The sequence below is a fragment of the Ruegeria sp. BF10 genome (genome assembly GCF_056538725.1).
The window spans coordinates 498739-556409 of record NZ_JBQFTR010000001.1 but is presented as its reverse complement, the minus strand read 5'-3'; the positions used below and the strand labels follow the sequence as shown (position 1 = coordinate 556409).

The 57671-nt window shown below is 56.5% G+C and carries 52 protein-coding genes and 1 tRNA gene (2 of these 53 only partly in view); 13 read left to right on the top strand and 40 right to left on the bottom strand.

Going from position 1 to position 57671, the window contains the following annotated elements; translation table 11 throughout:
- The 4 genes from ACR0DJ_RS02850 to ACR0DJ_RS02835 form a co-directional block, all read right to left on the bottom strand.
- On the bottom strand, positions 1–3161 hold the 5' portion of the coding sequence (locus tag ACR0DJ_RS02850) for a hypothetical protein (protein WP_480683812.1). 157 nt of this gene lie to the left of the window's left edge; 3161 of the gene's 3318 nt are visible here — the first part of the coding sequence; it begins with the start codon at positions 3159–3161; its stop codon lies off the left edge, out of view.
- A 24-nt stretch (positions 3162–3185) separates the two neighbouring features.
- Positions 3186–4646, bottom strand: coding sequence for a patatin-like phospholipase family protein (locus ACR0DJ_RS02845; RefSeq protein ID WP_480683811.1), 1461 nt, complete (start codon positions 4644–4646; stop codon positions 3186–3188).
- 252 nt (positions 4647–4898) lie between these two features.
- Positions 4899–5270, bottom strand: coding sequence for a DUF1304 family protein (locus tag ACR0DJ_RS02840; protein ID WP_480683810.1), 372 nt, complete (start codon positions 5268–5270; stop codon positions 4899–4901).
- Complete coding sequence (locus tag ACR0DJ_RS02835; RefSeq protein WP_480683809.1) at positions 5267–6457, bottom strand: helix-turn-helix transcriptional regulator; 1191 nt, start codon at positions 6455–6457, stop codon at positions 5267–5269. The genes ACR0DJ_RS02840 and ACR0DJ_RS02835 overlap by 4 nt, the downstream gene beginning before the upstream one ends.
- 264 nt (positions 6458–6721) lie before the next feature.
- On the opposite strand from ACR0DJ_RS02835, the gene ACR0DJ_RS02830 reads away from it, so the two are divergent.
- Entirely contained in the window at positions 6722–8413 is a 1692-nt protein-coding gene (locus ACR0DJ_RS02830) for a glycosyl hydrolase 108 family protein (protein ID WP_480683808.1), read from the top strand.
- Between the two features lie 32 nt (positions 8414–8445).
- Here the strand turns inward: ACR0DJ_RS02830 and ACR0DJ_RS02825 are convergent, their stop codons facing one another.
- The 4 genes from ACR0DJ_RS02825 to ACR0DJ_RS02810 form a co-directional block, all read right to left on the bottom strand.
- Entirely contained in the window at positions 8446–9414 is a 969-nt protein-coding gene (locus ACR0DJ_RS02825) for a reverse transcriptase family protein (protein ID WP_480683807.1), read from the bottom strand.
- Positions 9415–9417: 3 nt separating this feature from the next.
- Positions 9418–9732, bottom strand: coding sequence for a helix-turn-helix transcriptional regulator (locus ACR0DJ_RS02820; protein ID WP_480686250.1), 315 nt, complete (start codon positions 9730–9732; stop codon positions 9418–9420).
- Between the two features lie 24 nt (positions 9733–9756).
- A complete protein-coding gene (locus ACR0DJ_RS02815) occupies positions 9757–9939 on the bottom strand; it encodes a hypothetical protein (protein ID WP_480683805.1) in 183 nt (60 codons plus the stop codon).
- A gap of 302 nt (positions 9940–10241) precedes the next feature.
- Positions 10242–13061 carry a P-loop NTPase gene (locus ACR0DJ_RS02810; RefSeq protein ID WP_480683803.1) on the bottom strand — a complete coding sequence of 940 codons (2820 nt, stop codon included), beginning with the start codon at positions 13059–13061 and terminating at the stop codon, positions 10242–10244.
- A 520-nt stretch (positions 13062–13581) separates the two neighbouring features.
- Here ACR0DJ_RS02810 and ACR0DJ_RS02805 point away from each other — a divergent pair.
- A complete protein-coding gene (locus tag ACR0DJ_RS02805; RefSeq protein ID WP_480683802.1) occupies positions 13582–14964 on the top strand; it encodes a tyrosine-type recombinase/integrase in 1383 nt (460 codons plus the stop codon).
- Here ACR0DJ_RS02805 and ACR0DJ_RS02800 read toward each other — a convergent pair.
- From ACR0DJ_RS02800 to ACR0DJ_RS02790, 3 genes are all read right to left on the bottom strand, one after another.
- Entirely contained in the window at positions 14961–15191 is a 231-nt protein-coding gene (locus ACR0DJ_RS02800) for a hypothetical protein (protein ID WP_480683801.1), read from the bottom strand. The two genes, ACR0DJ_RS02805 and ACR0DJ_RS02800, sit on opposite strands and share 4 nt — an antisense overlap.
- A gap of 74 nt (positions 15192–15265) precedes the next feature.
- Positions 15266–15565, bottom strand: coding sequence for a hypothetical protein (locus ACR0DJ_RS02795; protein ID WP_480683800.1), 300 nt, complete (start codon positions 15563–15565; stop codon positions 15266–15268).
- Positions 15566–16393: 828 nt separating this feature from the next.
- Positions 16394–16699 carry a ribbon-helix-helix domain-containing protein gene (locus ACR0DJ_RS02790; protein WP_480683799.1) on the bottom strand — a complete coding sequence of 102 codons (306 nt, stop codon included), beginning with the start codon at positions 16697–16699 and terminating at the stop codon, positions 16394–16396.
- A gap of 877 nt (positions 16700–17576) precedes the next feature.
- Between ACR0DJ_RS02790 and ACR0DJ_RS02785 the strand changes: the two genes are divergently transcribed.
- Positions 17577–20183 carry a DUF3427 domain-containing protein gene (locus ACR0DJ_RS02785; protein WP_480683798.1) on the top strand — a complete coding sequence of 869 codons (2607 nt, stop codon included), beginning with the start codon at positions 17577–17579 and terminating at the stop codon, positions 20181–20183.
- A gap of 230 nt (positions 20184–20413) precedes the next feature.
- The gene (locus tag ACR0DJ_RS02780; RefSeq protein ID WP_480683797.1) at positions 20414–20773 is read left to right on the top strand and encodes a hypothetical protein; all 360 of its coding nucleotides are present in this window, start codon (positions 20414–20416) and stop codon (positions 20771–20773) included.
- A gap of 469 nt (positions 20774–21242) precedes the next feature.
- Here ACR0DJ_RS02780 and ACR0DJ_RS02775 read toward each other — a convergent pair whose 3' ends face one another.
- Both ACR0DJ_RS02775 and ACR0DJ_RS02770 read right to left on the bottom strand, forming a co-directional pair.
- On the bottom strand, positions 21243–21623 hold the full coding sequence (locus tag ACR0DJ_RS02775; RefSeq protein WP_171329884.1) for a hypothetical protein: 381 nt from the start codon (positions 21621–21623) through the stop codon (positions 21243–21245).
- A 43-nt stretch (positions 21624–21666) separates the two neighbouring features.
- Positions 21667–21987, bottom strand: coding sequence for a monooxygenase (locus tag ACR0DJ_RS02770; protein ID WP_257599586.1), 321 nt, complete (start codon positions 21985–21987; stop codon positions 21667–21669).
- A gap of 137 nt (positions 21988–22124) precedes the next feature.
- Between ACR0DJ_RS02770 and ACR0DJ_RS02765 the strand changes: the two genes are divergently transcribed.
- A complete protein-coding gene (locus ACR0DJ_RS02765; protein ID WP_480683796.1) occupies positions 22125–23021 on the top strand; it encodes a LysR family transcriptional regulator in 897 nt (298 codons plus the stop codon).
- Positions 23022–23535: 514 nt separating this feature from the next.
- Here ACR0DJ_RS02765 and ACR0DJ_RS02760 read toward each other — a convergent pair.
- The 4 genes from ACR0DJ_RS02760 to ACR0DJ_RS02745 all read right to left on the bottom strand — a co-directional run bounded on the left by ACR0DJ_RS02760 (position 23536) and on the right by ACR0DJ_RS02745 (position 26962).
- Entirely contained in the window at positions 23536–23889 is a 354-nt protein-coding gene (locus ACR0DJ_RS02760; protein ID WP_170738391.1) for a phosphate-starvation-inducible PsiE family protein, read from the bottom strand.
- 160 nt (positions 23890–24049) lie between these two features.
- Positions 24050–24838 carry a transporter gene (locus tag ACR0DJ_RS02755; protein ID WP_170400928.1) on the bottom strand — a complete coding sequence of 263 codons (789 nt, stop codon included), beginning with the start codon at positions 24836–24838 and terminating at the stop codon, positions 24050–24052.
- Positions 24839–24878: 40 nt separating this feature from the next.
- Positions 24879–25889, bottom strand: a complete 1011-nt coding sequence (locus tag ACR0DJ_RS02750; RefSeq protein WP_170717655.1) for a DUF1254 domain-containing protein — start codon at positions 25887–25889, stop codon at positions 24879–24881.
- Positions 25890–25906: 17 nt separating this feature from the next.
- Entirely contained in the window at positions 25907–26962 is a 1056-nt protein-coding gene (locus tag ACR0DJ_RS02745; protein WP_170431627.1) for a DUF1214 domain-containing protein, read from the bottom strand.
- A gap of 476 nt (positions 26963–27438) precedes the next feature.
- Here ACR0DJ_RS02745 and ACR0DJ_RS02740 point away from each other — a divergent pair, with 476 nt between their 5' ends.
- The 3 genes from ACR0DJ_RS02740 to ACR0DJ_RS02730 all read left to right on the top strand — a co-directional run bounded on the left by ACR0DJ_RS02740 (position 27439) and on the right by ACR0DJ_RS02730 (position 30760).
- On the top strand, positions 27439–28515 hold the full coding sequence (locus ACR0DJ_RS02740; protein ID WP_480595353.1) for an AraC family transcriptional regulator: 1077 nt from the start codon (positions 27439–27441) through the stop codon (positions 28513–28515).
- Between the two features lie 68 nt (positions 28516–28583).
- Positions 28584–29330, top strand: coding sequence for an outer membrane protein (locus ACR0DJ_RS02735; protein ID WP_480683795.1), 747 nt, complete (start codon positions 28584–28586; stop codon positions 29328–29330).
- 254 nt (positions 29331–29584) lie between these two features.
- A complete protein-coding gene (locus tag ACR0DJ_RS02730; protein WP_170400931.1) occupies positions 29585–30760 on the top strand; it encodes an alpha/beta hydrolase in 1176 nt (391 codons plus the stop codon).
- Positions 30761–31255: 495 nt separating this feature from the next.
- Here ACR0DJ_RS02730 and ACR0DJ_RS02725 read toward each other — a convergent pair whose 3' ends face one another.
- The 14 genes from ACR0DJ_RS02725 to ACR0DJ_RS02660 form a co-directional block, all read right to left on the bottom strand.
- Positions 31256–32290, bottom strand: a complete 1035-nt coding sequence (locus tag ACR0DJ_RS02725) for a HEPN domain-containing protein (protein ID WP_480683794.1) — start codon at positions 32288–32290, stop codon at positions 31256–31258.
- A 415-nt stretch (positions 32291–32705) separates the two neighbouring features.
- Positions 32706–34487, bottom strand: a complete 1782-nt coding sequence (locus ACR0DJ_RS02720; protein WP_480683792.1) for a thiamine pyrophosphate-binding protein — start codon at positions 34485–34487, stop codon at positions 32706–32708.
- Positions 34487–35896 carry an aldehyde dehydrogenase family protein gene (locus ACR0DJ_RS02715; protein WP_480683791.1) on the bottom strand — a complete coding sequence of 470 codons (1410 nt, stop codon included), beginning with the start codon at positions 35894–35896 and terminating at the stop codon, positions 34487–34489. The genes ACR0DJ_RS02720 and ACR0DJ_RS02715 overlap by 1 nt, the downstream gene beginning before the upstream one ends.
- Positions 35877–36806: a sugar phosphate isomerase/epimerase family protein gene (locus ACR0DJ_RS02710; protein WP_480686224.1), complete on the bottom strand. Its 930-nt coding sequence runs from the start codon at positions 36804–36806 to the stop codon at positions 35877–35879. Before ACR0DJ_RS02710 ends, ACR0DJ_RS02715 begins: the two co-directional genes overlap by 20 nt.
- A gap of 139 nt (positions 36807–36945) precedes the next feature.
- Positions 36946–38136 carry a Gfo/Idh/MocA family protein gene (locus ACR0DJ_RS02705; protein ID WP_480683789.1) on the bottom strand — a complete coding sequence of 397 codons (1191 nt, stop codon included), beginning with the start codon at positions 38134–38136 and terminating at the stop codon, positions 36946–36948.
- A complete protein-coding gene (locus ACR0DJ_RS02700) occupies positions 38129–38803 on the bottom strand; it encodes a hypothetical protein (protein WP_480683788.1) in 675 nt (224 codons plus the stop codon). The genes ACR0DJ_RS02705 and ACR0DJ_RS02700 overlap by 8 nt, the downstream gene beginning before the upstream one ends.
- Positions 38793–39983 (bottom strand): Gfo/Idh/MocA family protein, encoded by a 1191-nt coding sequence (locus ACR0DJ_RS02695; RefSeq protein ID WP_480686223.1) that lies wholly within the window; start codon positions 39981–39983, stop codon positions 38793–38795. The genes ACR0DJ_RS02700 and ACR0DJ_RS02695 overlap by 11 nt, the downstream gene beginning before the upstream one ends.
- Complete coding sequence (locus ACR0DJ_RS02690; protein ID WP_480683786.1) at positions 39970–40785, bottom strand: citryl-CoA lyase; 816 nt, start codon at positions 40783–40785, stop codon at positions 39970–39972. The genes ACR0DJ_RS02695 and ACR0DJ_RS02690 overlap by 14 nt, the downstream gene beginning before the upstream one ends.
- On the bottom strand, positions 40782–41654 hold the full coding sequence (locus tag ACR0DJ_RS02685; RefSeq protein WP_425078733.1) for a shikimate dehydrogenase: 873 nt from the start codon (positions 41652–41654) through the stop codon (positions 40782–40784). The genes ACR0DJ_RS02690 and ACR0DJ_RS02685 overlap by 4 nt, the downstream gene beginning before the upstream one ends.
- Before the next feature lies 1 nt (position 41655).
- Positions 41656–43542, bottom strand: a complete 1887-nt coding sequence (locus ACR0DJ_RS02680; RefSeq protein ID WP_480683785.1) for a bifunctional sugar phosphate isomerase/epimerase/4-hydroxyphenylpyruvate dioxygenase family protein — start codon at positions 43540–43542, stop codon at positions 41656–41658.
- Positions 43542–44837 (bottom strand): TRAP transporter large permease, encoded by a 1296-nt coding sequence (locus ACR0DJ_RS02675; RefSeq protein WP_058282995.1) that lies wholly within the window; start codon positions 44835–44837, stop codon positions 43542–43544. The genes ACR0DJ_RS02680 and ACR0DJ_RS02675 overlap by 1 nt, the downstream gene beginning before the upstream one ends.
- Positions 44834–45409, bottom strand: coding sequence for a TRAP transporter small permease (locus ACR0DJ_RS02670; RefSeq protein WP_170414485.1), 576 nt, complete (start codon positions 45407–45409; stop codon positions 44834–44836). Before ACR0DJ_RS02670 ends, ACR0DJ_RS02675 begins: the two co-directional genes overlap by 4 nt.
- A gap of 30 nt (positions 45410–45439) precedes the next feature.
- Positions 45440–46450 carry a sialic acid TRAP transporter substrate-binding protein SiaP gene (locus tag ACR0DJ_RS02665; RefSeq protein ID WP_480683784.1) on the bottom strand — a complete coding sequence of 337 codons (1011 nt, stop codon included), beginning with the start codon at positions 46448–46450 and terminating at the stop codon, positions 45440–45442.
- 78 nt (positions 46451–46528) lie between these two features.
- Positions 46529–47767 carry a Gfo/Idh/MocA family protein gene (locus ACR0DJ_RS02660; RefSeq protein ID WP_425078738.1) on the bottom strand — a complete coding sequence of 413 codons (1239 nt, stop codon included), beginning with the start codon at positions 47765–47767 and terminating at the stop codon, positions 46529–46531.
- Between the two features lie 70 nt (positions 47768–47837).
- Between ACR0DJ_RS02660 and ACR0DJ_RS02655 the strand changes: the two genes are divergently transcribed.
- The 5 genes from ACR0DJ_RS02655 to ACR0DJ_RS02635 all read left to right on the top strand — a co-directional run bounded on the left by ACR0DJ_RS02655 (position 47838) and on the right by ACR0DJ_RS02635 (position 53288).
- Positions 47838–48491: a GntR family transcriptional regulator gene (locus ACR0DJ_RS02655; RefSeq protein WP_425078739.1), complete on the top strand. Its 654-nt coding sequence runs from the start codon at positions 47838–47840 to the stop codon at positions 48489–48491.
- 596 nt (positions 48492–49087) lie between these two features.
- Complete coding sequence (locus tag ACR0DJ_RS02650; RefSeq protein WP_480683782.1) at positions 49088–49558, top strand: hypothetical protein; 471 nt, start codon at positions 49088–49090, stop codon at positions 49556–49558.
- 143 nt (positions 49559–49701) lie between these two features.
- Complete coding sequence (locus ACR0DJ_RS02645) at positions 49702–50670, top strand: GIY-YIG nuclease family protein (RefSeq protein ID WP_425078741.1); 969 nt, start codon at positions 49702–49704, stop codon at positions 50668–50670.
- 60 nt (positions 50671–50730) lie between these two features.
- Positions 50731–52998, top strand: coding sequence for an AAA family ATPase (locus ACR0DJ_RS02640; protein WP_480683781.1), 2268 nt, complete (start codon positions 50731–50733; stop codon positions 52996–52998).
- Positions 52995–53288 (top strand): helix-turn-helix transcriptional regulator, encoded by a 294-nt coding sequence (locus tag ACR0DJ_RS02635; RefSeq protein WP_425078743.1) that lies wholly within the window; start codon positions 52995–52997, stop codon positions 53286–53288. Before ACR0DJ_RS02640 ends, ACR0DJ_RS02635 begins: the two co-directional genes overlap by 4 nt.
- Before the next feature lie 196 nt (positions 53289–53484).
- Here the strand turns inward: ACR0DJ_RS02635 and ACR0DJ_RS02630 are convergent.
- The 9 genes from ACR0DJ_RS02630 to ACR0DJ_RS02590 form a co-directional block, all read right to left on the bottom strand.
- Positions 53485–53559 (bottom strand) — tRNA-Phe (locus ACR0DJ_RS02630).
- 79 nt (positions 53560–53638) lie between these two features.
- Positions 53639–53821 (bottom strand): DNA gyrase inhibitor YacG, encoded by a 183-nt coding sequence (locus ACR0DJ_RS02625; RefSeq protein WP_170346183.1) that lies wholly within the window; start codon positions 53819–53821, stop codon positions 53639–53641.
- On the bottom strand, positions 53818–54840 hold the full coding sequence (locus tag ACR0DJ_RS02620; protein WP_480683780.1) for a ribonuclease E/G: 1023 nt from the start codon (positions 54838–54840) through the stop codon (positions 53818–53820). The genes ACR0DJ_RS02625 and ACR0DJ_RS02620 overlap by 4 nt, the downstream gene beginning before the upstream one ends.
- Complete coding sequence (locus ACR0DJ_RS02615) at positions 54837–55415, bottom strand: Maf family protein (protein WP_480683779.1); 579 nt, start codon at positions 55413–55415, stop codon at positions 54837–54839. Before ACR0DJ_RS02615 ends, ACR0DJ_RS02620 begins: the two co-directional genes overlap by 4 nt.
- 11 nt (positions 55416–55426) lie before the next feature.
- Complete coding sequence (gene infA / locus ACR0DJ_RS02610; protein WP_005978431.1) at positions 55427–55645, bottom strand: translation initiation factor IF-1; 219 nt, start codon at positions 55643–55645, stop codon at positions 55427–55429.
- 91 nt (positions 55646–55736) lie between these two features.
- Complete coding sequence (locus ACR0DJ_RS02605) at positions 55737–56612, bottom strand: carbon-nitrogen hydrolase family protein (RefSeq protein WP_480683778.1); 876 nt, start codon at positions 56610–56612, stop codon at positions 55737–55739.
- 67 nt (positions 56613–56679) lie between these two features.
- Positions 56680–56949 carry a DUF4242 domain-containing protein gene (locus ACR0DJ_RS02600; RefSeq protein WP_152458857.1) on the bottom strand — a complete coding sequence of 90 codons (270 nt, stop codon included), beginning with the start codon at positions 56947–56949 and terminating at the stop codon, positions 56680–56682.
- A gap of 63 nt (positions 56950–57012) precedes the next feature.
- Positions 57013–57606 carry a GNAT family N-acetyltransferase gene (locus ACR0DJ_RS02595; RefSeq protein WP_480683777.1) on the bottom strand — a complete coding sequence of 198 codons (594 nt, stop codon included), beginning with the start codon at positions 57604–57606 and terminating at the stop codon, positions 57013–57015.
- A protein-coding gene (locus ACR0DJ_RS02590) for a ketosteroid isomerase-related protein (protein WP_480683776.1) crosses the window boundary here: on the bottom strand, positions 57599–57671 show its 3' portion. 326 nt of this gene lie beyond the right edge of the window; the window shows 73 of its 399 coding nt (coding positions 327–399); its start codon lies off the right edge, out of view; it ends in the stop codon at positions 57599–57601. The genes ACR0DJ_RS02595 and ACR0DJ_RS02590 overlap by 8 nt, the downstream gene beginning before the upstream one ends.

The following is a 57671-nucleotide window of genomic DNA, read 5'->3' as shown; positions in this document are numbered from 1 at the left end:
CGACTGAATTCAGGGAGCTTTTCATGCCATCGCTCTTCTTCACCGGCCAACAGGTCCGAGATTTGGGCAAGGCTCAGGGTGTCAGTTGGGCTGTCGCTGATCATGATGTGAATTCGGTTCTGGGCCTCTTTGTCGGAAATCTGCTCGGCCAACTTGTACAGCGTGGCAGCTCTGCGGCCTTCGGCCAAGGCGAGGTTCAGTTGTCCTTTGGAAGAATTGGCGCGCTCGTCTTTCCAGGTGCGGCTGGCCAGCCCGATTATGTCCAAGGTCAGTTCTGCACTGGCACCGTCCAAGGCAAGATCGTCGGAGCTTTGCAAGCATTGCTCCAGGTGTTCCGCGATGCGGCCAAAATACGTGCCTTCATCTGAGTTTCCCAGCACCGGGTCGTCGAAGTTGATTTGACGGGCGCCAAAGACAAAGGCCATTTGCAATGGCCGTTTTTCATATGCCGTTTTGTCCTTTTCACTGAATTTCACTTCGTTGTTGAAGAAAGGCAAAATCAAAGTGTCCGGCCAGCTTTTCCCAGCGGGCGCACCATTGGGCACGAGAAGGTTGGTTATCCAAGTGCTGGGTTGAACATCTGAGGGTGGCGTTTTTTCTTGCGACTCATACAGGATAGGCAGGACAACCGCTGCCGGGTTGTTTCCCAGTGGTAGTTCCTGTTCGATAAGCTGCGCCAGTTTCTCGTTTGACGTAGCGATCCTGGCCACCAGCTCAGACAGCGCCTCTATCTCGTCCTGATCGAGCAAATCCACCTGCAACGGGTTCGGGAACTTGGTCGACGGAGTGAGCGAGCCTGTCCGCGGCCATGTCAGGCGCATAGTATCCGCTACCGACAGTTTTTCGGCAATCACAAGCTTTTCCGCCAAAGACTGCCGTATGCGAACAAAGGCAGCAGCGAAACGCGGGCCATCGAATTCGGATGGGTCGGTCACGGCCAGCAACTCTTCCATCTCGTTGCGCGCCTCTGCAATCTCGGGATCCGTCTCGGGGGACCATACGGCTGTTGGTGCCCCGCTCAGACTTTCAGCAATTTTCTGAAGGCCCGAGAGTATCTCTTGGCGCACTTCTTTTTCGCCCAAAGCATCAAGCGCCTTGCCCGCGTGATGGACGCGCAGGGTATTGTGATTGGGATCTGTTGCCGTGCAATCCAGCAAGCCGTGATCATCATCCGTGTGTTCAGGGGGGATAACGCGGATTACCAGATCCCGAGGTACGACTTGCGCGCCGATTTCAGGGAATATCTGCAACACCCATCCCGTCCAATGTGCCGTGGATGGTGCCACTTCACGGACGAAGTAGTCGGCTTTCGTCGCAAAAACCAGACGGCCCCTTGCCAAAACACATGGAGGTGCCTCAGGTAAGCGGGCCACGAACACGCGGTGCTCCTCGCCACCCGAAACTGTATTGCCGATAAAACGATCCCATCCGAACAAAACCGCTGCTGGAAACGCCAAGATGGCGCAGTTGAATGCAAAAGTTTTTGCAGTTCGCCGGAAGTTCTCATTTCTCCACTGAAATACAGATTGGTCCTTGTTGCCCGCAGATTTCGCTCCGTATTCTATTGAAGGGAACTTCACAGCTTCGTCTAGCAAGCGTCTGCCCAGAATCATTTGACGCAATTTCGCCACCGATCTCTTGATCCATGAAACTAGCCGTTTCACGATTTTGAAGAGTAAGTTCGTTATCTGCGGATCAGACCTGCGTGGCATGATGATGTGTCGAATTTGACGCGCCGTATGCGTACGCAGTGCTTCCATCTTTTTCTTGCGCGCTGAAAAGCCCAACCAGATCGAAAAGGCCCAACTTGCGACAAAGCTTGCAACCAGGATTGTAATTGAATTGTCATGCAGCAATTCTGCGTTGTTGCGCGCTAGAATTCCTTTCACAAGTATCGTGAAAACTGCCGCCACAATGAAAGGGTGTGGCCTAAGAAGAGGCCTGCGTTCGATCGCTTGCGAAACGAGGCGTGACTGCTGTTCAGCGGCATCTCGATTTGGGGCGCTGCACAAGTCGTTTTGCAGGTTTTTGAGGTTGCCGTCGCTTTGCTTGAGAAAATCACCAAGCTTCTCGCAAAAGGATGCGCCCTTTTTGCACAGGTCTGCAATTCTTTCTGGCTCTAAACCGCTGGCTAGGCTTGCACTCTCTTCGGTCTTCATCCGCTTTTTGTGTCCGGAAAAGGTCTGGCTCAGCGCAGCTAAGAAACACTCAAGATTCTGTAAACGTTTTTGGGCGCATTCGGCCTTTTTTTGTTCCTCTGCCAGAACCTTTACGTCCATTTCGGCTTTCTGGCTGATCCGGTCGTAGTTCTGCCGCAGGAGATTCACGTAAGTCGGACCATCCATTTCTTCCGCAACTCGCTTTGCCGTCAGGAGGTCCACCAGTGATTGCAGTTCTTCCTCCAATGACTTGCAATTCAGGCGAAAGAACAGATCGGCGTCGTTGCGCGCTGCATTTTCGGGTGCTCTTTTCAAATCCCTAATCTTTTCAAGCAATTCATCCGGCTTTTGCAGTGGGATTTTGGATTTGTTCTCAACGAGAAACCGTGCACCATCGCTCGGAAATATGCCTAGGATGATCTCTTTGGACAGCACGTTCAGTGAATTCAACAAGTCCTGGATTTCGCCAATAACTCTCTCATAAACGGCCTCCCAGCGTTGTTCCTGCACCTGCAAGCGTGTCTCGGCCTCGTCCAGTTGTCCTTGAGCCTCGGCTCGATCAATCCCAGCCTCGCTGATCGCTGTTTCAAGATCGTTGATGATCTGCCGGCAATTGCTCAAATCGGCCTGAGCCCTTTCCAGCAATTCGGTAAGCTCACCGCGCTCGGCTTCCGGCGCAGATTCCAGCTTCTCCCTGTTTTCGTTAACGATTTCTTCGAATTGTCGCTCGTCTCGTCTCAGTCGTGCGAGTTTGTCAGAGCTGGCTTGCATGTGCCGTCGCACGGTTTCTATCTTCGCGCGATGCTCATCAACCTCATCGGTGGCGCTCTTACGCGCTTCATACTCACGGTCGAAAGCTTCGATATCCGGCAATAGACCTTCGAGGATCTTCTTGACGGCTATTGCCTGCTGCTCAGAACTGCCTGCGTCTGACTTGGTATCCTGAGACTTTATTTCTTCTTCCAGCGTACCAATATATTTTTCAAAATCACCATGTAGCATAATGAATTCCCCCTTTTCGTGCATCTACTCCGTCTTGTTTAGTTCTTTCAGAAACGCTTCGGCGCGCTTGAGGCCCGCCAAATAAAGCTCTGTCTTCTCGGGACCCGACATGACAAAGTTGAGCCAATTGGCCTTGCCAGGATCAATCGGCGCGATTCCTACGGGGTACTTGCGCATTGCGAAGTCCGCGTCGATCTTGGGGTCTTGCCGAGTCTCAAACTGTGCCCGAAGCGCAGCGTTTTGAATCCAGATTTCGCGGTCACGCTGCAACCGAACTGCTGTTGCGCAGGCGATAGCATCACCGACTAGATCAGACAGCCTTCTGCGCTGCGAGACGTTTTGATTCTCTCCACTGCTGACCAATGGTACGACAATGGTCGGAACGTCAGGCATCAATTGGCGAAATGAATCACTGGGCAGGTTTGATGTTAACCCGCCATCGAGAAAAACGAACTTCTCAAGTTCCTTGAACCTCTGGATCTGATTCTCAGAAAACAAACCTCGGAGCGTGTCTTCGGCGAACGCAGGCCAGATCTTTCGATCAGGTCGCATAACCACGGGGTCGAAAAACGCTGGGATTGACATCGACGTTCGTACTAGCCGCGCAGGAGAAATTTTGCTGTACTCATCACTTAGCAGGTTTAGGTCCTTCGGAAAGTGCATCTTCAGACCGACCGGCATCGCCGTGGCAATCAATTGAAGCAGTTCAATCCCGGGGTGTTCCAGCTTTGTGGTCGTGGGTTTCAAAACAGCTTTTTTTTCGCCTTGACCTTTCAATTCGAGTTCTTCGTTGCGCAAATCCTCGAGGTCGTTCCAAATCTGGCCGAGGGCCAAGTACATGTCCTCTATGGACTTGAAGCCGAGATCGTCCAAAACGGACTGCATCCAGTACTCAAACGCTCGCCCCGGGTTCAAACCTCGGCTGTCACGCAGTCTGCGAACGGCGGCGAACAAACCGAACCAGCTGCGAAATTGGTAGATCTTAGGTTGCTTGAGCGCTTGTTTGATAAATTTTCGGATTGGTCGCGGACCGTCGATGAAATGATCCATTGGGACTGTTTCGGTAAGGGCCGCCAGCCGTTCTGCGGTTGCACGGGTCAGGTCGCCTCCGCGTATCGCTGCAATGCCCATGGCGATGATCGAGCCGGCCGAGGTTCCGGCCAATCCGACAAAGCGTATCCCCGCCGCTTCTAACCCGGCGACAAATCCGGCATGCGCCAAACCTAGCGCACCTCCACCCTGCAAGATCAGATTGCAAAGTCGAAAAGATCCTTCGACATTCGGTTGACGTTCGGAAAAAACGGAACCAATTCTGTGGCCATCATTTTCGGACTCGTTCTTACTTGCTCGCAGCCAGAAAAACCGATCGATTCCGGGTAATTTATCATGGCGGGACTCCTCTGGTCCAGCCGGAGCCTGCAACTCAAACTCGGATTTAATGTCGATGAGAAGTCTACGGACTTCGGGTTCCCTAAGAAGATGCATGTTAACTCACAAAAAAATCTGTACAATTGCGCTTCTATTCGAGTGATGTTGTTTTTCCTTTGCCTTGAAGGATTGGCAAAAACAAACTGCCTAGCGAACCTGCATGATCACCTCTTTTCACCGGTGATCAAACCCGAAGACGAAACATTCCGGCCGTCTCAGATCTTTTACGCATTCCAAATCTCGCGTAAAAATCTGTTCATGTACGGCTCTGCTTTACAATCTCTGCCCAAGTGAGTCGTATGACCGCAGTCATCCACCATCAATCAAGCTAAACGAGACCACAAAAGCGACCGAAGCAGGCATAAATCGCACTATCAGGATAGTATTCCCACGAGTTCCCAAAGCGCCAACAGCAGCTGTAATCGAAATCAGCAACAGGACCGCACTTTGAGTGAAAACTTGATACGGGACCGGTACCCAGAAGCTCAAACACAGCCCCACAGCTATCGATGCGTTATAAGACGAAAAACTACGACCCAAAAATGCTGTACCCTTAATCTCTTCTTCAGAAAAATTGGTGAGCTTCTTGCAGATATATGGCCAACGAAACCACTGTAAGTAAGCAAAGAAAAAATGCCCACCAATGACGGCGGCCATTGCCATCCAATAGAAGTAATTCATATCATCCTCTTGGGTTTGGTGGGTTTCTTCGAATCACTGTCTGTCGAAAGAAAACTTGCCCCAAATCGCATCATTGCACGAACGAACTGAGTTCTATTCGAACAATTTGACTTGAGAAGAATGGATTTGGTTTGTGCGTTTACTGTTGCTACAGAACGACCACGTCGGTCTGCTATTTCGGGGTTGGTCAAACCTTGACCTATTGCGTCGACTAGTGAGGTTTCTGCTGATGTCAGACCAAATGCCTGCTGAACCAGCCGCGTATTGCACGAAACAGGAAGCCCTGTATCGGTACTACAGAGTATAAAACCGTCAAATACCCTGGTTCCGATTTCACCAGATTTACGGAGCGGTGAAAGCTCGATGCAAAGGGGCTCCAGCAAGTGGCTCACTATGCTTTCCTTGCGTGGTCGCGCGCCGAACTTGCCGTGTTGATGAAGATCGGACATCAGGCTTTCTAAAATCTTTTGCCCCAGACGATCCGTGATGGTCAATTTTCCGTCCGGACTAATTCGGAATGTACGATAAGTCTCCTGTTGTCGCTGGAATTCTTGATTTCGCGCCACAATCATACCTCTACGATCCAGAACACAAACGCCGATGTTCAAGCAGTCGATGGCAGAAAGTACACCTTGGTAACGTTCCTGCAATTGTCTCATCGGAAGGCTGAGGTCGAGAGCTTTCGCGATGTGGGGCAGGAGTTGGGATAAGTATTTTCTCTCTACTTCGTCCAGCGGTTTCCTGTTGGCGGCTAATTGCACTGAAAACAGGGATATCCATGGATTGTCCTTATTCAATATTCCGGCCGCGCGGTGGAATATTCCAAGACGCATTAGTTTTTGAACGTGTTCTTGGCTTTTTAGTTCTTTAACAGACGGCGCAAGAAGAGTGTCATCAAGGATTTCAATTTCGTCGTGACTTCGGGTTTTTTCCCGTAAAATTTCCTGATCCTTGGCTTCAAGGTGTTGGCACTTTACAAGATAGGTATTCAGTGCGGCATTTGTATAAAAGCCAGAATGAAACGGCGCGGTCAGAGACATATTCCCATCGCCTTGAGACCATTCAAATATTATGCTTCCCTGTGCTCCGATCCGTTCCACCAGCTGGTCCAAGACACCGGTCCATGCCAATGGGTCGGCAATTGCATCATAAATTTCAAGCGTAAGATCTCGAATTTCTTGGGTCACAATAAGTTTCCCTTTTTTTAAATATATCGGACCATCTTAACTTCTAAAGCGAATATCAGCATAGCCCATTTGGGTGATGCCTTTTTCTGGATCGGACATAGAATCAGTTCGTAAAAAAGTATCTAACCCTGCAAAATTACACCAAGTGTGCTAGAGTGTACACTTGCAGATGCATAACATTTCTATGACTATACAGCTCTTTCCGAACTGGGAGTCTGTGGCAGATGGTTTTCGCCAATTATTTTTTAAGGAAGGAATTAGGCTATGGGAAACTCCCGAAAGCGAGAAAACGACATCTCAAATCTACATCCTGCAATTAGGGAACACGTCAGGGCCATACAGGCTCAACTACAGAAGGAGGATATTCCATTCGAGGTTTTCGAAGCATTTCGAACACCAGAGCGCCAAGCAGATCTTTATGCGCAAGGAAGAACGAAGCCAGGCGCCAAGGTAACCTGGGTTGGACCATGGCATTCGATACACCAATACGGGCTCGCCGTCGACTTCGTCCTAAGGGAGAACGGTAAGTGGAGTTGGGATACCACAGGCCACAAAGGGGCTTGGTGGGACCGGATGCATGTGATCGCAAAAGAAAATGGAATGACGCCGATCTACAACTCCAAAGGTAAGCTCATCGAGAAACCACATATTCAACTTCAAGGAACAAAGTCTCGCGACTTGTACCAGGGGGCTTATCCGGATGGCGGAGACGAGGCCTGGGCCGATCGCCTCAACGAATTGATCGACAACTGGAGTGGGCTCCCTGCCCCTCCGCCGCGACCTTCAATAAATCTGGGCGCACCCGCAATCGACACGGAGTTGATGGCATCCATGGAGGCCGAGTCATCGGCACCGGTGCATACTTCGATGAATTCGGCTGAAAGAGATCTCCGTTTCCAAAAGCTCCACAAATTCATCAAAGATGCGGAAGGCGGGTTCGTAAATAATCAGCACGACAAAGGTGGCGCCACAAACTTTGGCATTACCAAGACAACTCTGGCGGAATGGCGTGGTACGAACGTAACGGAAGAAGACGTTGCCACCATGAGCCAGAAAGAGGCCGAAGAAATCCTTTATACAAATTACTACATCAAGTGTAAGTGCGATAAATTGCACGACCGCGTTGCAATGGTCGTCTACAATATGGCAGTTCACTCGGGACCAAAGGTGGCCCAAAGAACTGCACAACGCGCCTTCAATGAACTTGGCATGAAGGTTGACGGCACTTCGTTGGAAGAAGATGGGATAATTGGCCGGGTCACGTTGAGCGCGATCAATCAGACCGACCCGTCCGTGCTTTCCGAGAAATACCTCGAGCTATACGAACAACGCCTGCGCGGTCTTGAGGATTTTGTCATCTTTGGGGCCGGTTGGATAAATCGTGTCAACAAGTTGCGTGTCTTTTTGAATGCTTTGCCAGAGGGAGAGGGCAAACGTCCTATCAAAATCATGAAAGTTAAAGAAAGAGACTTGGACATTGACGTCGACGATGTACTGAGAGTTGCATTGATGGCATTGACTGGTGGAAAATCCGCAGCCGTTAAGGCATTGGCCTTAGGAATTCTGAACAAGAGACTCGCAAACAAAACCGACGAAAGAGATGAAAATCTCAGTTTGCTAAATGCGATACTGAACGAAAAGATCGACGCGCCGTCGGATGAAAATGCAACGTCTCAGCCGGTTGCGCCTCTCGAAGAACTAACACCTGTCAACAATGCACTTGGACCGATGATTGGCAAGTTGTTAGACGGCAAGAAGTCCATTATTGGCATCGTCGGCCTTGTCGTCACAGCCGTTCTTCCGCAACTCGGCTTAAGTTCCTCTCAACCGCAATTGCAACAACTGCTTGCCGATGGCGACAAGACCACCATGCTCACTTTGTTTTCGCTGCTAACGAGTTGGGGTTTTCTCGGGAAAATTGACAAAAAATTTGTGGATCTAAAGCAAAGTACATGACCGCAACGTGAGGTGCCCCTAGTTTCATGGGGTCACCGAACGGCCCTTTCGATGGCGGCACTCAGGGCTGCGCGTGACAGTTTCTGTAGATCGGCAACGTCCCGCTTCTTGAGCAGGTGAATGCGTCCGTTCCGGGCGCGATCTTTCCAAGAGTCGTCCAATTGCGCCGCTTCGTGCATTCGGCTGATTAGCGCAGCCCCAGCCGCATCTTTGCTTTTGCCGGGCGGCAGCATTTCAATTGCCGCAAACCCGTCCCTGATTTTCAGATGGCGCCGATGCGGAAGGTTTACTCCTCTCTCCGTTAGGGCGACGCCAATGACCACGCGTGGTTTGCCTGCCGGAAAGAACCGGCATTTGTGCGATTTCAACCCAGCTTTGGCGATGATGCCACGCACCTTAAAGAGGGTGGCGCGTGATGCACTTTCGCCGCTGAGGTACATGTCATCCACATAGACCGTGAACGTGAGCGCGTTTTCGGTCGCCAGATTAGCGATCTCGTCGAACATACGTTTATGGGCAAAGTACGAAAGGATGGGACTTACCGGGCTTCCAGTTGGCAAATGTCCGTCGACGGTCAGTGCCTTCGCCATGAGCATAGCGACATCACTTCGGCACCGCATGAAGTCCACGAAAAACAGGTAGACGGCGTGAGTCGTAACGTTCTGGAAGAACGACCGGATATCGACCTTGATGAGGTTGGTATCTGCGCGATGTGCTTTGGCATTGGTTATGTAGGATCGGCCTTTGGTTGCCGAATGCAAATAGTCGGGGGTTTCGATCCGCGCCAGCCACCGGGAAACTCGCTTGTGGATCGCGCGCAGCCGGTCTTTTGGCTCCTGCACGTCCCGTTTCTTCGTCTTTCCCACCTTGAAGCGCTTGTAGTTGTCCAGCCGGTTCGCCAAATCTTCAAGCTCTGCCACATCGAGACCAAGAACCTCAGCCAGACGCCGTGGCGATGTGATCTTGTAGAGTGGCGATTGAGCGAGGGGATATCGGCGCATGGATCAGGCGTCCTTCTTCTGATCTGATCCGGAAATCGTGGCCATCCAGTCGAGCATCTTCAGTGCTTTGTGCGCTACGAAATTCCGCGCCCGATCAGAAAAATCGGAGTCTTCGGTCCGCTCGGCGAACAACATCAACGACGACACAGGGATCTCGAAGTAGTCCGAATATCGTTGCAGTGTCTCAATCGTGACCTTCTTCTTACCGGCCTCCAACTCCGTAACGAACGACCGCGAAAAACCAAGCTCGCGAGCGAGATCGGCTTTGGTCATGTCGTGATAGACCCGGACAAGTCTTAGCGCTTCGTTCAGCATCATCTCCACCAGCGGCACAAGGGTAGCTTAGAGGTTCTCGAACAACCAACGGACAGAGCGGATTGCGGCAACGATCATCGCGACCACTTTCCAGACCGTCAGCAGAATGCGCCGCATCCTGCGTCCCCTGCGGCTCCACTTCGAGCGCGCCGAGGGTTTCACGAGAGAGTTTCGCCCGGCGACCGGGGGATCATCTGTGTCTTGCGACATGACTGAGTCCTTTCGTCTCAGAGCACCAGACGGGATTGTCTGGCGTCACGCTCTCTGAAACAGGCTCAGGCGAAACACCTCTAAGCCACCGTGATCGCCCGCTCACGCGGGGCGATCCTTACCGGGCCTCGCCGCCGCTGCCCGCTGCCGGGAAACGCCGCCGGTGCGCCGATAAGAGGAAGAGACCTGCGCCTCCAAGCGTCAAATGACGCCACATATGCGTGGTGCCTTCCCGGTCACACACCACATCTGGGGAGCCGTTCGCTGAATGTCAAGGCATGTTCGCCATATGCGAACAGTTGCTAGGCGTGGCCAAGACACTCGCGCAAGCGTTCAAATTTAAGCCAACCGTTCGTCTGCAAATTCCGAAGCAGTGCTTCATCAAGTTCCTCGTGAGCCGCAAAAGCGGCCTCACGCAACCATGATATCGCTTCCGTGGAGCCGTCTGGTACTGGCGTACCTGCATTGTCAAGTTCGGATTGATAGCGGTCGAAATAACCCGATGCACGCGGATCGGGATGTGTTTGCCGACCCAGATAGACTATCGCTCGCCTCCCTTTGGCGAATACGTCGCTCGGATCGGTAGACAACAAATTTCCGAAGGCAACGCCGAGCCCACCAAATGTCAGCTTTGCTTGGTTACGACTGACTTCTATCGGCAAACTGTCAGACAGCGAATAACAGTCTAACCAAACGCTACGTATCTGATGCATTCGGCCACCGACATTGCCCTCACAGGTTCCCCATTCGTAGAAGAAACTGCGAATATAGGTGCGAAGCTGTTCTTTGCCTTTGAGTTTTGGGAGTTCTCGGGCATGAAGGTCACAGGCTTCACTGGGAAACCCGGCAAATCTCAGTGCCCTCGCAAGGTCGTTAATCACATCGACTCGCTCAGAAAGAAATTTGCAGGAAGCTTCTGCCGCCGCAATTCCGATCTCACCACGCCTCACATCTTCCAGAAGACGCGGCAAAGTTCTCTTGAGTTTGGCACCAGCATGGACAATAGGCCCATGACATTCACGGCTGACTTGCCCGTCACGTCCGAGCCGTGCCGCGTGTTCAACAAGCGCCCACCAAATGTCTTCGAGGTTTGACCCGAAGCGTGTTTCTGAGGCCACCGTGACTGCTTCTGCAACCCGTTTGTGTCGTGTAAGAATATGCCCTCGGCTTTCCGCTGCGCCGAGTTCGCGCCCGAGTGCGCCGGTGATCGCCACCGACACGCGGTTGACCGGCAGATCGCAGATCGACGCTAGGACACGCTTGTCGAGCCCAGGCATCCCAACCGCGTGACAATTCGCGACGTAGAGCAAGGCATCGTAGAGATTGCCCACTCCGCCATCGATGTCCCGGTGGCGCAACGGCTCCATCAGAGTAACGACATGGTCAATCAGCGCTGATCCGGAGAACCGAGTATCGAGCAAGCCACCGAAGAAACTGCCGTCTCCGCCTTTGACATCTTGCGCCCGCGTCGCGGCGACGAGCTTCTTGATGCGCTCATCCCGTGACTTCTCGGACATCAGGCCCCGTAGTCCGGCATCCCCCTGTTCGCTCCATGCATCAACGACACGTTCTGCGTCGTCTTCCGCGATGCCGCCGAGCACGATGTCATCAAGACGGCTCAGCCGCCCGTTCCAACCCTTTTGATCACCCTTCTCGGCAAGCCAGTCGGTGTCACGCGCAGCCAGCAAGAAGGTAATATTGCGCCGCCCGGCCTCATGAAGGCGAACCGCACATTGCCATAGTTCATCGATCAAACCCTCAGCATCATCGGCAACAAGCACCCAGTGATGATCGGGATCTAGTGAAGCCACCACATCCGGGTTCAGGCCAGCATCGGGTAAAGGTCGATGCAGCACCACACAGTCGCGTTCCCGTGCCGCAGCAACCGCTGCCTGCAACAAGGCGGTCGATTTGCCTTCGCCACCCGCCGCGCGAACCAGTTGCAGGGTGCAGCCTGCAATGCTGACCAGCCCTTGGTCGATCCTGTCAACAACTGTCGCTACGTGGCTAAGCCTTGGGATCAGGGGACTGATTGCATGCCGTAGCGTTGGGACGGCCCCGTCAAAAAACCGAACAGCTTCCTCGCCCGTCAAGGGATCAAAGGCATCAAGCCGTTCCTTCGTCACCACTTCCCACCCGGCCAGAGGTGAGGTCTCAATTGCCGACCGTGTCACAGGATCGAAACCCAGATCGGCGATCAGGTCATCGAAGAAGGTGTGGCAGTTGACGCTGTGGAAGAACGTAATCCGCTCTTGTTGGATGCCGCCTTTGAACTTCTCGAAGAGCGCCGCGTTCTGTTCTCTGATTTCTGCTGGGCTGCTGCCGTAGAAGCACCACGTAACCGTTCCACTGAACGTGTCAGAGCTGAGGCAATTGGCGAGCGCGGACGTGAATATATCGTCCCAGCCACTGTATGCCATGACCACAAGGTTGGTCTGGTGTAGATGCTTTTCTAAGGAGGCTTGGAGTTGCGTCCGCTTGGCCTCTAGCTGTTGCGGGCTGTGCAGCGTCGGGGAGTCCCGCCAATAGCCGTGAAGGTGGAAAATGCTGACGTCATCACGAGCTACGCTGATCGGTGCGTTCAACGAACCTTCCAGCGGAATGGTGTATGGTTGATAGCGAATGCCCTGCGCGTGAAGCGCAAGCCCGATCATCGGATCGAAATTCGTGGTAAACACAGGGCCTGAAAACCGATTTGGGTCGAGCTTGATCAAGTGGGCAAGCCCACGCTGCCCTTGCGTGATATTCCATTCGTTGGGTGCACCATCAGAACCGTTATGCGGGTCGAGGCTCGGTGTCCCTGTCTTGCGTGCCGACAAGACCGCTGTTTGAACGATCTCCGTTACAACGTCAGCATCAAGGACGCTGAAAACAAAGCTCATGGCCGCTTGGTATTGGCCCGCACCATCAGCACCCGCAAGACGCGCTTCGAGTTCCTTCGAGAAGTCCGCGCCTTCGGCAGCAACGCGTTTGCGAATGACCTCTATGAAACCAGAGACGGGCGGAACGCCGGTACCATTTTCCCATGAGAACGGCGCGCCAACGAGGAAGCTCGCTGGTTTGCCAGTTGTGCGTTTCAGCTTCAGCTTCAACGCTGAAATATCGTGAATTTCTGGTGTCATAGCGTGACATTGGCACAGAAGCAGTCAGCGATTAACCGAAAACTGACACTTGGGGAAACGAGCGCTCGGTTTCTCGCCCAGGCCGCGTCAGCGCACTTTCAAACCAAGCGACGCCTTCGGCTGTGTAAGTTCCCGGCCCAATCGCCCCTTAAGCCAAATTGGCGAGAACCGCATTTGTGCGATGCTACCCAAATGATACCCACAGGGCTAGCGGCCACAAAATCGAGCTACCTAGTGGCGCATAAACATTTAATATTGTTATTTAAAAGTGGTGCCCGGGGGCGGAATCGAACCACCGACACGAGGATTTTCAATCCAGGTCATTCAGTTTTTACGCGCATCCAGATGCGTCGGACTGAATCGCCTCAATCACCATAAGTCATTATTTTTTATAAATATTCGCAATATTGATTTTCGCGACATACGTGCACTGTGAAGTACGAAAAAGCAGCCCAGCGTGGTGGATTTGTTGCCCCAGTGTTGCCCCAGAAAGAACCGGACGATGTCGAACAGAAGAGCTTTGACCGATGCATTTGTGCGTACCGTCACCGTGGACAGGCGCACCGAATTCTCAGACACCCAGTGCCCGGGGCTGAAGCTGCGCGTCTCCAAGACGGGCAAAAAGAGTTTCGCTCTCAAGGCCCGCGACGCGTTCGGAACGGTGCAGACCGTCACACTTGGAGAGTACCCGACCACAACCCTTCGTCAAGCTCGAGACGAAGCACAGGAGGCCCGGCGGCTTCTGCGTGAAGGGACAAACTTCGCGGCAGAAAAGCGCACCCGCAAAGCGGAACGCTCGAGCGCGCCGACACTGGCCGAACTGATCAAAGAATATCAGGTCGTCGGGAGCGTCACGACGAAGGTGTGGCGCCCACGGGCAGATGAGCGCCTGCCGGAGGCGCAGAGTTCAGTCCAACGGGTTTTCGCACCGCTCCTCGACAAGAACGTGACCACGCTCAACGCTGAAGACTTCGCCGAAGTCATGGCCAACTACCGCCCGAAACAGAGGGGCAAGGTGTCTGCGAACGGGAGCGTATCCCGCGCGCGGTCATACCTGTCGGTCGTGCTGGATTGGGCCGCGCACCGGAAGCGCTTCGGAAAGATCGGGGCTGGCCGAAACCCGGCTTTGGTTGTGGTCGATATCAAGCTCACGCACGACCCTGCGATCTCGGACCCGTCGATCACCGGGGGACGGGAGAGAGTTCTCACCGAAGATGAACTGGCCTCGGTCTTGCCATTGATGACATACCCCGCTCCGAAAGCGTTGAGCGGCAGGCTCGCGGCAGAGGACCACCTGCGGCCGGTTGCACATCGGTTTATCCTGCTGACCTTGGCCCGCCTTCGTGAGGTCGCGGAAATGCGATGGCGCGACGTCGATTTTCGATCAGGCATCTGGACGAAAATCCCGATCGACAAACGCTCCGCCGCCGAAAGCCGCAGACAGCGCGTCCCTCTCTCCGATGCGGCCATGTGCCTGCTGAAATCGCTCCCCGGTGCGGATACGGCCGACCCGGACGATATGGTGTTTCCAAACTCCTATGGACAAGTGGAAGTGAACTGGAACCGGGGAACAGAAGCGATCAAAAAAGCAAGTGGAACCAGTGGCTGGACGCGGCATGACCTTCGCCGTACTTCAGCGACGATCTTGGCAGCCCTGGGGGCACCCATCGACCTGATCGCCGATATCCTTGGGCACTCGAACCGGTCGAAGCGGCACGGCCTTTCTGGCGCGGTGGAACACTATGTCATCGCAACGAAGATCCTCAGAGACGTCGAGGACCCGCGTAAGGTCGTGCTGGATCAGCTTGCGACGGTGCTCGACGCGATCGAGGCGCGGGCCGGGGACAATGACACCCACAAGGAAGGTCAGGCAGAGAGTTCATTCGGGAAAGACCAAATTTAAGAAATCTCTGGAGGAGCAGTCGGTTGATCGTCGGCTTCGTCACTGGCCGTATGCGATTCGACTTCGATCAGTGTATCCTCTGAAACAATGCGAGGTACATTTCCGGCCTTGCTCGAGAATTCCGAAAGAAAAGTGCTCCACCGCGCTTCTAGCGGGCTGCCATCTTCGATGATGCTGCCTGCCAGCATATCGAGAATCGCGCGGTCGCCCTCGGTGCCGATCAGCATGACCGCGGACCCTTCGGCAACAAACCGGTGTCGGAGCTGGACGCCGACTTTTCTCGCAGCACGGTACAGCGCGGCTAGCAATCCGACTCGGGTTCGATTTCGCCGAGCAGAAAATCCAGCTTTTCCTCCAACGCGTCGATGCGGCGCTGCAAAGCTTCCATCGCCGTAGCCAAGGTCCGGAACGCCGTAGTCTGCTCCGCCAGCTGGCTCTCCACGTCGAGAAGAAGACCAATCAGCCTTTCGGCGAATTCCGTTTTCACGTCCTCCTGCTCGGGGTCCAGGAGTTGCAGAAGCGGGTGAAGGCGGCGGACATCCTCCCGCGTCTTGTCCAGCTTGAGGTGGGTGAGGTCGTGATCCGAGATCATTCCGTTCATTGTGTGTTTCCTTCGGTTGGCCGATTGGGTGGGGAATGGCGCGCAGACGGTGGGCGATGTCCACAAACAGCAGGACGACCCCCACCACCCGCAGATGGGCTGCTAGGCGAAAACGTTTCAGGATGCAGCGCGAGGAAAAGGCCGCGCCAGCATCCTTGGGGTTAACCGACCGTCCCGTAACGATGTTGGTCGGAACAAGCCGGTCGGATCGGTCGGGGGCTAGTTGGACGCGCCACGGAGACCCATGCATTTCCAGCGCATCGTTCAGACTTTCGACAGTGCTGGGCCGCGCGGATTTCATTGCTGCGTTCAGGTCCGATGCAAAACTCCATGCGGCTTTGTTTTTGCGGGCTGCCCTTTGGGCGAGTGCCGGGGTGAGCGTCAGGTTGGGATCCGACCGCCAAGGCAGGTCCGGCAGCCCCAAGCGCTGCCGAAGGTCGCGCTCCAGCCGGTCGGTGGTGCGCACAGAGGTCGCGACGTCGAGGGGCCGCCCCATGAAAGTCTGACATGCGCTGACGATGTGGACGTGGTCACAGGATGTCTCTTCTCTGCCCCAGAGGAGCCAAGGCACCCGTTCTGGGGGCAGGCCGCTGGACCTGAGAACAAGCCTTGCTACGACCAGCCATTGTGCTTCTGTCAGCGATGCACCGCGGGGCATGGACAACGTGAAGTGGACGAGACCTTCTCCCCGCGGCGCCTCGAAGGGGCGGAAGAATTCGACCGCCTGCCACCATGTCCGAACGGGAATTGAACCGTTCAGCACCGCTCCGTCCTTCGACAGATATGGCAGGATCGTGCCAGCCAGACTGTGAAACGTCGTGTATCGCCTCACCGAACGGCCCTTTCGATGACGGCAGTCAGGGCCGCGCGTGACAGTTTCTGCAGATCGGCAACGTCCCGCTTCTTCAGCAGATGAATGCGCCCGATCTGGGCGCGATGTATCTGGTGGAGCGCATAGCTTACCCAGGCGATCTCGGCGGCGAGGTCGCCTTCGGCCGGTTCGCCGTAGTTGAGCGCGGCATGGATCATGTACTTCGAGCGCGTCGCAAAACCGTGCTGTGCTGCGCGGGCATCGATCTGGCGGGCCTCCTTCTTCGAGAGGCGGATGGAACTGGACAATGTTACTTTCGGCATACTCTATCCCTTGATTGAGTGATGCCAAATTACCGTTCGCGCCGTGTTTCCCGAAGAATTTTGGTCAAGGCGGGAATACATTATCCGACGTCGAAAACGCGGTTTCAGCCAAGTATTCTTTGGAAAATTGCAGGTTCAGAGAGGTTGCAAAAAAATTGTAGCCATTCTCGGCTTCAGAAATTTTCGGCTTTTCCGGAATTTGTTTTTCACAGACCCGGCAGAAAAATGACGTCACCCCATAGGTTCTTAAGATCAGGGAACTCAGGAGCACTATATGAACGACTTTCGATGGGTTGGACGCGTCGGGCTTTTTCTCCGTTTCATGACAAACCCGTCGATCGAAACACAAACGTAAATTCAGCGCCTGTTACGTCGAGCACGTGGCGGGTCACATCAAAAAAGCGAGCACGCGTTTTTCCAGAACTTGAGGTGGAAAAATCCCAGCCTTCTGGAGTGGCCGTTGGGCTCAAGGTTGCACTTCCAAAGAAGCAATATTCAGTCGGTCCGCCCATCGGCGCGAAGTATCACAAGTTGGTTCGTCTCGGGAATTTGCTTAAACAGCAACCCGACGCCTGGACATGATCCCGTCAATCTCTAGAAATGTTTCCGCAAAAGGAAAACAACTGAGACGAGTGTGACTGACCCGCGCCTCACCTGCCCAATCTGCATGCACCGTTTGGCCGGGTTGATCCCAGCCCCTCGGCATGTGCAGGCATGGGAGGATCTGACCGCCCCCGAGCAAACCAGCATGCTCGCCCAGGTGGGCATGGCGCTCGGAAAGGGAGCCTCAGGCTTCTTGGCATCCTCGGAGCACGGTCATTTCCACTTGCGCGAGACATCCGGCGCTCGCCTTACGACTGGCGGCCAAGATCCCCTCTTGCCTTTGCTGGCCGAGCGCCTCGACACGGCGCAATCGGTAGACCTCGCGGTTGCATTTGCGATGGACAGCGGCGTGGCCCTTCTTGAACCCTGGTTCCGCGAACTGCTAATGCGCGGAGGTAGGCTTCGGATCGTTGTGGGTGACTATCTGGACACGACCGACCCGACCGCCCTGGCCCGACTGCTGGACCTCGATGGCGCCGAGGTTTTCGTCTTTGAGACACAGGGCCTGAGCTTCCACCCTAAGGCGTGGTTGTTCCGGGCCTCTGACGCGCGCGGGGCAGCCATTGTCGGAAGTTCCAACCTCTCGCAATCGGCGCTCACCGACGGCGTGGAATGGAACCTGCATTCCGAGGAGGCCGCTGACAGCGTCGCGGTAGCGTTTGAAGATCTTCTCGCCCGCCCAGAGGTGAAGCCGCTAACCGCGGACTGGATCGATGCATACACCAAGCGCCGCAGGGCTCGGCCCATGCCGGAATTCACAGCGCGCGTTGTGGCAGAAGAAGGCCCTCCTCCGGAGCCGCACGCGATTCAGCAAGAGGCTTTGGCCGCCCTCGCGCAAAGCCGCACCAACGGACATCGCGCGGGACTCGTCGTATTGGCGACAGGGTTGGGAAAGACTTGGCTTGCGGCCTTCGACACCATCCGGGCGGGGGCCGACCGCGTTCTGTTCGTCGCCCATCGCGACGAAATTTTGACCCAAGCAATGGCAGCGTTTCGAAAGGTGCGGCCCGACGCTAAACTAGGGCGCTATACGGGCACCGCAAAAGAAGCCGACGCCGATATCCTCTTTGCGTCTGTCCAAACCCTCGGCCGCATTGGCCATCTGCGCCAATTCGACCGGGATCACTTTGACTACATCGTGGTCGATGAATTTCACCACGCCGCCGCTCGAACCTACCAGAAGTTGATCGAGCATTTCACGCCCGGGTTCCTCCTTGGCCTCACGGCCACCCCGGACCGGACTGATGGCGCAGACCTGCTGGGCCTTTGCGGCGAGAACCTCGTCTACGAGTGTGACCTGTTTCGCGGGATCGAGGCAGGACGCCTGTCGCCGTTTCACTATTTTGGTGTGCCTGATGATGTGGACTATGCGCAGATTCCGTGGCGATCCGGTCAGTTCGACCCAACCGCTTTGGATGCGGCCCTGGCAACCGAAGCCCGAGCTAGGAACGCGTTGGACCAATACCAAAAGCGCGCCATCGGCCCAGCGATCGGCTTCTGCTGTTCGATGCGGCACGCCGACTATATGGCGAACTATTTTCGCGAAGCAGGGCTGAGGGCCGTGGCTGTCCACTCCGGCGCAAGCTCCGCACCACGCGCAAGCTCCCTGGCTGCGCTCGGCCGCGGCGAGATCGACATCCTGTTTGCTGTCGACATGTTCAACGAAGGTGTCGACGTGCCCGAAATCGGCACAGTCCTCATGCTCCGCCCCACCGAAAGCGCGATCATCTGGCTTCAGCAGTTGGGTCGCGGCTTGCGCCGGGTTGAAGGCAAAGTGCTGCAGGTCATCGACTATATCGGGAACCATCGAAGCTTTTTGACCAAGGTCGCCACGCTCTTGCGGGCTGGCGCGGGCGACCGCTCGATCTCGACAAAGCTTGAGGCCCTGCAAGCTGGCGAATTCCACCTGCCACCGGGCTGCGAAGTCACTTACGAACTTGAAGTGATAGACATCCTACAAGGCCTTCTGCGACCCAAGGAGGGCGCGGCAGAGCTCGAGGCGTTCTATGCCGATTTCCGCGACCGAAACGGTGTCCGGCCAACCGCCGTCGAAGTTTTCCGCAACGGCTTTGACCCACGAGCATCCGGCCATGGCGGGTGGTTCGATTTCGTTCGCGATATGGGCGACGAATTGCCAGAACGGCCGTTTTCCACCCACGGCCGCCTGTTGCGTGACCTGGAACGCCCCAATCGCTATTCCAATGCCGCCTTGGTTGGATTGCGCGACATCGTTGCCGGCAGACAACCCAGTGAGGGACATTCCGAACTCGCACTCGACCCTTACATTGCCCAAACCACCGAAGGGTTCGGGTTGGCCCGACCCCATGCTTCTGGAAAACTGGAGCCACTGGTGCGCGAGTTGGTCGAGTGGCGCCTGGCAGAAACCCCCATCGTCCGTGAGGCCGCCGAGGCCTCCGCAACCTTTGTCGGAAAACCCAAATCCCTGGAGCTCTGGCACCGCTACTTAGTACCCGATATCGCCGAGTTCTTCGGCGAGGAATACAAACAGAACCTATGGCGCACCGGGATGAAGGCATTGCCAAAGAAGAAGACCATGATTCTTCTGGCCAATGTTTCCACGCAGGATCTGACCTACGAGAATGCGTTTCTTGGCCCATCCCGTCTGAAATGGTTCAGCCAGAACCAGACGAAGCAAGACAGCAAGCATGGTCGCATCATCAATGGCACCGAGGGGCATGAGGTGCACTTGTTCATCCGCCGCGGAAACAAGGTGAATGGGAAGGTCAACCCATTCATCTATTGCGGGCAACCGAAGTTCGCAGGCTGGGCAGGCGAGAAGCCGATCGAGGTGCAATGGGACTTAGACGAACCGGTTCCCCAAGAGCTTTGGGCAGAGCTTGGCATTCCCACAAAAGAATGATCCTGTATGCTGGACATTGAAGTAACGAAATTTTGCAATGACCGGGAAATAAATAAATTAAGCGGCAAGGTCTGATTTCACGTTTCTTTTCTCGGACCACCAGTTCCGACCGAGATGAGAGCACACCGGAAGCCACTCCTGCACCCGAAATAGTGTTCTGGGGAGACAATGCGCGACGCCCTGTCCACGAGTTGGTTCAAACTGTTCTTGAGGAACCTCGCTGCCTAATTGTGACCGGATACCAGGATTTTTTGTCCTCCCTGACGATCCTACTCGAGACCGTGCGTGACCTTAGTAAACGGCCAGAGGGCAGCATTCGTATTGTTTTTGGCTCCAACACCGAGGCGCGGCAGGCGCTCGGAGGGATTGGCCGTTCTGTAGCTGAAGAGGCTCGCCAGTACTTCCTCGGGGCGCGTGGTTTCTCGGTTGTTGATTTGGCCGACCTGCGCGCAATTCTTGCCGTGGATGCAATTGAGCGTGGCATCATCCAGTTCCGCGTGTTCGATCCGGAATTTGCCAAAAACAAACTCGGCCGCCAGCCCCCTATGCTTAGCCAAAGCGGCATTCAAGCAGTCTGTGCAGCCGCTTGAAAAGCACACGAAATGGAGTTTCACGAAACCTCCCAAATGGCCTTAGGTGATTGAAATTAGGAAGTAAGGTCAGTCCGAGAAGGGTTCCAGGCTGACCTTTGCCGCGCCGCAGGGCCAAGCGCCTGGTCGCCCCTCGCGCGGCGTTGCTAACGGCCCAAAGCCGACCTCCAGCAGCTGATCGTGATGCTGCGATCGCAGCCCGCTTTGCGGTCATTCGCTGCAAGTGCGAAACCGGCATTAAGGGGAACTGGTGCTTTGCGGACGAAGCGGACTTTTGATGTGATCGCTCCAAAGACAGCTATGCGCCCAATACAGACATTACATTCTCACATGCAGGAAAGGTAGCGAACCTTAATTGCGGGGGCAAACACGTGGCTTTGTTGAAAGCTCCGCTCTAGATCTTAACATAAATCCACTTCTTATTGGCAGAAAGCTCGGAGCGGAAAGCTCCGAGCCGCGTTCCCTACCATCAGGACTGACTAAGTTTCTTGAGTTGCAGGAAGCTCATCACCGCAAGAAACGCAAAGAATGCGGGATCCGACCAACCAAAGCCAGTGAAGATACCTGTCAGCGCCGCATATAGCGTTACGACAAAACCAAGTGCGTTGGTTGCCATCAGCCCGGTCAGCAGCTTCCGGGCGGTTGCACCGTCGGTCACATCCCTAAGAAGAAAGCCAATAATGGCAATCCCTCCAAGAAAAATGCTGTTGTGCTGCGACAGGAACCAGGCGTAGCGGTCATTCAGCTCCAATCCGTAGTTTGGCCACAGAAAACCAGGCAGAAAAAACAGCGCAAAGGCAAACAACGCATAGATTGTGCTGTGAAGGGTCAGGAATGTTCGATTGCTCATTTGAAAGCTCCTTGTATGTGCGCAAGTTTAAGAGGGATCCTGATCAGACTACCTCGCGCAAGGGGGCGTTGGTGATTGAGCTGAGGTCTTCCATGATATCAAACACATGGTCCGACGTTACGGTGACACCGATTGCCGCCAGACGCTTCACGTGCATCGCCTTGTAGGTTTCCAGGGCGGCGAGATCCCGGAACAAATAGGTCGAACCGAAATCACCACTGCTTTCATCAACGGTCCAGATTTTCCAGATCACACCAGCTTCCTGCGCAATGCTTTCAGCCAACCGCATAGTGCCCTCGGCAAATTCTTCGGTCATGGGGCCGTCATATGTCATGTGTAGGTCCCAGATTTTCATCGTGCTCATCAGCTTTGTCCTTTTGACTTTCTCGCTCCGGTTTTGCGTGTGGCGAAGCGTGTGGTTTCCATTGCCAAGCAAGATAGTCAGGGATATTTGTTAGATAAACAGCCATTTTTAGATCGCGATGTAAGGAATATCTAACAATGAGGCGAAATGAGTTGAACGACGTGTCGATATTCGTGGCGGTTGCTCAAGAGAACGGTTTCCGCGCGGCGGCTGAAAAACTGAAACTTGGAGCGGGTTCGGTAAGTGAAGCTGTCCAGAGGTTCGAAGATCGCCTTGGCGTGCGCCTGATCGAAAGATCGACCCGGGCCATCGCCCTGACCAAAGCGGGCGAACTTCTTTTTCGCCGTAGCCTGCCAGCAATCAATGATCTGGAAACAGCACTGAAAAGTATTCACGACCTAAACGAAGATCTGTCGGGCACGCTTCGGCTAACGGCCCCGACCGCCGCGGGCCAATTGTTTCTGGATGCCCTAATCACAGGATTTGCAAAAGAACATCCGGCGGTGGCGATTGAACTAATTTATGACGAAACAAAAGTCGATCTCGTAACCAGCGGGGTTGATGCTGCTATCCGTGCTGAGACCCTGCTTGATCCTGATACATATGCCATCGCAATTGGCCCTACACTGAAGATGACGATTGTCGCGTCCCCCGAATATCTAGCCAATTGCCCGCCCCTAGAGAAACCGGCCGATGTGGCGGCACATAGCGGGGTCTGTTTTGCTATTACAGGTGCTGACAAGCTGGCCCCGTGGGTATTTGCAGGCACAGACGGCCCCTATTCGGTCATGCCGCGTCCCAAGATCGTCACCAACGACGTGACCTCCATCCTTGAAGGCGCAAAGGCGGGGCTTGGGCTGGCCTATATCTTTGCAAGCTCTGTCGAGAGCTCGCTGGAAGACGGCAGGTTGGTTCAGGTTCTGGAAGGCCAGACCGCTGATTTGCCCCGGTTCTCCCTGAACTATCTATCCAAGCGCAATATGCCGCCCCGTGTCAGAGCTTTCGTTGATTATGCGAAACGGTGCAATCCTTAAACAAAATCGCTAATCTCTGCACTATCAAACAAGTTCCGTTTCTTGGAGCCGAATTGAAGCTTGGTGGAGCATCATCAAGGGTCCAGTACGGGCCGATTCACGGAGCTTTGCAAAGCCCGATTTCTGCCCAAAACAGTCATTGGAACATCGTGCAGTATCCGGAAAAATGGGCTCTTCGCCGCCATTAGTTCGATCGCAGCATGTTCTCTCGGCGGATCGTACTGCCCGCACATGGACGGCCCATTCCGGACATTCACCAACTGGTCGACCTGCTGCGGCGCGGCCCGTGGAACCTGCCATTCGCTGCAAATGCAAAATCTCGACGTCTGCGAACCACAGGATGCGGACAAAGGGAACTTTCACCGGGCAGGTGCCAAGGTCTGCTTCCGGATTTCTTTAAGATTTTCGAGCGTTTCTTCTTTGGCTGAATAAGGAGGCGATTGCGGCTTCAAAAAAACACTAATGTCGGCGATCTCGCTTATGCCAGCGTCGATACAGGCGTCCTTTGAAATATCTACTTGCCACGCCACAGCAACCAATACGTGACACCAAACGCCAGACCGAGTCCAGAATACCCAACGAAATAAAGCGGCTCCAGGTCCGTCGTATCGAGTGTAATGACCTTTCTGGCAACGGCCATCAGGGCAGTTGCAACTACCAGCTTCACATGTATGACATCGGCCGTCAGGTAGAGCGTGACATTCGTGTAAATCTCGATAGCGATCAGCACAACAAGCGCGGCCGCAAAAACCTCCAACAGAACACTGACGTCAAGAATCAGGGCCGGTGGACTTACAAGCTTGATGTAGAACGAGTAACCGGCGTCGATGACGGCAAATCCGATCACAACGACCATGAACAAAGACATCACCCGAACGGCGTGTCGAATGAGCCGATTGCAGCTTCTGACAATCAGATCCTAATGGTCAGGGTCAAGCTCGACATGCGCTTGCGCATTGCGTTGCATCTGATCGGCCATCAAGACCTCCCTATTTTCGACGTTTCATAAAAAGTTCTTCAGCCAAACGTCAGCGCCCTCTGGGCAAGACGACCTGAGCCTGCAAACGCAAGCGAACGCCTTCGGCACCCACTTCGGGCGCTTCGAGCCAATAGCCCGCCCCCGCTTGCAGATTGACCGGCAGCGCCCCCCATTGGACCAGCTTGGAGACCGAAGCGTTTATAGGCACAGCCCAGGCATCAGTTTCCCAGTCATAGGCGCTTTCGCTTTGCAGCGAATAGGTCCACGCGCCTTCGGTGGAATAAGCAAGAAAGGGCTGGACAAAACTCACATTCGTGGGGGTGTCGGGGTTGCTTTCTAGATCCCACAGATGATTGGCCAGCGCACCATAGGTCCACGGACCGGTCTGTCGCAGTGCAATGCCGGTGATCCCAGCAGCCCATGTATCACTCGATACGTCGCTAAAGGTTGGAAAGCGCACAACGGGACCCACGCCCCACGTTATGTCCCCGGTTCCGATTGGCGAGAACCACGCAGAGAAAAGGATATCTCCGAACCCCTCCTGGCGTGTGCCCGGCACAACGTCTTCCTGCCAGATGTAAGGAATGATAGTTCGGGTGATCAGGTTAAGGTCATCGTTCAGTTGAAAGGGCACGACTGGTTGAAAGTTCAGCGTGGTGCGCGAGCCCTGATCAGAGACGCCCAGATTTTCATCATGGTTCAATTGAAACGGAACCGAGACGATTGCCGCAAGCGGGTTGGCCAGTTCCTGGGCCAGATCGGATGCCTCGTCTGCAACGGTTGTGGTTCCGGCACTGGCTGCAAAAAGCAGCCCCATAAGAGTATGGGATCGACGCATAGCCGTGTACTCCTTTTGAAATGCAGGTTGGGCGAGTGGCCTAGTTGATCGGCTCCAACTTCGGGAAGGTCCAATTGCCGTTCAGGATTGCATCCTCCGGCTCATAAAGGCGGATCGCATAGTTCCAGCCCGAAGTGATCGGCAGACAGTTCACGCGGCCATCGTCGCACCCACCGAAATGCAACGTGACCGAGCCGTCTTCTGCTGCTTCGGCTGTGTAACCGTTGTAGCTGTTTACGCCCAGATCATTGGCTTCCAGAAAGCCGTCACCGTTATAGACAGTCACCGACCAGAACGCCCGAACCGGCACATCCTTGACGGTTACCGCATGCGGTGTTTCGCCGTCATTCTGATCGACCGCGTCCAACAGATAGATCGCGGCCTCAGGCGGAAGACCGCCCCAACCCGAGAACGCACCGACCAGAAACTGAACCGGATCAATCTCGTCCTTTGTTCTGCCAAAGGCGCGGGCTGAATCGGTGCCCAGCAAGGATAAATCGTTTATCGCCTGACGCGCAGTGGCAAGTTGTTCGGTGTTCCAGTTGGGCGCGTCAAACGGGCCCGTTCCACCGCCGCTGACGACAATTCCATCCTGTGCCGCTTGCGCGGCGGCAATATCATCCGGGTCAGTCACATCGACGAATGTGCGAAACGCGATGAAACCAAAGCGCGTACCAAGGTCTTCCTGTGTGATTTGATACGTGCCGGGCTCTGCCTCGGCATACATGAAGTGGTCCTGATTGATGACATGCATCGAGATATAGCGGCCATCCGCTTTAGGCAGTGTCACTTCGACGGGTTCGCTCAAATCCAGCAGAACGCCGGAGTAGAGCGTGTCCTGGTTCATGCGGATGACGGGCTGGTTATCCGGTGTGGTGGCTTCGCGCATATGCCCCAATTCGCCAACAGCGAGGCCGAGATTGGCCATGTTGGTCCGAAACATGTGATCTGTCTCGGCGCGCACAAGGGTGTCGACGGTCACATCGACCATGTCTTCGGCCCAAACGCCTGTCGGGAGTGTAAGCGCGACTGTCAGAAGAAGCTTTTTCATCGTAAGCATCCTGTTGTTCAGTTTGCGGGTTCTACGGAGGGGAAGACCCAGCTTCCGTCGATGACCTCTGGGCCCGGCTGATAAAGGCGCACGGCATAGTTCCAGCCATCCATGATCGGGAGACAGTTCACACGTCCGTCGTTGCAACCGCCGAAGTGCACGGTCACACTGCCATCGTCATTCTTGGTGCCTGAGACCGAGTTGACCACATACGTGTCGAGGGAATTGAGTTCAAAAAACCCGTCTGCATTATAAAGGCTCACGGACCAGAATGCGTTCACTGGCACATCCGCCGGGACCTGGATTTTGTATTCCCCAAGCGGCAGGCCGGGCTCGATATTAAGATAAAAGGCCTCGTCTTCTGGCAGCCCACCAAAGCCGACTGCTGTGCCAAGGAAATGGCGTAATGGGTCTACATGATCTGCCTTACCAAAAGTCCGGACGCTGTCTGTGGCGAACCTGCCCAGCTCAATTGCGGCTTGGCGCAGCGCCTCAAAGCTCTCCGCGTCGTAATTGGGCATTTCGAAGGGCGTTGCGGAGGCAGCATCAATGGTGAACCCGTCCTGAATTGCATTGACCGCCGCAACATCCTTGGGGCTCTCGGCATCCACCAGTATTCTCATGAAAACAAGTACGTAGGGGGTATGGAATGTACCCATGTCAAGCTGGAACACACCGCCACCGTCGAACACTTCATTGATGAAATGATCCTGATTGACCACCATCGTCGTCATGTATCGGTCGCCCACATCGGGCAGAGTCAAGGTTGCGCCTTGGCTGATATCAATAACCGCAACGCTGTAGAGTGTGTCGCGATTCATCCGAATGGTGGGCTGATTGTCGATGGGGGTGGGTTCTTTGAAGTGAAAGAACTGATTTACGCCTCCGGCCAGGCCATTGTACGTCTTCAGTTCATTGTCTGTAGCAGCCCGAACAAAGTTGTTTATGGTAATGGGCACTTCGTATGTCTCAGCAAGTGCATCGACCGTGGTATCAAAGCTCTGAGCGGTCGCTGTGCTTCCAATCAGGACAGCTAAAGCAGCAAGTTTCCAGCGTTTGTGCGTGAGATTCATAGTTTGCCCGCTCCACTAGCCAATTACAGAAATGCATTGCTTGATGGTCCCGGCACCTGATCAAAAGCGCATTCTCACGCCTCTCATTTTGTTGTTTTTTAAAATGCTACAATTGGAGCCTTGGCCATCTCTCTCCAACAAACCACAAAGTTCGAATGTATGCCCTGACAGATTGGAGCGACCGCTTCCGAAAACTGGTTAAAAATGACAGGTAGCGATAGCGTTTCGGCCAACAACTAGAAACTCTCTTTGCATATTGACCCGACGGCGGTCCTATTATTCGTGTGGTGATGTCAATCTCTTAGAGCGCACTCTCTGCGGGTAGCGTGGTTCAATTCGATTGAGCCCCTACCAGCGGGCACCTGACTTTTTTACCTCAAAAAGTGACTTCCGCTTTGACGCAGGTCAGGGACACAGAGCCGCGCTGGTCTATGCTTGACGTGCCCGACCTTTCAATTGCGGGGTCTTAAGGAGCTATGATGACAGGGCATGACGCACATGCTCAACACAGAACACCGCCGCTTACACGCGGGCGGGTTATCGTGCCGCTTTTGCTTGCGTTTCAAGAATCCGGTCAATCTGTAGAAAGTCTCCTAGCGGAATTCGATCTATCCTTCTCGGAATTGAACGCTCCGAGTTGTTTCATTCCGCACGACACTGTCTATGCCGTGTTTGAAGCCGTCGCACAAAAGACATCCCCAGACTTTCCAGCACTTGTTGGTCAAACTTCAGATCCGACCGTTGCATCCCCATTCGGACAGGCCTTTCGCGTAGCAAAGTCGCTGGCCGATTTCATTGCCAGGTTTTGCGTTCATGCGGGAAACAACACAAACGCGGTCACCATGACACTCGATGTCTCTGGAGAGTTCGCCGTGCTGTCCGCCAAACGCAGGTTCACGCCATGCTGTTCGCCCGCCTATATGGATGCGTTTCAGATCAGCCGATGGGCTACGTTGCTGCATGAAACCGCAGGTCAGCGTTGGGAAGCAAATAAGGTTCTTGTGCGTGTGAACCGTCCTGATCTGCTCCCGTCTTACTTCTACGGTATCCGGGCGGTAGGTGCGGGCTCAGACGGGTATTCCATCCGCTTCCCAAGTGCCTGGCTTTTGTTTGAACTGGTTAACCGAACCGCGACCGAGTACGTGTTGACCACTCAGGACGAAAAAAACCCTGTACCTACAGACTTGTTGAGTTCGATCCAAAGCGTTGCCAACTCAAGGGTCGGGCGCACGGACTTGTCGGCTACGGCGCTCGCCAAGGCATGCGGTTTTCGAGGCGCGGTTCTCAACCGACGGCTTGCTGTCTATGGGACATCACTGTCGCGCATCGTCATCGAAGCCAAATGTGACCAGGCGAAACATCTGCTTTCCAAGTCTGAATTGTCGGTGGGCGATATCGCTGATCATTTGGGATACTCTGACGCGACGGCCATGACACGGGCCTTCAAGAAATGGACGGGTCAAACACCGTCAGAGTTTCGCGCCCGTGAAATGAATAGCGTTAAGGCATCTGTTCCGATACTCGACCCGGTCGAATGCGATTGTGAAACGTAACAGGACAACGGCGCGGCCCATCTTTTGCCGCGCCTCGAACTCGGGATAGGCAAAGGGGGGAGCGGGCCATGGCGTGCTTAAAAATACGGTGTATCGCAAGCAGTTTTCTGGTTGCGGCGACGATGCTGCCCGGCGGATCAACAGCAGTGGCACAGGACTCCGACTGGAGTTTTTCCGGCAGCTTCTACATCTACGCGGCGGACACCAAGACAACCATTGGATCGCTGGAGTCGGAACTCAGCTTCAGTGAAGCGGTTGAAAACCTTGATCTGGCATTCATGGGTACACTTGAAGCGCGAAGTGGCCGGTGGTCGCTGATCGCGGACTACATGCGCACAGACCTGTCCTTTGACAATGACACTCCCGGCCCGGTGTTCAGTGGCGCTGAAACCAGTCTGAAGACGCAGTTTTTAAGTGGATATGCCGCTTACACGGCCTATCAAGACCAAAACCTGGCCGTCGAGCTCGGTGGCGGGTTTCGCTGGTTTGAGACGAGCAGCACGATCACTCTGGTCGGCGGCCCCACCCCGGCACCAAGTTCCAGTGCCAGCGACGATTGGATAGACCCTCTGATTGCGGCCCGTATCCGGTATCAGATCAATGACCGATGGTCGGCCGTTGCCTTGGCCGACTATGGTGGATTTCGCTCAGATCGCGAAACCGCACAGTTTTTGGCAACGGTAGGTTATGCGATCGCTCCAAAGTGGAATTTGCGCGCAGGTTATCGCTACATCATGGTCGACAAAGGTGAAGTTGACAGCAGGTTCAAGCTCTCACAATTCGGACCCGTGTTGGGTGTGACCTACAGCTTCTGAGTAAGGGCATTATGCGAAAGGCGGCCATGCCGAACACAAACAGGTCTGTAGTATCGAAGTTGCGCCAAGGCGCGAGCAGCGGTGCCGACATGCTTGGGACCGACAATTGCAGCGGGATGCGAACAGTCGGACAAAGGCAATTCAGAAAAGGAACGACGAGGCGACTGATTGCCAGAGCTTTGCCTGCAGCAACCGTGTGTTCGTTCTGTGTCCTCGCTGCCTGCGGGCCAAACATCTATGACGAAATTGAACTGATGCCCTCCCCAACGGTCTATGCCGAGGCTGCTTTTGACCCTTACAAGGACATCACGGAAGACAATTTCGTGCAGCGTTCGCAGCTATTCTACGCTACAGATCGGCTGCCCGCGGTTCCCGGCGACCCACAAGCCTATTACAACAATGAGCGCGGTCACATTCTGCGTACCGGCATTGCCGAAGTGCAAAGCAACCCCCCATTGGCGACGTTGAAAAAGCTTCGCCACGTTACCATGACGCGCGACCGCGCTAAGGACTACACGCTCAGCTTGTCTGACGTACAAGAGATTGGTGTCATGCCGTTCAGTGTCACGCGCTACATGAACGATCCACCTTCGCAAAAGGAGATGAAGGCAGCCGGACTTCGGTTTGCCCAATGGATTGACGATCACCTTGCAGCCTCTCGCAACAAAGACATTTTCATCTATGTCCATGGCTACAATGTCGATTTTGATTACTCGACCCTTGTCTCCAAAGAGTTGCAACACTTTCTGGGCTATCAGGGCGCCTTCATCAGCTACAACTGGCCCGCTACACCCAATCGCTTGGCGTATTTTCGGGATCAGGAATCTGCATTGGCGACGCGCCGCAATTTGCGTTCTCTTGTCGAATACTTGTCGGCAAACACCAACGCCCGACGCATTCACCTTATAGGATACAGCGCAGGCTCAAGGCTCGCATTTGAAGCCGCCTATCAGATTGCTTTGCGGCCTGGGCCAAAGCCGCGGCTGGGGCAGTTGATCCTGATCAGCAGCGATCTTGATCGAAGCTATTTCTTGCAATCAATTGAAGACGGCCTTCTGGATGCCGTTATAGGTGTAACACTCTATCAATCGCAGACCGATTCAGCGCTGGCGATGTCACGGTTGGTCTTCGGCCGCGACCGTCTGGGTCAGGTTTCCGATGAAGCAATAAATGGGTCTCTGTTCCAGCGCCGACTGTCTGAGATGAAAACCCTACATATCATCGATGTGACCGAGGCCGAAGCAGCCGATACAGGAAACGGGCATTGGTACTTTCGGTCTTCGCCCTGGGCCAGCAGTGACCTGTTCATTTCTCTGCTTACAGACCGAGATCCTCAAGCGCGCGGGCTTGTGCGTGCTCCGGGCGAAGCTGTCTGGAGTTTTCCATCGAATTATCCGCAGACACTGCAACGCTTTCGAAATGGCAGCTAGTACTGGGACTCCAGTGGGTCAGAACCATTAGAACCAGTTTCTGGATTTAATCTATGAGCCTGACAACGCACCTAGAATGCTCAACGCAAAGCTGACGTTCGAGCAACGCGCAGCATCGGTAGAAGTGGGCTCGATGCCGACATCGGAGCAGGTGCGGCAAGTCCCTTGCCCCATGTCATACTGCCACCGAGGACGGCCCAAAGGAGACATCCAGGCTCACACGGCGATACTGCGTTGCGCCCGTCGTTTCGGACATTCGCTGCAAAGGCAAAGTCTGAGGAACTGCCAAGGTTCAAATCGCGGACAATGCGAGCTTTCGCTGCATCCGCGACGAAGGTACGCTTCCTATAGGCATACCTTACTGATGTCTTCCTCTAGCCCCGTCCTCTCATAGTCAGGAGCCTCCGGGGCGCTTCATGAACCAGATCAAGAGGTTCTGCTAGGCGCACCAAGCGCAATCGAAATCACTCGTTCAAAGACTTGCACGCTTCGGCGTCAGTCGGACGCCGCCTTGCTTTTGCCCGAGCGAATGTCATCACTGAAGGCTTGCGTGTCGAAGTCGAACCAGGGAGGACGCTGGATCTTGAACCTTGCTTCCCGGGCATTCACTTTCGTATCCGGCTTCGCTTCGAACAGCAGATCGCGGATTATCGGCAGAGCCGCACGATAGGCGGCCAGGGCATCGGCTAGAGTAATTTCGCCACCATAGCGCATGTCAGTCGCTGCGTTGTTCGACGGAATCTTGTCGAGTTCGGTTCGGTTGATTGTGACTGCGCTAAGTTCTTCCACGCGGTCAGCCAATTTCTGGAGATTGTGAGTGAACGGCGGCGTCTGTCCCTTCCTGCGGATTAGCAGCTTCAAAGCTTTCTCGGTCGCTTGCGAGATATCCCACGCGGACGCGCGAAGCCCGGCCGCGTTGCGCTCACACAAATGCCGCGCGCCCGCTTGCAGATCGGTCGCCACCGCACCTGCCAAATCGCAGATATCAGTGTCTGGTTCGTACTCTAGAGAACGTAGGTCGTAACCGATGCTGCGTATAGAGTTTGCGATCTCGGTCGCTGAGGCTCGAACTTCCTCCCTTTGGTCAGGTGTCAGACCCGTCAGAACAGACTGGCCTGCGATCCAACCAAGCGGGTCTTCTTCCTTCTGCACAGAGGCCGGAAACGCGATCCACTCCATGTTGTCTTCTTCGGCCGGCGTCTTGAAATTCTTCGGCACGTTCATCGCAAATGGCGTCTCATGCACCGTCACGAGTGAGCCAAAGCTATCTTCATTGTCGCTATCGACGGCATCGCCATACCGGTCGCGGAACCACGTCTCGATGATGATGTGGAACCGTCCGTGTGCCTCGCTGACGAGGAACGCCTTCCAATCCGACACTTCCAGCATTGAGTCTCGAATAATATCGAAAGCTTTCAGCTTTCGCGCCGAAATGGGCGTGTTGGCTTGGCTGAGAAGTCGGTCGATTTCCGGGAGGGCCTCATGGAGGATCGCGGCGATGTGGTGCCAGTCTTCGATATTGTCCGTCATATCCTATCCTTTCAGGGCCTATAGCGTCAGAAGTTCATCTCCAGCAGCACTCATTATTGACTAGCACTTTACTTATTTGCGGTGATGCGGACATTCTATAGTTGAGAAGGTCACATGCGCGGCACGATGGAACGGCCCTAAGCTGCCGTTGGCCGCCTGTTGGTGATGCTGCGACGCATCCCGTCGAACCTGCCATTCGCTGAAGGAGCGAAAACTTGAACGCTAAGAACGCACATACTTCAGCGTTATTGCAATTTGACATTATCTCACGTGCTTCGGTGAAAGTAACTCACCAACAAAAAAGTTCAGACACATAACAACGAAGACTGCGCCGCGACGAAGCTGTTGATATTTGCTCGAACACGGATGAGCATTGACACAATAAACTGGGCGCGTCTGAACGCGTCCAGTTTCGTCAAGTCGCGACGTGAGATACCTCTTTGTCCGGCGAGTATATATCCAAGATGTTCCAATGTCCGGTCGTTGGTGTTGGGTTGTTGATCATTGGCACATCGAGCACGGTTGGCTTGCCACCGGCGATTGCCGCTTCTAATGCGGGCACCAGTTCGTCGGCAGCACTGAGCCTGTGCCCTTCTGCACCATAAGCTCTTGCAATGTCTGCATAACCCGGTCCGTTTGCAGGAGCTGCGGCTGATCCAGGGAACGTGGTCCCGTATGTCAGACCGTAATGCGCCTTTTGAAGGCCCGCGATAGTGCCGAAGGCGTTGTTGTTCATAACCAGCCAGATGATGCCCAGATCAAGTTCGACCGCCGTTGCCAGCATTGACGGGTTCTGACCGAAACCGCCATCGCCAACCAGACTGATCACCACGCGATCCGGCGCTGCCAGTTTCGCACCGATCGCTCCTGGCGGACCAAAACCCATCGTAGCGAACCCGCCCGGGGTCAGGATTGAACCCGGCGTCAAAATGTCGAACTGTTGCCCGACACCGTTCTTGTTCCACCCAACGTCCGTGGTGATGATGGCATCCTCGGGCAGTGCCTTGCGGGTATCTGCCAGAATACGCTCGGGCATCATCGGAAAGGCCGATGAGGTCGCCATTTCCACGTTGCGCGCTTTGAAGTCCGTCCGGAAGCCAGCGATCTTCTGCTCCAGCGTGGGGCGCTTGAAGCCGTCCGGATACATCTCGCGGGCGACCCGGTTGAGGACGCGCAATGCGGCCTTGGCGTCAGCAACGACTCCGATCTCGGTGGGATAGTTCCGACCGATCTCCTGCGGCTCAATGTCGATATGAATGACCTTCGATCCGGGAATGTTGAACGTGTAGCCAGGGTACCAACTTGAACAATCAGCCTCTTTGAACCGAGTGCCCACGGCAAAGATGTAGTCCGCGTTCAAGCAGGACTGGTTGACCAATTCGGTGCCCCAGAACCCGGTCATCCCCAGCACAAGCGGATGGTCGTCTCGCAACGCACCTTTACCCATCAGGGAATGCGCGACTGGCAGGCCCATATGTTCGACAAATTCTCGCAACTCCTCGCTGGCTTGTGCCAGAAGAATACCACCCCCGACATAAGCGACTGGATTTTCGGCTTTAGCCAACGCTTCGACAATCTCTCTCGCTGTCTCGTCGTCAATCGATGGTTTCTTGAGCGCGCGCGTGTTGTCGCGGATACGGTCGAAACTGTCCGAGGGGATCACCTCTGAAAAGATATCCATGGGGACATTGACCAGTACCGGCCCGGGCTGGCCGCTTTCAGCGAGATGAAACGCCTTTTCCAGAATCTCGGCCATTAAATCTGCGCGGTCGACCCGCCAGGCGCGTTTTACGAAGGGTCGATAGATCTCCCACTGGGCGGCGTCTGCATGCAGGTTCACTTCCTGATGAGGATGTTTACCGTAGTAATGCGTAGGAATATCACCCGCGATCACCACCATCGGGATACAGTCCAATGCGGCGTTGGCGACCCCAGTTGCACAATTGGTCAGCCCCGGGGAGAGGTGGGACAGCACCACCGAGGCCTTGCCCGTCACACGAGCATAGGCATCCGCCGCGTGGCTGGCAATTTGTTCGTGTCGTACTGTGACGAAATCAATTGGACTTTCGGCCAAAGCAGCCAGAACCGCGATATTCGTGTGGCCGCACAGACCGAACACATGTTTGACCTCACGACGCTCCAGGAAATCGACGATGTGCTCAGCAACGGTTTTACCTTCCAATTTCGCTCCGTCCATCACGCGACCTCCTGTCCGTAGAACTCACCGAACAGGTCCGGCTCCGAGGGGCGATCCTCGGGGATCGGACGGCTGACCCAGGTGTAGTTCATCATATGTTTCATGGTGACGTTTTCATTGGTGATGTTGCCGCCCCAGATGCCGCAACCCAGACTGCTGGTCATGGGCATGCCATTGGTCCAAGCACCAGCATTGGCCTTGGACTGAGGCTGTCGTACCATCATACGGCTGACCGGAGCCAGACGTGCCAACCGATCAATATGATCGTCGTTGTGGCTGTAAATTCCACAGGAATGACCTTTGCCCCCTGTGTTGTAAATCTGGCTAACCATTTCCAGCGCGTCATCGAATGTGTCGAAGTGATATAGCGCCATCAGCGTGGTCAGCTTTTCCTTGGAGAACTTGTGTTGCGGCCCGATTTGCCCCTGATTTTCGACCATCAGGAATTTGCGATCTTCGGGGATGCTAAAACCGGCGACTTTGGCCGTTTGCTGAGGCGGACAGGCGATGGTCGGGAACGTACGGTTTCCCTTCTCATCCCACATGGCCGCTTCGAGCATGGCCTTCTCTTCGTCCGAACACAGGTATCCACCTTCGGCCCGAAGTGCCTTGACCATATCGTCGTAAACCGAGCGCTGGATGATAATGTTGCCGTCCGCCGAGCATCCCGACCCGAAGTCAGACGTCTTTGAAATACGCGTGTTCTGCGCGGCGATGTCCAAGTCGGCTGTCTCATCGATGACGATGGAAGAATTGCCCGCGCCGACGCCATAAGCCGGACGTCCCGAGCTGTAGGCTGCTTTGACCATGGGCTTGCCACCCGTCGCCAGCGTCAGGTCACAAGTCTCCATCAGATGTTGCGTTAATGGGATCGACGGTTTGCGAATGGATTGAAACAAGTCCTCGGGGGCACCGGCAGCACGACAAGCTGCACGCATAACCTCGACCATTTCATAGGTTGTATGAGCAGTGCGTGGATGCGGGCTAAAGATGACCGCATTCCGGGCATTCGCCGCAGAAACACCGGTCACCGGTGGTGTCATCGCAGGATTGGTCATCGGGATCAGAGACGCGATTACACCAGCAGGCTTGGCATATTTCACCAGTCCTTTTTCCTCATCCACCTCGACGATACCGGTCGATGGAGTGCGCAAGACATCACGCAGCACCATGTGAATTTTGAACCGCTTTGCTGGGCGTCCTTCGCGATCTCCGATGCCGCTTTCATCCACGCCTTGTTGGGCCAGACGCGTGAAAGTCTTCTCATTCCCTGCATACCACGCAATGGCCTGAGACAGGCGGTCCAGCCTGTCCTGATCCCAATCCTCGATTTCGGCCATGGCAGCACGGGCGCGCGCCAGCATATCGGCCGCCATGTTGCGGTCGTTTTCAGTGAGCTCTTTGCCCATGATGATCCTCTTGGTGTTTTGGAATTGCTGCATCGGGCATACGACGCTGAGATCGCGCCTGGCCGAATGTCCGCTTGGCGTGGCTGAGACAGCGACGCGCGTGTTCTTCATATCCCAACTCGGCAACGCGGCTTTGGTTGGGCAGTTCAATGGAATAGTCGACAGGCGGCATCCGTTCGATGATGCCGGTGAAATCAATCCAGCCCTCGCCGGGATAGAGCCGCGCATCGCGAGCCAGCTGGGTCATACCTTCGCGCGTGTCGGCGATGCCGGGCAAGCAATCGGAGATATGCAGGAAGTGAAACAGGTCCGAGGGGACGTGCAACAGTTCGCCCAGATCCACACGGCTGAGGTGCAGATATAGCGTGTCGACCAGAATACCGCCATTCGGCTGATCGGAGGCGCGGACAATATCCAGCGCCTCATCCAGAGTGCGCAGGCGGGAGAAGCTCGGGAACTCCAGATCCACCGTCAGCCCGTAGGGCGCTGCCAGTTCGCAGGTTTCAGAATAGACGTCGATCAGAAAATCACGATCATCGCGGGTATTGGTCCACGCGCTCATGATCATGCGTTTGGCGCCGAGTTCCCCTCCGATCTCCAACGAGGGTTCAAAGCTGCGCGGATCGACATCTTCGGTGATGCGCGCAAGTTCGACATCAAGGACCTTCAAACCGGTAGTAGACAGAGCCGTTTTGGTCGCCTGAACCTGGGTCCTGTCGATCGGGGATTGGGTGAATTCACCGGGCACATGCATCGGGATGAACCGGGGACTGACGGCATCGTAACCGGCCCGCGCGGCGATATAGACCAGCTCGGGCGGCGTACAGCCAATCAGCGTCAGATGCGCCAAGGAATAGAGAGAGGGGCTTGTGCCAGCCTCTTCGGGTTTCACCATAAACGACAGCTCCACGTGTCTGCGAATCTTAAATTCATCACATGTAGTAAAAAATATCTGATATTTCTTAAAATATCAACTTTTAATGCTGAGCAGAAAATGAAAGCGCCCGGGCAACTGCCCGGGCGTGTTTTACATACGTGTTGGCAGAGCCTTAGAGAGTGACCCAGTCCCCTCCGGACTGGTGAGAGCGCACGGAGGCATCAATGAATCGGACACCGTCTGCGCCTTGATTGACACTGGGAAAAGCAAGCCAATCGGCCGGAATGGTAACGCCATCCCGACGCGCGGCTACGGCCATGGCAAATTCCGTATAGAGGTTGGCCCAGGCTTCGATAATCCCTTCGGGGAAGCCGCGCGCGGTACGGATCAGACGTTCTGCGCCGGGGCCGATGCCATGCCCGTGACCTCGGCTTATGATATTATCCGGCTCACCAAACCGATTGAACTTCAGCTGCTCCGAGTTCTCCAAATCCCACTCGAGACCTCCTTCGTTCCCGAATATGCGCAACCGCAACCCTCCCCGATTCCCGGGGGCAAGGCGTGTCGCCATCAGGGTTCCCGGAACCTCGTTTTGATAGCGGGTGAACATGAATGCTGTGTCTTCCAAAGGCTTTGGCGCGCCGCAGACATGAAACTCAGCCCGTAGGTCGGTCAAGGGCAGGCCCGAGACAAAACTGGCGAGATGCGCGGCATGGGTGCCGATATCGCCGACACAGCTGGTCGGACCAGAAATCTTTGGGTCCAGCCGCCATTTGACGTGGGGCGCATCAGCCACATCATCGGGCGTCATCCAGTCTTGCATGAACTCGACGTGGATTTGGTTGATTTTACCGATGCCGCCTTCCGCCACGATTTGTTTGGCCTGACGGATTACTGGAAAACATGACATCGCATAGCCGACAGCAAAGATGTGTCCCGTGCGCGCGGTAATCTCCTCAATCCCTTCGGCCTCCGCGACTTCGTTGGTCAGGGGCTTATCGCACAGCACGTCAATGCCCGCCTCCAGAAAGGCTTTGGCCGCTTCGAAATGAACGTGGTTCGGGGTGGTGATCATGACGGCATCTACGCCATCCGGGCGTGCCGCCTCGGCCTTTGCCATCTCGTCGAAGGACGCATAGCACCGGTCGGCCGGCAGGAACCACTCGGCCGCGCGCGCCTTGCTGCGAGCGGCATCTGAACTGAGCGCGCCTGCGGTGACCTCCCACCGGTCGCTCATCCTCGCTGCCATCGCTTGCGTGACAGAGATACGTCCACCGCCGACGACGCCCAGCCTCAAACGGCGAGACAACCGGGGGAAATGGCCGTCAAAGTTCAGGTCTTCGGGTAAAATTCTCTCAGCCATTCTGAACCTCCATGTCCGGGACCCGTGCGCCTTCCGGCAGCATTTCTACCGCCATGAAGATGCTGGGGGTAATCGTCTCGTATTGATGCCAGGGATAGTTGCCTTCAGCGTCATACATCGGCTTGTGCGTCGTGCCGGGGGCCATGAATTCTTCGAGGTAAAGGGTTGCAACGTCCCGTTCGCGGCATTGCTGCATTTTGCCAAAGCCTACGATTTGCGTATGCACTTCGCGAAACCCCGGTACCGGGCAGAACGGATGATCCTTATGCAACCCGACATTCAATGGGACCGAACCGGAATGGTACATGGTCAGTCCAACGTTACCCACGAAGACCTTTGGCGACATGTAGTGGCTGACACCGCGCAGACGCTCCTCTTGGCGAACATCAAAAGCAGATGGCCATGTATCTTTCACCCATGCGAACAACTCGTTGTCATCGGCATGGGCGTCGAAACCGTGGACAATGACGGCACGTTCCACGCCGCTAAGCGTGCTGTCTTGCACGATCACAGAGGAAAGCGGCGCAATGGTCTGATCCTCGACAGAGAGATTTCGCCCCCCAAGGTTAAGGACGATGGCGCGACCCTCGATAGAAATTCTGCGCTCGTCAGTTATGTGCTGGACGCGAAAGAATGGCTGAGCAAAGTCGAGTGTCTCAATCGGCATGAACCAATTCCTTCCTCTCATCATTAAGGAAATCGACCGGCAGAGGCGCGGGCGCTTCGCACCAGCTTTCTATTGTCTGATACGCTCCGAATTTTGGCGCCCGCTCAATCGCGTCCATGACCTCGAAAACGTGGTAGGCAAGCGCTCCACTTGCACGGGGTTGGCGTCCTTCTTGCGCCGCCAGAGCCAGATCCAAAAGGCCGAGCCCGCGACTGTCTTCATTGAACCCGTGCTTGTTTTCGACTACCTGCCAGTCTTCGCGACCAGTTGGACGAGGCTGATGAGACCAGCGCGAGGTGTCCCGCGTCTTCAGCCAGACATCCCCCTGAAAGATGTTAGCTCCATGAACCGGGTCAGGGTCAGGGATGCTGATGGTTCCGTTTTCACCATAGATCTCGAACCGTGGGGTTTCGCTGTCCCAAATGTCGAAGCTCATGGTCATCGACCCTATAGCTCCGGATGAGAACTGAAGCAGGCTTAGGGAGTGCGTGTCGACCTCGACATCCATCCATTCGCCATTGCGAGGGCCAATTTCGATCATCCTTTTGTCGAACGTGCGCCGAGCCATTCCGGCGACCCGGTCAATTTGCCCAAGGCAAAAAATCATGGCGGTTAGGTAATAGGGGCCAAGGTCCAGTAAGGGCCCGCCGCCGGCCTGGTAGTAGAAATCCGGGTTGGGATGATGGCGTTCCGTCCCGTGGGTACCGACATGGGCAAAAACCCCTGTCGGTTTCCCGATGGCGCCTTCATCAATTAAGCGCCGAACTGTCTGCCAGCGACCGCCCAGAAACGTGTCGGGCGCACAGCCGACCAGCAGCCCCTTTTCAGAGGCCATGTGCAGGATCGCCTTTCCATCCGATCGGTTCATGACCAGTGGCTTTTCGGAATAGATGTGCTTGCCCGCCTCCAGTGCGCGCAGGCTGATTTCGGCATGCGCCGCCGGAATAGTCAGATTCAGAACGCAGTCAATCGTCGGATCGTCAAACACTTCATCTGGCGTGCAGGCCTTGGCGATGCCGTATTGATCCGCCTTGGCGCGGCTTTCCGAAGGGTCGAGGCTGGCGCAGGCTACCACATCGACACTCGAAAATTTCGATATTGTTTTTAGATAGATATCGCTGATACGACCACAACCGATAAGGCCGACCCAGAAGGATTTCGATGGCTCACGTGTCATCATTCCTGTCTTCGTAGAGGGGTAAGTAATTCGGGGGCATGGGCCCTTTGTTGCGGCCACCCTGGTTCATCTGCTCCCAAGCGTGGGCGAGTATTCCGACCGAGCGGGACAGGCAGAACAGCCCCCGCGACAGGGGCGCGGGAAAGCCAAGTGCGCAGAAGATTACGGCTGTCGCCCCGTCGATATTCATTGCGATGGGTCGACCGCCGCGTTGGCGACCGAGTTCGGCCTGAACCTCTTCTCCGATATCGGCAAACCGGCCAGAAACTGTGCTTTCTGCCGCCGCATCTCGAACAAGTTGCAACAATCGTGGTGCGCGTGGGTCGACGGGCTTGTGAAACCTGTGACCAAAGCCCGATACGATCTTGCCGTAGGTCTCGCACCAGCTGTCCAAGCCATCCCGAACAGCATCATTCAGCGAAGCTCCCGCATCCATGCGAGCCGCGATATCATAGTAAAGCTCTGCACACTGCTCCCCTGCCCCGCCATGCACATCGCCCAGCATGTTCACCGCAGTCGCCATCGCATTATTGAGGCCTACTCCACAGGTGGCGGCCATGCGCGCAGCCGCGATCGAGGGGGCCTGCGGGCCGTGATCCACGCCTGCGACCAAAGCGGCCTCGAACAGGCGCGCTTGCGCGTCGCTGGGCAGATCGCCCCGCACCATCAGCCAGATCATCTGCGGGAAAGACACGTTCCCGATCAGGTCCTCTATGGCGTTGCCGCGAAACGCGATTTGTCCGGGCTTCATGTCGATGATGGAGGTGCGCCACCAATGGCGGATAGCTTGCTCGTCGGTTGTCATACCGTTGCCCCTCTAGCGTCGCGCATACGCTGCTGACAAAGTGAATCGAAAACGCTTTGAAGACGACTGATTGAGGCGGTGCGGCCGGTGAAGATTTCAAAAGACGCTGCAGCCTGATGAACTGCCATTCCAGCACCATTCATCACTTTCAACCCAGTTGCGCGGGCCCTGCTCAGAAGGTGTGTCTCGAGCGGGAAATATACGATATCTGCCACCCATGCATCGGACCGCAACAGGGATGGTTCAATGACTGTTCCGGGGTACTTGTCCATTCCAAGTGGTGTTGCGTTGACCACTCCGTCCACAAGTTTGACCCGATCCAACGAAATCGAAGGGGAACCCTGAAGCTTTGCATAAGGGCGCAAGACCTTTAGTCGACTGACCAGCGCCTGCGCTCGGTGGAGGTCAGAATCGATGATCTCCAGATCTCGAACACCTGAATCAAGCAAAGCCAAAGAGACTGCACTGCCCGCGCCACCTGCACCAAACATGAGAACCGTTTCAGTCTTCGATGATCCCAAAAAATCTCCGAAGGCACTGTGGAAACCTATGTAATCGGTGTTGTGGCCAACCATTCGGTCGTCACAAAAAACCACCGCGTTGACAGCTTGAAGCTCCTCAGCAGTCTTGGAAAGCTCATTAAGATGATCGATGACCGACGCTTTGTAGGGGTGTGTCACGTTGACAGCCGCACAGCCTAAATCAACGGAATAATGCAGTAAATCAGCGACCGACATTCCACGAAATGGCTCTTTTGCCGTGTCGATCCTACCGTAACTCAGATTGATACCCTGCGCCCGGCCCTCCGCCTCGTGCATCTCAGGCGTCATGGAGCCAGAAATCCCTTGTCCGATTAGTGCGGCCTTCATATTAGGTTGTTCCTTCCGCCACGTGGTGTCGCGTTTGCGCCGCTAATCGAAACGCAGCGTTACGCGCGCCATAGCCGGCGTAACCAGTTCGGCGCTCAACAATTTCAAAGAAAAAGCCGTTAAAGATAGGGCGACTGTAGATCTGAAAGTACTCGGCACCCGCCGCCTGATCGTAGAGTATGTTATCCCTGCGCATTTGGGCGATCAGGTCTTCACTTAACCCGAATGTCGCTTGCAGATCAGCGTAGTAGTTTTCTGGGATGGACAGGCTGGGAAAACCGGACTTCCGCAATTGGTCTGAAGTTTCAAATATATCGTCAGACTGGAAGGCGATGTGCTGAACACCAGCCCCAAAGCCATCTTCAAGGAACGAAGCCGCCAGAGTTCGGCGACCAACTGCCCCGTTCAGGTTCAGGCGCACTTCGCCTTCGGGGCTTTCGATGGCCTGGCTTTGCACGACGCCGGACGGGTCGGCCACATTCACGATAGGCGACTTCTCCATCTCAAAAGTCGAGATGTAATACAGTAGCCAGCTTTGCATTTCATCGTGGCTCATCGTCTGTGCCAGATGGTCGATACGGCGCAAACCGGCGGGCTGGGTCACTTTGGTTTTCGCTACCGGCTCAAATTCGATATCCCAAACCCGATGCAGATCGGATTTCTCATCGATGAAATGGACGACATTGCCGCCGACACCACGGATGGCCGGAATATCCAGCTCTCCTGTTCCCACCGGCTGCGAGAAATTCGGAGCGCCCAACGCGGTCGCACGCTGGACCGTCTGATCCGCATCTTTGACACGCAACCCCATGTCACAAACCGAGGGGCCGTGGCCCAGGAACGCCGACTGGGCAAAACCGTCCTTTTCGGTATTCACTACGATGTTGATAGCCCCCTGCCGCCACAGCTCGACGGACTTGCTGACGTGCTTTCGCTCCATTCGAAAACACATTGCTGACAGCATGTCTGCCAATTGGGTCCCACTCGTTTCGTCGGCTGTAAACTCAACGAATTCGAAGCCTGAGGCGTAAACGCGTTCAGGCAATTTCGGGATACCAAAGTTCGTTCCGGGCTCGGTCCGCGACACCTCGTCCAAGAGGTTCACCAGCGACCTATAGCTGTCTCGGGCCAGTGTTCGGCCACCGGGTTGAGGACCTGCTTCGTTGACGCGCGCAATAGACCAAGGCCCCTTGTACCCGGCGCGGGACAACACCCGCACGAAACCTGCAAGGTTCAGCGATCCGAGCCCTGGCAGAAGTCCAAAGTGCCGTTTGAGCCGACGTATATCCATCTCAAGCCGGGGTGCATCGGACAGTTGCACATGGAACAGCCGCTCTCCGGGAATGTCCCGAAGGCGGGCGGGTTTGGACCCGTCGGCAAGCGAGAAGAATGAGTTCAAGGCCAACCCCAAATGAGGGCTGTCGATGGCTTCAACGACGCCTAACGCCTGCTCATCCGAGTGAACAAGATCCGACCATGGCAAGCCCATATAGGCCAGACGCAACCCCATCTCTTTCGCAATCTTGGCCGCCTCGCCAAGGTCCGCGATTACCTGTTCTTCGGTTGCAGCGGCATCGACCTCGTAAGCAGACCCGATTAGCAGTAATTCTGTTCCCAACTCGCTCATCAGGTCGAGTTTGCGCTTTAGCCGATCAAAAGCGCGCTGCCGACCGCTGCCGGTCTTACCTTCAAGGTTATGGAAGGGTTGTAGCAGGCAAATCTTCAGGCCGAGGTCTGATGCAATATTCCGGATTTGCGATGGCGGCCCATCAAAAGCGGTCAAATCCGGTTCGTGTAGTTCGACACCCCCGAATCCCGCGTCAGCGATAGCACTCAGCTTTTCAGCCAGATCACCGGGGATCGACGTTGTCGAAACCGAAAGGCACATTATCCCTGATATCCAAACATACGCGGCAACCACAGGACCAGATCAGGCATCAGCATCATGATCACCAAGGCGAAGATGAGAACCGCGAGGAAGGCCCAGATTTCCGAGATGATTTCGCGCAGAGGAATGTCTGTCACGGCGTTGATCACAAACAGTAGAATGCCATAGGGCGGCGTGATCAGACCGATCATCGAGTTCACGACGACCAGCACTCCGAAATGCACCAGATCAATCCCAAGCGCTTCGCAGGTTGGAATGAACAGGGGCACGATCACAAGAATGATCGTTGTCGCGTCCAACACGCAACCCAGAGCGAGGATAAGCAGGTTAACCAAGATCAGGAAAACAATCGGACTAACATCTGAACCCTCCAGCAGTGCCGAGATCGACTGTGGAATCTGTTCCTGAATGACGATGAAGTTCAGAATGAACGCGCCACCAATGACCACCCCGACGGCGGCGGAAGAGCGTGCGCTGTCGACGAACACTTGATAAAGGCCACGGAAGGTCAGTGCGCGGTAGAACAACGCTGCCAGAAGCAGGGCGTAGAATGCAGCAACTGCGGCGGCCTCTGTCGGAGTAGTGACGCCGCCATATATGCCGTACAGCAGAATTGCGGGCATGAGCAGTGCCGGGAACGCGTTGGCGGTTTTAGCCGGTAACTCGCGCAGCGGAACAGGTTCTTCCAATGCAAAGTTCCGCTTTCCGGCAAGATAATAGTTCATCGCCATCAGGACGATGCCCATGATCAGACCCGGCAGAATGCCAGCAAGGAACAGCGACCCAATAGACGCCTTTGAGACCAGCGCATACAGAACCATCGGGATCGACGGCGGAATGATCGGGCCGATCGTTGCCGACGCCGCCGTGATTGCAGCTGCGTAGCCTCGGCTGTAGCGGCCATCCTTGGTCATCATCTCAATGATGATCTTGCCGATCCCCGCCGCATCCGCGACGGCTGAGCCGGACATGCCGGAGAAAATCAGCGATGCCACCACGTTGACGTGCCCCAGGCCGCCTTTGAACCGCCCGACCGCAGCGACGCAGAAGTTCAGCAAGCGGTCGGTGATCGACCCCGCGTTCATGATATTGGCGGCGACAATGAACAAAGGCACGGCAAGCAGGATCGTGCTTTTGTAGAAACCCTGCAGGATTTTTTCACCCGCCAGTGCAACGTCCAGACCAGCAACACCCAGATACATCAGTGACGCCAGCAGGATGGAGTAGCCAATAGGGGTCCCGATGCCTGCCAGAACAAAGAGTGTGAGCAGGCAGGAAAGAAGTTCGAAACTCATTTGCTTGCGTCCTCGTCGTCTTCCACATCAACACGGGGATGTTCGTCGACCACGTTGTATCCCACGACCATTTCAAGTTCGGTTTTTGGTGGGCCGTTGCGCATGATGTCAAAAAACAGCCATGCATACCGCGCGGCTACGACCAGCATGAACACGGCATAGATCGAAAACACGGTGCGCAGCGGTATCTTCTCACCCGAAAAGGGATTGCGTACCGTCGCGGTCTTGCGGATTTTCATCCAGTCGATGTAATCCCACGTCGGCAGGAAACTGTAGAGCATCCCGACCACGATTGCCGCGGCCGCCAGCATCGCAAATACCTGACGCACGCGTCGGGGCACAGACAAATAGATGATGTCGAATTTCACGTGATCCCGCTCACGCACGATGAAAGCGCAGCTGAAAAAGATCACCCAGACCCAAAGGATGCCAATCAGTTCAAGCGTCCACCCGGCAGGGGTGAAGAAATAGCGCAAAAGAATTTGCAGAAGGAAGATCAGGAAGATTGCCGCCAGCATCCCGCCGGCAATCGCTTCGGTCAATCGGGAGAACCCCTTGATGAATTTTTTCATTGTGGTTCTCCCTCCCTTGTCCAAGTGGCCTTAGTTGCCCAGAGCGTTGATCTGCTCGAGAACGCCATCCGGCCATGACCCGGCAAATTCGCTTTCCAGATACATGGTCTGTACCTGATCACGGAACGCTGCGAGATCGGGTTCGTAGACCTCCATGCCCTGCTCCTTGAGGAAGCTGACGAGGTCCTCTTCCTTCTGCAGCTGTTTCTGGCGCCCCGATTCAGCCGCAGCATCTGCCGCTTCCTGAACTTTTGCCTGTTGTTCCGGGGTCAAACCGTCCCAAACCTCTTTGCCGATGGCGATATAGTTCAGGTCGACCAGATGCGATGTCAGGACGATCTGATTGGTCACTTCGTAAAACTTGGCATCAACCACGGTCGGCAACGGGTTGTCCTGACCGTCAACGGCACCGGTCGACAGCGCGGTATAGACTTCGGAGAAGGCCATTGGTGTCGGGGCGGCGCCCAGCGCTTTTCCGAGGAATTGCCACGCATCTGTACCCGGCATCCGCAGATTCACGCCTTCCAGATCGGCCGGAGTTGTGACCGTCAGCTCATCCTTGGGCTGGCGCAGGTTCACCTGACGACGACCCAGATACATGACCGACAGAAGTTTAACACCCAGTTCTTCTTCGGCTTTTTGCTTAAAGGCATCCATTAGGGGATCGTTGAAGACTGCCACCTGATGGGCGGCGTCCTGGTGGACATAGCCTGCGGTAAAGATCGAAAACTCGGGAAAGAACTGTGCCAGTTCCTGCGCCGAGGTGATCGACATTTCCAGGTTACCCCGGCTGATGGCGTCCAACTCAGTGCCCTGAGCGAAGATGGTACCGTTATAGCTGGGCTCATAACTTGCGAAATCGGCGACCATCGGCGCGAAAACTTCTGCCATAGCGACCGAGCGTTGGTCGGTCTCCGATCCTGATGTTGCGAGACGAAGTTGGACTTTGTCTTCAGCCAGCGCACCGCTTGTTGCGCCAAACAGAACACCGGTTGCAACAAGGGCTGATACAGCAGCCCGGCGGGTAAGTTTGGTAATCACTTTGCTCCTCCCTGAGACATCATGATGTATTTTTCCGATTCTGAGTTTTGACCTATTTTGGACATTTTGCAAGATTTTTTACAAAATATCAGATATTTTTTTGACCTGCATTCTCTGTTGTTGCATTTCCTGAAGGTTTCTTATTCTAACAACCTCGCCAGTCCTGCAGGAATTCTGTATGGCTTCAATGACTTGAAGCGTTCTGAAGCCTTCCCAGCCGGACACAATCGGATCTGCTTCGTGCCGAGCAACTTCAACAAAATGCCTGAGTTGATTGACCAGCGGGTCAGAGGAACCCTTCTTCAGCGCGGTTGACGAGATTGGAATCCACCAGTCCCTTTGCTCACTCTGGTAGCTCCATAACCGAAGATCGGGGATGGACAACGACCCATGAGAGCCACCGATCATGTAGCTACTCTCAGAGGTCGAAGGATAGATCGGATATTCCTGAGACGTCATCTCCCAGCTCCACGGAGCAACGATGCTGTCGGACACACTTATGGTGCCTATCGCACCGCTTTCAAACGTCAACAACGCGCCCGCGACATCTTCGTTGTCATAACCGCGTTGCGATGCCGCCGACTGAGCCTGTACGGTCACAACTTCTCCGGCCAAGTACCGCAGCAGATCCACATCGTGGACAAGATTGACCGAGATGGGCCCTGCACCAGGTTTCTTTCGCCAGGGCGCAGCGTCAAAATATTCATCGGGCTTATAAAACCAGCAATTCGCATGGACTGCGCGAACTTTTCCGATCTTGCCATCAGCAATCGCTTCTTTGGCTGACTTGATCAGAGGATTGTGCCGACGATGATGTCCGACCATCAGCGGCACATTGGCCCTCTCCGCTTCTTGGACAAGCTCCAGTGCAGCGGCGGCTTCCACGGCGATCGGTTTTTCGACAAGAACGGGACAACCATATCGAACACACGTGAGGCCTTGTTCAACATGAAGCGTGGTCGGCGTCGCAAGAACAGCTCCGTCCGGCGTCTGATTTGCAAACATTTCCTCGAGGGTCTCGTAACATGCGACCCCGTGCTCAACGGCGTAAGCATGGCCTTCATCGCTGGGGTCGACCATCGCGACGAGATCAACATGGCGCAACGCTCGGATAGCGTCTGCGTGGCGGCGTCCAACAAGGCCAATGCCGATAATGGCAATGCGAAAGTTTTTAGACACTTTGCTTCCTTCCGGAGGGTCCGGAAAATCCCGAAACCGATGATTGCGATCGGGCTGCTTTGCCCAACTTGGCCACGACCGTATTGAGGTTTTCGCGATTCCGCAATAATGTATGATATTTTTATTTTTACCATACATCGGTTTGGATTGCTGATGTCTCCGAAAAATGCTAATTCAACGAGGAAACTGATAATATCGGGTGAAACGCATGGCGAAACAGCCGTCTACGATAGGTGCGAGCACCTATCAGCGCATCAAGCGGGACATCATCTTCGGGGAGCTGCAGCCCGGCTCCAAACTGAAGCTGGACGCTTTGAAGGAACGCTACTCGGCGAGCCTTTCGACACTTCGTGAGACCCTGAACAGGCTTGCCAGTGACGGATTTGTCGAAGCTCCTGAGCAACGGGGGTTCCTGGTTACACCGGTCTCCCGTGAAGACCTGATCGAGATATCAGAGCTGCGTGTCCTGTTGGAATGCCACGCGTTGGAGTTATCCATCGAGAATGGTGACACGGATTGGGAGGGGAACCTCGTCGCCGCGCATCATAAGCTGCATTTGATGGAGCAACGGCTTCTCAAAGGAGATGACTCTGAGAAAGAAACCTGGAAGAGGTACGACTCGGAGTTTCATCAAGCAATGATAGCAGCCTGCAACTCCAAGAATCTTCTATCCCTTCACTCAATCATCTATGACAAATATCTTCGCTACCAGATGCTCGTACTGACCTATCGAGGTGAGGTAGCAGCCAAAGAACACAAACACATGTTCGATGCCGCATTGGCCAGAGACGCGAATATGGCCAAGAAACTGTTGGAAGATCACATCCGAAACGGCCTCATCCACACGTTGGAGGCTATGTAAGGCGGCATGCTGATTGCCTGCTTCACCTTCAAGGCTGGGCTGACGATACTTTTCACTGCAGTTCGGCTCAATGGCTGCTTCTTAGGGGCTGATGCAGCGGACATGCCGCATTGCCCCAAGTCCGTTTCCGTCCTGATCGTCGATCATTACCGACCGGCAGCGTGAGCCAGTCTGAATGTCCGCTCGCTCATCGATACATGGATGGGTTTGCAGATGCAGAGAAGGTCCGGAATCCGCCCAATGTGACAGCGTTAGTGTCTTTAGTGACCGAGATTGACCCCTGCGGATTTTTCGCTCTAATAGCTACTGCCGTTCCCCATACACCTCCCCTCGACTCCATGCGTCGAGGATGCGTCGGATCATCTCCGGTCGCGTAGGTATGTCCTCTTCGCGCCTGCGGGCGTCGTCGAGCAGGGCTATGAGGTCGCGATGGAGGCGTAGGGTGAGGGCTTCGGTATCTTTCTTTGGTGGCGCCATGACTTTTCTGCATTATGATGTTGACATCGTAATCGCATAGTCCCATATTGAACGGACGGAAGCAAGAGCTCCTACCCTCTCGCCTCCGCCCTGACCACAACGATCGCTAGGAGATCCTCATGGCTGACCCACGCTCTAGCACGCCGCGCCCTGCGGCTGAACCGCTGACTGCGCTCATTTCTTCGGACAGGCTCGCCTTTCGCGCCGCGCTCGACCAGCTTTTCGTCGCCCTGCGCGCCGACTGGCTGGTGTACGAGACCCGGGCCGATTTGAACTCGGACAAGGGCATGGAACTGGGCGACACCGCCGCCTGCGCCTGGTCGCTGGTCAACGCCGGGCTGCGGGCTGTCCGGGATATGCGCGCGGCGCATCCCGACCTGCGGGCCGCCGCCGGGCAGATGCTGCCTGCGGTGGAAGACGGCCTGCCCACCCAGTCCGACCTGCTCCAGTTGTCCGGTGTGCTCTTTGATCTGGCCCGGGCGCAGAAGACCACCGCCCCCGATCTCCATGCGCTGTTGATGGAGGCGCAGGCCCTAGTCGAGGCCTGGCGTGGCAATCTGGCCCTGATAGGCCTGCCCCGCGCCGCCTGAGCTTTTCCGACCGGCCCGCACCTTTCTTCCTGTCCGGGTCTCCCGGACAGGCCCCGCCGGCCTGTCTCACTCCCTTTCTTTTCCTCTCCACCCGCCCGCAGGCCTTGCGGGCCCCCGGGTGGATTCTGTCCGGAGTTTTTTCCATGCCCACCAGCAAAACGCTGTTCCCGTTCCCCATCGATGGGGAATTCCGCCCTGTCTTCGTCGGCCCCGTCAAACGTCACTGGACCGCCGCCGCCGAGCGTAAAGGCTTCTCGCTGATCGGCCGCGCCGTGGATCGCCTGCACGTCGTCCTCGGCTGCCAGACCTGCGGCCAGCCCACTCTCAAGCGCATCAATGTAGTTCGGGATCACGCGCCCGAATGCCCGCATTGCATCGCCGCCCGCCGCGCCAAGGCCGCCCGGACGATGGGCGCCTGCCTGATCGGGCCGGACCCCGAAGGTGACCGGCACTATGGCCTCTATGAATTCGCCTGCGGCCATACCGGCCGCCGCCAGCATCACCGGGTCGAACGGGCCGCCGCCGGCGGGCACGGGCTCAGTTGCGAGACCTGCACCGAAGAACGCCACGCCGCCGAGGCCGAGGCGCAGGACTGGCAGCTGATCGGCAAGGCGCGGCGCGACAACCCCGGCTATCGCCGCTATGCCCATGCCTGCGGGCACCGGCAGGACGTGGCGGTGGCCAACATGCGCCATGGCGATGTCGATTGCGCGGGCTGCGGCGAGAGCTGGGCGTCGAAGCCCAGCCAGATCTATCTCCTGTCCTTCACCCTGCCCGATCTGCCGGTGATCAAGCTCGGGTTCAGCTCGAACCCCGCCTTCCGGCTGCGCCAGGTGCAGCGGGATCCCGGACAAACCCGGGGCACGCTGCTGCGCGCCGTGCCGGTCGAGTCAGGACATCGCGCGATCTGCATCGAGAAAGCCCTGCACGCGCATATCAAGGCGCATCGCCCCGACCTGATCGTGCCGCCTGCGCTGTTCCGGGGTCCGATCCAGACGACCAGTGAGATCTATCACCATCACGCCCGGCCCTACATCCAGGCTCTGCTGGAGGCGGTCGCGGCGGGCTGGGACCCCAGCGCCTCCGAGTCTCCGGACAGCGCCGCCGCCTGATCCCGACCCGGGGCCGCCAATCTGCGGCCCCCATTCTCCACCCTGTCCGGAGTTCTCCTGATGCCCCAGACCCCACGCCCCGCGCCCGCCGGTGCGCTGTCTCCGTTTGCCCTGTCGCTCCTGCGCCCGCTGCTGCGCCGCATCGCCCTATGGCACCGTGATCTGACCGCCGATCTCCAATCGGCCACCGACCCTGACGACGACGCGCCTGGCATCGGCCCGGTCCGCCCGGACGTGCGGTCCCTGCCACCGCAGCTGCGCATGGATGAGCCTTACGGCGCCACGCCGGCGGTGCACGGGATGCGTGCCCGCGACGTCACCCGTGCGATCGCCGAGGGCCGCGACCCCTGGGCCGAGGCGGACGGCACCGGCGATACCAACGGCCTGTTCGACCCCCCGATCGACGCGATGGTGGCCGCGGCGCGCTTTGCCGCGCTGTTCGACAGCGCCGAGGACGTGGCCGCCGTCACCCGGGACCGGGCGCTGGCAGTAATCCTCGCGCCCGGTCCGGAGGATCGACGGCTGATGTGGGCGCAGATGGATTCGATCCTGGGCTGGTTGGCGGAACTCGACGCTCCGGGCGGTGCCCGCTGGCGCGGCATCGACACGCCGGTCCCCGGCACGGTCGCGGGTGACAGCCGGGACCGTGCGCTCCAGCGGCAGGCAGACTACCGCAGGATCATCGCCTCTTCCGTCCGGCAGGGGCGCAAGACCATCTGCTTCCTCCCCGACACCGGTTCCATGTCCGAGATCGAGCGGGCGCTCTGCCGGCGCGTCTTCACTCTGCCGCCGCCGTCGCGCGAGATCTGCATCGAGATCCTGCGCGCGACGCATTCCGCCACCGGCCGCGTCGCCGAGGACGCTCTGCGCGACCGACTGCCCGAGGACGGCGCGCTGGCCGCTCTGCCGCTGCCGGTCATCGAAGGCGCCTTTTGCGAAGCCACAACGCTGGCCGTTGCCGATGCCCTGGCCGACGCCACCGCGCGGATGCGGCAGCCTGCGGGGATCACCCTGGCCGACGTGGTGCTGAACGCCGAGGTGCAGGCCCCAATCGACCGGCTGGTTGCCGATGTCCGGGCCTGGATGTCCGGACAATTGACCTGGGACGAGGTCAGTTCCTCGGTCCTGCTGTTCGGCCCGCCGGGCAATGGCAAGACGCTCCTGGCCGCGGCCATCGCCGGGTCGATCGGCGGGCCTCTGGTGGCGACGAGCTATTCGGACTGCCAGAAGCACGGCCACCAGGGCGACATGCTGCGCGCCCTGTCCGAGAAGGTCGAGGCGGCGATCCGGGCGGTGCCGTCGGTGTTCTTCCTCGACGAACTCGACTCTTTCACCCATCGCAACGCAGCGCATCGCCGGTCGGATTACATCGTCGGCGTGGTCAATGGCTTGCTGGAACATCTCTCGCGGCTCAATGACACGCCCGGTGTCCTCGTCCTGGGCGCGACCAATTTTCCGGACATGGTGGACCCCGCCGTCATCCGGCCCGGGCGCTTCGACCTGAAGCTCGAGATGGGCAATCCCAACCGCGCCGCCCTTGTCCGGATTTTGCGCCTGGCCCTCGGGGACGATGCGGATGGCCTCAACCTCTCCCCGCTTGCCGATCAGCTGCTGGGCCTCTCGGGCGCGCAGGTCACCGCGCTTGTCCGGGATGCGCGCGGCCTGGCGCGGGCGGACGGCCTCCCCCTGCAGCAGCGCCACCTGGAGGCCGCCGCCCGCCGCATCGCCCCGCCGCCCGACGCGGATTTCCTCTGGCGCGCGGCAATCCACGAGGCCGGCCACATGGTCGTGGGTGCCACCTGCGGGCTGGGCCTGCCCGAGCGCGCCGTGCTCACCGTGGATGGCGGCTCGGTCGAATACCCGCGCCCGCGCATCGAGACCCGCCAGAGCGCGCGGGCTCGCCTGACCACCCTGCTGGCGGGCTACGCCGCCGAACAACTGGTCTTCGGTGAGGCCTCCAGCGGGGCGGGCAACGGCCCGGATTCGGACCTCGCCCGCGCCACCGACCTCGCCCGCCGCATGCTCTTCGAATGGGGTATGGGCGATCACCTGACCCACCTCCCGGCCAGCGGAGCGATCATGCGGCCCGGCGATGCCGTCGATCGCGCCGTGCAGGATGCCCTCAGCGCTTGCCTCGAACAGGCGCAGGGCATCCTTCGGCAGAACCGGGATCGGCTGAATGCCGTCGCAGAGGTGTTGATGGCCGAGAGAGAGCTATCGAAGGAGCGGTGCCGCGAGGTGTTGGAAGGGTTGCATCCGACAATCGCCAAGCCGGTCCGACCCGAACCCGCGATCCACGACCCGGAGCCGCCGGAAAGTTCGGGATGAACTCTTATGTGGATAACCCCGCGCGCACCATTGCCTACCGGCACCCCGCGACATTTTTCGTTGCCACAGACAACAGCAAAGCGAGATTGCGAATGGCTATCGACCCGAAACTCAAACTGCTCACCGTCGAAGAAGTGGCGGAAATCTTCCGGCGCGACCGGACCACGATCGACCGCTGGTGCCGCGAACGGCCGGGCTTCCCCAAGAAGATCAGGATGGACCCTGTCGGGTCGCGGTTCCTCGCGGCCGAGATCGAGGAGTACATCCGGCAGTGCATCGCGAACCGGTGAGCGGCGATTCCGATGACACCGGGTATTGCACGGCAGATCCAGGTCTCGGCGAGGCGGGTCTGCCCGTGCGTTGCCCACCAGGGCATCGCGCGGATTTGTTGCCCCAGTGTTGCCCCAGACCGGGATTCGACCATTCTCAGCAAGAATGCGCAGCGCCCAAAGTGGCGAATTTCTGTTTTATTTCATTGGCTTGAAGTGGTGCCCGGGGGCGGAATCGAACCACCGACACGAGGATTTTCAATCCACTGCTCTACCCCTGAGCTACCCGGGCACGGGAACGACGTTCGTCGTTGGGTGGGGGCCTTCTATGACTTGCTACAAGCGGTGTCCAGAGGCTTTTTCACATTTTTTCAATGTGGTCGCTTTGGCGTGAAGTCCTGCGTGTCATCCTCGGCTTCGAGGTCCTCTTCGCGCTGCGAGGGAACCGAGTAGGACCCGTTCAGCCACTTGGCCAAATCAATGTCCGCACACCGCCTGGAACAAAACGGACGAAACTTTTGTTCGGTCTCCGCACCGCAAATCGGGCAGCTCATTTCAGGATCTCCATCACGGGAATACGACCACGTTTTCGCTGCAACTCAAAATGGCCCAGCGGGGTCCAGCCTGCAAGAATCGTCTCGTCCGGGTCTGATCTGAACGCGGCACGCAAAGCGGATTCAAACCCGCGGCGATCCTTCTTTGGCATTGGAGCCAGGTCCAGCGTAATCTGCCCGGCCAGCCCACGTACGCGCAAAGCACGGGGCAGCATCTTGGCGCAGGCAAAATTGGCCTTGGTGCCCGCCGCCAGCGAGGTGTCCGCTCCGGTGTTCACATCCACGGCGACCAATGCGCGTGTGGGTTCGATATAAAGATGCCCTCCGCCCGGCAAAGGCTCGGACGCTCCACGCACCATGTCCAGTGCATCCAGAACGCCGTGGGTTTCGAACCCGCCCGCCTGGGTCACGACTTCGGCCGGGTCCGTCCAGTCGCGCCAGGCAAGGATATGAGGGCTGTCACCTTCGCTGAGCAGTTCCGGCTCGGACCCGTCGTCACTCATCACCTGATCGGCCTGCGCCAACATGGCCGAGATGTCTTCCGAGATATCCTCGGCATCTGCTCTTGCACAACAGGAGCGGAGGATCAGACCATAGGCGCTGTCACCCATCTGTTCATGGGCGATTTCAAGCAGTTGATCGCGTATGTCCTCGTCCTTGATGCTGCGCGAAATGTTCAGGCCCGGAGCGTCCGGCGTGACAATCGCATAGCGGCTTTTGAAAAGGATGCGATTGCTCACCGGGATGGCTTTGCCGGGCTCGGCAAACCCGCTGACCTGTACCAACAACAGGGCGCCGGGACCCAAGCCCTTGACTTGTCGCAAGAACGCAGGGCCATCTGGCGTGGTCAGGAACATTCCGCCCTGCCCCTTGACCGGGCGGTCAGCGCGGGCGCGGTAGATGGTGCCGGGCGCGGGGGCGTCCGCGGCGATCAAGAAGTCATCCAGCTTGCCGTCGACCATCAGCGCAGCCGCTTCGCGGCCTTGGATATGGTCCAGAACAATGGTGCGACCTTTCATGATGCCTCACGATACAGTGGATAGCCGATGCCTTGCAGCAAGGCTGCGGTCTCGGACAGGGGCAGGCCGACGATGCCGGTAAACGACCCAGAAATCCATGGGATGAAAGCCCCTGCGGGACCCTGAATGGCATAGGCGCCTGCCTTGCCGCGCCAGTCTCCGGTCGCCAGATAGGCGTTGATCTCGACGTCCGACAGGCGTTTGACCTTGACCTGCGAGACAACATCACGTTGCAGCACACGATCTCCGCGCCGGACCGCAACCGAGGTGATCACGCGGTGACGGCGACCGGACAGAGCATGCAGAAATTCCGCCGCCTGCCCCGCATCCTCGGGCTTTCCAAGAATTCGGCGCCCCAAGGCCACGGTGGTATCTGCGCAGAGGGTAACGTCGTCTCTATCCGCCTGAACAGCCTGCACTTTTTGGCGCGTGATGCGGTGACAATACGGAACCGGAAGCTCGCCCTTCAAGGGCGTTTCATCAATGTCAGGAGGGCGGATAGCATCGGGCTGCACGCCAAGCTGGGCCAGCAGGTCCAGCCGTCTTGGGCTGCCCGATCCGAGAATGAACGCCATTGCGGCAGGCGTTACTTGAAGCGGTAGTTGATCCGACCCTTGGTCAGATCATATGGGGTCATCTCGACCTGAACCTTGTCGCCGGCCAGAACACGGATGCGGTTCTTGCGCATCTTGCCTGCCGTATGTGCGATGATCTCATGGCCGTTTTCCAGCTCGACCCGAAACGTCGCATTAGGCAGGAGTTCCTTCACGACACCGGGAAATTCGAGCGTATCTTCCTTGGCCATGTTGTCTCCATCATTACGTTGCACCCGCAGAATCTGCGGGGGTGTGCGCTTAAATGAGCCTATTTCCGCCTTATTTCAAGGGCGGAATCACCTAAAGAGCGGATATTGTGACCGATTCGACTCGGGCGACCTGTTCCTCCCAATGGGTTCGGTTCAGCACATGACCGTCTGCGCGGACCTCGGCGATGGCTGACAGGTCGACATCCGCATAGGTCCAGCCCGGCTGATTCAAAGTGCCTTCGGCCAGCACACCGGTGGCCGGGAACCCCTTGTCGGGCGGGCCGAACATACCGCCGGTCCCGGTGTTCATATCCACCGCCTTGGACCACGCGTTGCTTCCAACCAGCGAGGCCATAACCGTAACACATTGATTTTCCAAAGCTCTTGACATTGCACCAATCCGCACGCGCCAGTAACCCGAAAGCGCTTCGGTACAGGATGGCGCAAGAATCAAGTCTGCTTCACTCAGTGCGCGGCCCAGCAACGGAAACTCGCTGTCGTAACAGATCAACACACCGATCTTGCCCAGCGCGGTGTCGAACAGCTTGAGCGGACCCCCCGGGGCAATGTCCCAATCCTCGCGTTCGAACCGGGTCATGATCTGTTTGTCCTGATGGTCAGAACTGCCATCCGGCGCATAGAAGGCGGCGCGGTTCACCGGACGACCGGGACCATCCACAACCGGCGCGGATGCGCCCAGAATGTAGGTTTTGTACGTCCTGGCGAGGCGGGTGTGCAGGTTTTGTACATCCTCCATCCGGTCGGATACGGCCCGGATCGAACGCTCCAGATCACCGGCAACCTCGGCCCCGTCCAGGGTCGAAAGCTCCATCGCGCCGTATTCGGGAAAGACCAGCAATTCGGCCCCCTGCCCTGCGGCCTGGGACACCCACCCCTCAAGCTTGTCTTCGTACTGCGCCCAGCTATCCAGCCAGTCGAGGTTGTAGGCGGCGGTTGCGACTTTCATGGCAGCGTCCCCGTGCGGTCAAATTCGCATGACCTTAGTCGCGGACGCGGACCGGAGTACAGCCCAATTACCCTGCGGTCGTTGGATCGATGATGGTGGTCACTTCGGTGATCGTGTTGGCCGGGAACCCGCTGAGCTCGGCGTGCTTGTGGATCGCGTCCTCGCTCTCGGCCAGATAGATGCAAAAGGTCTTGTCACCGGCAACATAGGAATGCTCCCACTGCACGCCGGGTATTTGCGCCAGCGCTTCGTTCGACTTCGCAGACGCGCCGCACAGTTCGTCACCGGACATGGAACCTACACCCGGAAGATCGCGTTCGATAACATAGCGTTTCATGGCACTTCCCCCACAGAAAACCCAACACTACCATGATTCGGGAATTTTTTCTGCGTTTGGCGTTCAGAGGTCACGGATCCAGAACTGAAGAGGTTTTTTCGATTCGCCTTCGTCGCCAATATCTTTCCACGAAAACTGCGCGATCGCGCCGGGCAAAGGCGTGTATCCTCGCGCGCGCCAGAAAGAATCCAGCGGGCGGTAATTGTCGGGCCGCATCGGGTGATCTGCGGGGCGTTGTACACCGCAAAAGGCGCATTTTGTGAAGCCCAGCGCGCGGGCGTGGGCTTCGCGGGCGTCGAAGAATTTATGGCCGACACCTTGCCCGCGATAGTCGGGCAGCAGCACCGACTCGGCGCAATAGAAGATGTCGTTCAGATCAAGCCCGGTGCCCTCGAAAGCCGCCGCGAAATCTCCGGCGTGGTCGATCAGAGGGGCGCCGGTTGACGCGCCGATCAGGCGGTCGTTGTCGAATGCGCCCACCACGATGGCCTTGTCGCTGTCGCGGTAGGATTGCAGGTAGTTCCGTTCATATCCCAGGTCGCCATCGTAAAGATACGGCCAGGCATGAAACACCTTGATGCGCAGCTGGGCAACGTCATCCAGGGCGGCTTCCAGCGCCTCTCCGATCAGGGGGCGGACGGCAGTGACCTCAGCCATTCGAGACCTGTTTGGTCCAGTCTGCCAGGTTGTAGAAAGTGGTGACGCGGGTGATCTTGCCATCC

Coding starts and splice junctions, on each gene's coding strand:
- ACR0DJ_RS02845 (WP_480683811.1), bottom strand. CDS start 4,646: ATGCATCTTCTTAGGGAACCCGAAGTCCGTAGACTTCTCATCGACATT.
- ACR0DJ_RS02840 (WP_480683810.1), bottom strand. CDS start 5,270: ATGAATTACTTCTATTGGATGGCAATGGCCGCCGTCATTGGTGGGCAT.
- ACR0DJ_RS02830 (WP_480683808.1), top strand. CDS start 6,722: ATGGGAAACTCCCGAAAGCGAGAAAACGACATCTCAAATCTACATCCT.
- ACR0DJ_RS02825 (WP_480683807.1), bottom strand. CDS start 9,414: ATGCGCCGATATCCCCTCGCTCAATCGCCACTCTACAAGATCACATCG.
- ACR0DJ_RS02820 (WP_480686250.1), bottom strand. CDS start 9,732: ATGATGCTGAACGAAGCGCTAAGACTTGTCCGGGTCTATCACGACATG.
- ACR0DJ_RS02815 (WP_480683805.1), bottom strand. CDS start 9,939: ATGTCGCAAGACACAGATGATCCCCCGGTCGCCGGGCGAAACTCTCTC.
- ACR0DJ_RS02810 (WP_480683803.1), bottom strand. CDS start 13,061: ATGACACCAGAAATTCACGATATTTCAGCGTTGAAGCTGAAGCTGAAA.
- ACR0DJ_RS02800 (WP_480683801.1), bottom strand. CDS start 15,191: ATGCTGATCGGCACCGAGGGCGACCGCGCGATTCTCGATATGCTGGCA.
- ACR0DJ_RS02795 (WP_480683800.1), bottom strand. CDS start 15,565: ATGAACGGAATGATCTCGGATCACGACCTCACCCACCTCAAGCTGGAC.
- ACR0DJ_RS02790 (WP_480683799.1), bottom strand. CDS start 16,699: ATGCCGAAAGTAACATTGTCCAGTTCCATCCGCCTCTCGAAGAAGGAG.
- ACR0DJ_RS02775 (WP_171329884.1), bottom strand. CDS start 21,623: ATGAGCAATCGAACATTCCTGACCCTTCACAGCACAATCTATGCGTTG.
- ACR0DJ_RS02770 (WP_257599586.1), bottom strand. CDS start 21,987: ATGAGCACGATGAAAATCTGGGACCTACACATGACATATGACGGCCCC.
- ACR0DJ_RS02765 (WP_480683796.1), top strand. CDS start 22,125: ATGAGGCGAAATGAGTTGAACGACGTGTCGATATTCGTGGCGGTTGCT.
- ACR0DJ_RS02760 (WP_170738391.1), bottom strand. CDS start 23,889: ATGTCTTTGTTCATGGTCGTTGTGATCGGATTTGCCGTCATCGACGCC.
- ACR0DJ_RS02755 (WP_170400928.1), bottom strand. CDS start 24,838: ATGCGTCGATCCCATACTCTTATGGGGCTGCTTTTTGCAGCCAGTGCC.
- ACR0DJ_RS02750 (WP_170717655.1), bottom strand. CDS start 25,889: ATGAAAAAGCTTCTTCTGACAGTCGCGCTTACACTCCCGACAGGCGTT.
- ACR0DJ_RS02745 (WP_170431627.1), bottom strand. CDS start 26,962: ATGAATCTCACGCACAAACGCTGGAAACTTGCTGCTTTAGCTGTCCTG.
- ACR0DJ_RS02740 (WP_480595353.1), top strand. CDS start 27,439: ATGATGACAGGGCATGACGCACATGCTCAACACAGAACACCGCCGCTT.
- ACR0DJ_RS02735 (WP_480683795.1), top strand. CDS start 28,584: ATGGCGTGCTTAAAAATACGGTGTATCGCAAGCAGTTTTCTGGTTGCG.
- ACR0DJ_RS02730 (WP_170400931.1), top strand. CDS start 29,585: ATGCCCTCCCCAACGGTCTATGCCGAGGCTGCTTTTGACCCTTACAAG.
- ACR0DJ_RS02725 (WP_480683794.1), bottom strand. CDS start 32,290: ATGACGGACAATATCGAAGACTGGCACCACATCGCCGCGATCCTCCAT.
- ACR0DJ_RS02720 (WP_480683792.1), bottom strand. CDS start 34,487: ATGGACGGAGCGAAATTGGAAGGTAAAACCGTTGCTGAGCACATCGTC.
- ACR0DJ_RS02715 (WP_480683791.1), bottom strand. CDS start 35,896: ATGGGCAAAGAGCTCACTGAAAACGACCGCAACATGGCGGCCGATATG.
- ACR0DJ_RS02705 (WP_480683789.1), bottom strand. CDS start 38,136: ATGGCTGAGAGAATTTTACCCGAAGACCTGAACTTTGACGGCCATTTC.
- ACR0DJ_RS02700 (WP_480683788.1), bottom strand. CDS start 38,803: ATGCCGATTGAGACACTCGACTTTGCTCAGCCATTCTTTCGCGTCCAG.
- ACR0DJ_RS02695 (WP_480686223.1), bottom strand. CDS start 39,983: ATGATGACACGTGAGCCATCGAAATCCTTCTGGGTCGGCCTTATCGGT.
- ACR0DJ_RS02690 (WP_480683786.1), bottom strand. CDS start 40,785: ATGACAACCGACGAGCAAGCTATCCGCCATTGGTGGCGCACCTCCATC.
- ACR0DJ_RS02685 (WP_425078733.1), bottom strand. CDS start 41,654: ATGAAGGCCGCACTAATCGGACAAGGGATTTCTGGCTCCATGACGCCT.
- ACR0DJ_RS02680 (WP_480683785.1), bottom strand. CDS start 43,542: ATGTGCCTTTCGGTTTCGACAACGTCGATCCCCGGTGATCTGGCTGAA.
- ACR0DJ_RS02675 (WP_058282995.1), bottom strand. CDS start 44,837: ATGAGTTTCGAACTTCTTTCCTGCCTGCTCACACTCTTTGTTCTGGCA.
- ACR0DJ_RS02670 (WP_170414485.1), bottom strand. CDS start 45,409: ATGAAAAAATTCATCAAGGGGTTCTCCCGATTGACCGAAGCGATTGCC.
- ACR0DJ_RS02660 (WP_425078738.1), bottom strand. CDS start 47,767: ATGTATGGTAAAAATAAAAATATCATACATTATTGCGGAATCGCGAAA.
- ACR0DJ_RS02655 (WP_425078739.1), top strand. CDS start 47,838: ATGGCGAAACAGCCGTCTACGATAGGTGCGAGCACCTATCAGCGCATC.
- ACR0DJ_RS02650 (WP_480683782.1), top strand. CDS start 49,088: ATGGCTGACCCACGCTCTAGCACGCCGCGCCCTGCGGCTGAACCGCTG.
- ACR0DJ_RS02645 (WP_425078741.1), top strand. CDS start 49,702: ATGCCCACCAGCAAAACGCTGTTCCCGTTCCCCATCGATGGGGAATTC.
- ACR0DJ_RS02640 (WP_480683781.1), top strand. CDS start 50,731: ATGCCCCAGACCCCACGCCCCGCGCCCGCCGGTGCGCTGTCTCCGTTT.
- ACR0DJ_RS02635 (WP_425078743.1), top strand. CDS start 52,995: ATGAACTCTTATGTGGATAACCCCGCGCGCACCATTGCCTACCGGCAC.
- ACR0DJ_RS02625 (WP_170346183.1), bottom strand. CDS start 53,821: ATGAGCTGCCCGATTTGCGGTGCGGAGACCGAACAAAAGTTTCGTCCG.
- ACR0DJ_RS02620 (WP_480683780.1), bottom strand. CDS start 54,840: ATGAAAGGTCGCACCATTGTTCTGGACCATATCCAAGGCCGCGAAGCG.
- ACR0DJ_RS02615 (WP_480683779.1), bottom strand. CDS start 55,415: ATGGCGTTCATTCTCGGATCGGGCAGCCCAAGACGGCTGGACCTGCTG.
- infA (WP_005978431.1), bottom strand. CDS start 55,645: ATGGCCAAGGAAGATACGCTCGAATTTCCCGGTGTCGTGAAGGAACTC.
- ACR0DJ_RS02605 (WP_480683778.1), bottom strand. CDS start 56,612: ATGAAAGTCGCAACCGCCGCCTACAACCTCGACTGGCTGGATAGCTGG.
- ACR0DJ_RS02600 (WP_152458857.1), bottom strand. CDS start 56,949: ATGAAACGCTATGTTATCGAACGCGATCTTCCGGGTGTAGGTTCCATG.
- ACR0DJ_RS02595 (WP_480683777.1), bottom strand. CDS start 57,606: ATGGCTGAGGTCACTGCCGTCCGCCCCCTGATCGGAGAGGCGCTGGAA.